We start from the raw sequence: 57,671 nt of genomic DNA on the forward strand, positions 1-57,671 counted from the left end.
CAGCGCAGCCGCCAAAGTACGGCCTCCACGAACAAGCGCGTGTCCTTGGCCGTCACGCCGCAGGCATTCGCTTGGCCCGGCAAGAGTGGCGAAAGGCGTTGCCAGTGCGGGTCGGTCAGGAATGTGCGGTCTTTTTGCATCTTCAAAGCTCCCTTAATTGTTCACACGTCCTAGCTTTACCGGATGCTGCCTGCCAACCGCAAGAAGTTAGCCGCCATCGTCGTTCTGCTCCTCACCGGCCTGGCGCTGGGGCTGTGGTGGTGGCGCGTGCCGGTGCCCGGCGTGGGCATCGTGCTGCCGCGCGACACGTACACGCCGCGCCGCCAGGTGTTCCGGCCGCACCGGGGGCAAATTTTTGACCGGAAGGATTCGCTGCTGGCCTCCACCGGGCCGCGCTACCTGCTCCTCCTGCCGCAGCGCAAATGGCTGGATTCGGCCCGTCTCAACCGGCTGCTGGGCTGGCCCGATAGTGCTTTCGAATACCGCGCCCGCGACCTGCGCCGCCGGGAGCTGCCCGCGCAGCTGGCGCTCACCGCGGCCGAAGCCGACACCCTGCGCCGGCATCGCCGCACGTGGCCGGGGCTCACGGTGCGCGAGTACTCGGCCCGCAACTACACCGTGCACATCGCCGCGCCCGTGCTGGGCTACGCCTACAACAACGCCCAGCCCTTCCTGTACCAGGCCCAGCGCCTGGCCCGGGGCCGTTTTTATCGGCTGCGCAACGGCGGGCTGGAAACCTACTACAACGCCCTGCTCACCGGCCATCGCGGGGCCTACCACCCGCTGGTGGACGTGCTGAACCAGCGCCACGGCACCTGGGCGGCCGATACCGTGTACCAGCCCGGCCAGGACCTGCACCTCAGCCTCGACACGGAGCTGCAAGCCTACGCCGAGCGCATCATGGGCGAGCGCAAGGGCTACATTGTGGCCCTGGAACCGGCCACGGGCGAAATCCTGTGCTACGTATCGGCCCCAACCTACGACCCCGCCGTCCTCACGGCTTCCGGCCGGGGCCGCGAGCGGGGCGCGCTGCTGCTCAATCCCGACATGCCGCTGCTCAACCGGCCCGCGTTGCAGGCCAACCCGCCGGGCTCGGTGTTTAAGCTGGTGAACGCGGCCGTGGCCTTGCAGCTGGGCGCCATCACGCCCCTGGCCGCGTTTCGCTGCGACCAGTCCCTCATCAACTGCGTGCACGAGCATCCCAGTGCCCGCAACCTCACCCAGGCCCTGAAATACAGCTGCAACCCGTACTTCTACCGGGTGCTGCAAGCCGTGGTGGAGCAAATTCCCGATTCGCTGGCGCAACCCGTCGACACCTGCGCCGTGCGCCACCAGAACCTGGCGGCCTGGGCGCGGCAGCTGAAATCCTTTGGCCTCGACACGCTGCTGGGCGTGGATTTGCCCCGCGAGCAGCCCGGGTTTGTGCCCCTGCCGGCTTACTACGACCACCGGTACGGCCGCTGCGGCTGGACTTACCGAACCATCTACTCGCTCAGCATCGGGCAAGGCGAAATCAACCTCACCGGCCTGCAAACGGCCAATGTGCTGGCCATTGTTGCCAACCGGGGCTGGTACGTGACGCCGCATTTCGTGCGGGCCGTGGGCAGTTCGGGCGTGCCACTGCCCAGGTTCCAGGTGAAGCACCACACGCTGGTGGACAGTGCCAACTTCGCGGCCCTCATCCCCGGCATGGTGGCGGCCCTGGGCCACGGCGGCACCGCCGAGCTGGCCAGCCTGGCCGACGTGGGCATCAGCGTGGCCGGCAAAACCGGCACCGTGCAAAACGACGAAGGCGACGACCACGCCACCTTCGCCGGCTTCGCCCCGGCCAACCAGCCCAGAATCGTGGTGGCCGTGTACATCGAAAACGCGGGCTTTGGCGGCCTGTCGGCGGCCCCGTGCGCAGCCCTGCTGATGGAAAAATACCTGCGCGGAAAAATTGCCCCGAAACGCAAGCGCTGGGAGAACTGGCTGCGCTGCGGCAACCTGGCCGAGCAAGGGCATTGAATAACTTGCGCCGGCTGAACGGTTTCTTTGCAAAATAGATTTTACGACCGGCCCCCGCCGTCAGCTTTTCGCTCATGCAGTTCCACAAATACCAAGGCACCGGTAACGACTTCGTCATGATTGACGACCGCGCCCGTGCTTTCGATGAAACCGACCAGGCCCTGATTGCCGGCCTGTGCCACCGGCGCTTTGGCATTGGGGCCGATGGCCTCATCCTGCTGCGCAACAAGCCCGATTTCGACTTCGAGATGGTGTACTTCAACGCCGACGGCCGGCCCAGCTCCATGTGCGGCAACGGCGGCCGCTGCACCGTGGCCTTTGCTAAATTTCTGGGCTTAATCGGCGACCAAACCCGGTTTCTGGCCGTGGATGGCCCCCACGAGGCCCGCGTGGAAGCCGACGGCACCGTGCGCCTGAAGATGATTGACGTGGCCGCGCCCCAGGAAGCCGAAGTAGGGGAGCAGGACGTGTTTCTGCACACCGGCTCGCCCCACCACATCCACTTCCTCGACCCCAGGGAATCGCCCAGCCTGGCCAAATTCAACGTCTTCGCCGCCGGCCACGACATTCGCTACCACCAGGCCTACGGCCCCACCGGCACCAACGTCAACTTCGTGGAAATTCCCCTCGACCCCGCCCATCCCTGGCCCGTGCGCACCTACGAGCGCGGCGTAGAAAACGAAACCCTCAGCTGCGGCACGGGCGTGACGGCCGTGGCGCTGGCTGCCTCGCAGCGCGGGGCCGCCTCGCCGGTGCGCCTGCGCACGGAGGGCGGCGAGCTGGAAGTCTCGTTCCAGCAGCAGCCCAACGGCGGCTTCACCGAAGTGTGGCTGAGCGGCCCGGCCGTGCGGGTATTTGGCGGCGAGGTTTCAGCCACCGCGTAGCCTCACCCCCTGCCTCCCTCTCCCAAAAAGAGGGGGCACCGGTTCGGGTCCAGAGCAAAACAAAAAGAGCCCAGCATGCCTTGCTGGGCTCTTTTTGTTGAAAAATACGTTGCGCGCAAGTCCGGTTCCCCCTCTTTTTGGGAGAGGGGAGCAGGGGGAGAGGTTGACGCTTGGCCTACTTCTTCAGCATCTTCAGCAATTCTTGCGCGGCGGGCTCCGACGACGCCGGGTTCTGGCCCGTAATCAGGTTGCCGGCCGTCACCACGTAGGGCTGCCAATCGGGGCCTTTCGAGTAGTTGCCGCCGTTCTGCTTCAGCATGTCTTCCACCAGGAAAGGCACGATGTTCGTCAGCTGCACGGCTTCTTCTTCGGTGTTGGTGAAGCCGGCCACCGATTTGCCTTTTACCAGCAGTTCGCCGTTGGTGGCTTTCACATGGCGCAGCACGCCGGGGGCGTGGCACACGGCGGCTACCGGTTTGCCGGCGGCGTACATCGTTTCAATAAGGGCAATGGACCTGGGGTCTTCGGCCAAATCCCACAGCGGCCCGTGGCCGCCGGGATAAAACACGGCGTCAAAGTCCTCCGCTTTTATCGTGTCGAGCTTCACGGTGTTGGCCAGGGCTTTTTGGGCCGCAGGGTCCTTCTTGAAGCGCTCCGTGGCTTCGGTTTGAGCGCTGGGGTCGTCACTTTTGGGGTCGAGGGGCGGCTGGCCACCTTTGGGCGAAGCCAGCGTGAGCGTAGCGCCGGCATCGACGAAGGCGTAGTAGGGCGCGGCAAATTCTTCGAGCCAGAAACCGGTTTTGTGGCCGGTGTTGCCGAGCTCATCGTGCGAGGTCAAAATGATGGCAATTTTCATACGTGCGTGGGGTTGGGGTGGCGGATTGAATTTTAAAAATCGGTGGCGCATCTTGTCCCCGTTTCGGTGTCAGCAGGCCGGGCTGTACCCGGCAGCGGCATCCGCTTTCTGGAGGGCATGGAGGGGTTGTGACCGGTAAACGCAAAACAGTTGTATAATGTTTAATTGTGCACAATTAAACATTATACGTGCTGCATCCGCGCTTCTTTGGCGGCCAAAAACGCAACGACCTGCGGCAGCGTGGGCACAGCAAAAAGCCGACCTGGGAATAAATGCGGAAGTTTGAGCTGCGGCCATCTTTGCTCGGCTGCTACCCACTTTCCCCCATCAACCCTGCCCATGCACCTGCCCGCTTCGCCCGTTCATCTCCGCGCCCTCGAACCCGACGACCTCGAGTTTCTGTATGCGCTGGAAAACGACCCGGACATCTGGGGTGTGTCGGATACGCTGGTGCCCGTGTCGCGCCACGCGCTGCGGGAGTACCTGGAACACGCCACGGCCGATTTCTACGTAGTGCGCCAGCTGCGGCTGGTGATTACTACTGAGATTAGTCGCGTGCCGGTGGGGGTGGTCGACCTATTCGACTACGACCCGCTGCATCAGCGGGCCGGCGTGGGCATCACCGTTCTCGCCGGCGAGCGGCGGCACGGCTACGCCCGGCAGGCCCTGGAATTGCTGATGGCCCACGCCCGCCAGGTGCTGCGCCTGCACCAGGTGCATGCCACCGTAGGCGCGGGTAATCGCGGCAGTATGAAGCTGTTTCGGGCGACTGGGTTTCGGCGCGTAGGGGCCCGCCGGGAGTGGCTGCGCACCGCCACTGGTTGGCAGGACGCCGTGGAATGGCAGTGCCTACTGTAGCCCATGAATAATTCCTGGACATGGTTTTGCTTACATACTCCGAAATACCAATGCGGCAGTACCAGTGATTTGGGCCAGTAAGCTGAGCCATATCCTTCAGAGGACCGGGTGCGTATAATCCGGCAAGCGCCCCGGCCGAGCTATGCTGAGTTGTTCAGGAGCGGCGCGAAATCACTTCTTCCTGCCAGTTTTCATGCCCCCTTCTTCGACGGTGGAAGCACATTCGCGTGCCTCCACCACCGCTGCCCAGCCCAGCGCATCGGCTGCTGAAAATACTCCTCCCTATACCCTGCCCGACCTGGTTTGCTTTGCGCATTTGCATTGGGACTTTGTGTGGCAGCGGCCCCAGCACCTGTTGTCGCGCTTCGCCCAGCACGGCCGGGTGTTCTATGTCGAAGATGCTTTTTACCATGGCGACGACCTGATTGAGCCCCACGTTGAAACCAAAGAGCGCGACAACGGCGTGAAAGTGGTGGTGGTGCACCTGCCCCAGCGCCTCCGTGCCGACGAAGAGGCCAGCGACCAGGTCCAGTTTGAAGTATTAAGCAAATTTTTCTACGAGCAAGGCCTGACCAGGTACATTTTCTGGTACTACACGCCCATGGCTTTGGGTAAGTCGCGCCAGTTCCACCCCGCGCTCACCGTGTACGACTGCATGGACGAGTTGGCCAACTTCAAATTTGCCGCGCCCGAGCTGAAAAGTCGCGAGCAGGAGCTGTTCCGCAAAGCCGACCTCGTGTTCACCGGCGGCCACACGCTCTACGAAGCCAAGCGCGAGCAACACCCCGATGCGCACCCGTTTCCAAGCAGCATCGACAAAGCCCACTTTGGGCAGGCCCGCGGCCCGCTGGCCGAGCCGGCCGACCAGGCCGCCATTCCGCATCCGCGCATCGGTTTCTTTGGCGTGGTTGACGAGCGGCTGGATATTGAGCTGCTGCGCGAACTGGCTCACAACCATCCGGAATGGCAGTTTGTCATCATCGGGCCGGTAGTGAAAATTGACCCCGCCACGCTGCCCCGCACGCCCAACGTGCATTACCTCGGCGGCAAAGACTACAAGGAACTACCCGCCTACTTAAAGGGTTGGGATGTAGCAACGCTGCTGTTCGCTGACAACGAGAGCACGAAGTTTATTTCGCCCACCAAAACGCCGGAATATCTGGCGGCCGGCAACCCAGTAGTGAGCACGCCCATTCGCGATGTGGTGCGTCCCTACGGCGACCTGAAGCTGGTGCAGATTGCCGACAACGCCGCTGATTTCGGCCGGGCCATCGCCACGGCCCTCACCCAGCGCACCGATGCCGACTGGCGGCAGCGCACCGATGACTACCTGGCCACCATTTCCTGGGACCAGACCTGGCAGCAAATGGTGGACCTGATGCAGCAGCGCCTGGCTGGCAAAACCCCGGACGCGGCCACCACCACCCAGGCCAGCGCGCCCCTGCTCGCGCCCAAAGTGTCGGAAGTGACGCTTCCCCCGATTACGCCCGCCCACTAGGCTGGCCTGATGGGGCCGTGCGCCCGATGCAGTATTTCTGATTTCCTCCCGATAGCCTCTTCCTTACCACATTTCCATACCCCACGCACTATGTTCGATTACCTCATCGTTGGGGCCGGTTTTGCCGGCAGCGTGCTTGCCGAACGGCTGGCCACCCGCAGCAACAAAAAGGTCCTCATCATCGACAAGCGCAGCCACATTGCGGGCAACGCCTTCGACCATTATAACGAGGACGGCATTCTGGTGCACAAGTATGGCCCGCACATCTTTCACACCAACTCGAAAGACGTGTTCGACTACCTTGGCAATTTCACTGACTGGCGCCCCTACGAGCACCGCGTGCTGGCTTCGGTAGATGGCCAATTCGTGCCCATGCCCATCAACCTCGACACCATCAACAAGCTCTACGGCCTGAGCCTGACCAGCTTCGAGCTGGACGAGTTTTTTGCTTCCGTAGCCGAGCAGGTCGATGTTATCAAGACGTCGGAAGACGTGGTGGTGAGCAAAGTAGGCCGCGAGCTCTACAATAAATTCTTCAAAAACTACACCAACAAACAGTGGGGCCTCGACCCCTCGCAGCTCGATAAATCCGTCACCAGCCGCGTGCCTACCCGCACCAACCGCGACGACCGCTACTTCACCGACACCTACCAGGCCATGCCCCTGCACGGCTACACCCGGATGTTTGAGAACATGCTCAACCACCCCAACATCAAGGTGATGCTGAACACGGACTACCACGAAATCATGGACTTCATTCCCTTCAAGGAAATGATTTTCACCGGCCCGGTGGATGAGTATTTCGACTTTAAATTCGGTAAGCTGCCCTACCGCTCGCTGGAGTTCAAGCACGAAACCCTGAACAAGGAAAAGCACCTCCAGGCCCCCGTGGTGAACTACCCCAACGAGCACCCCTACACGCGCATCACGGAGTTCAAAGCCCTCACCGGCCAGGACCACCCCAAAACGGCCATCGTGTACGAGTACCCGCAAGCCGAAGGCGACCCGTACTACCCCATTCCGATGGCCGAAAACGCCGAGCTGTACAACAAGTACAAGAAGCTGGCCGATGAGACGCCCAACGTGCATTTTGTGGGCCGCCTCGCCACCTACAAGTATTACAACATGGACCAGGTAGTAGCCCAGGCCCTCACACTCTACAAGAAGCTGACCGAGCGCGAAAACGCCGCCAAGCCGGTGCGCCCCGCCATTTCGGGCAGCACCGCGCTGGTGGAAAAGCTGGTGAGCCGCTCGCCCAAGCAGGAGTAGCGTAGATTCTGCGAGTCCGCGTCTCGCCGCGTAGCGGCGAATCCGGGACCGCAAAAGGGCTGTGCACTTGCCCCGACGATTATTCGCCACCATGCGGCGAGGTGCGGACTTGCAGAGTCCGCGCTTCCTAAAAGCTCCGCCAATTTGGCGGGGCTTTTCGTTTTGGGACGGTTTTAGCGGAACGCTCCGTAAATTTGAGGTGCGCCACGGCGCTTATTCGCTAAAAGACTACCTAAATGTTTGAATTCCTAGGCAAGACCGTCGCCAAAATATTTGGCTCCAAGTCGGAGCGCGATTTAAAAGAAATCGTGCCTTACGTGGCGCTGATTAATGCCGAATATGCCAAACTGGCCGGCTTGACCGACGACCAGCTCCGCGCCCAGACCGACGGCGTGCGCGCCCGCATTGCCGAGCGCCTGGCCGGCCTGGATGGGCAGATTGCCGGCTTGCACCAGCAAATCGACACCCAGCCGCAGCTGGACGTGGCCCAGAAAGAAGGCCTGTTCGAGCAGATTGACGCGCTGGAAAAGCAGCGCAACAAGGACCTCGAAGCCGTGCTGCTGGAAGTGCTGCCGCCCGCTTTCGCCATTGTGAAAGAAACAGCGCGCCGCTATAAGGAAGTCGGCCAGCTGGTGGTAACCGCCACCGACTACGACCGCGAGTACGCCCGTCGTAAGGCCAATGTCACCATCCAGGGCGACCAGGCCGTGTGGGCCAATAAGTGGCTGGCCGGCGGGGCCGAAATTACCTGGGACATGGTGCACTACGACGTGCAGCTGATTGGCGGCGTGGTGCTGCACCAGGGCAAAATCGCCGAAATGGCCACGGGGGAAGGCAAAACGCTGGTTTCGACTTTGCCGTCGTTCCTCAATGCGCTGTCGAAGCGTGGCGTACACCTGGTGACGGTGAACGACTACCTGGCCAAGCGCGACTCCGAATGGAACGCGCCGCTGTTCGAATTCCACGGCATCACGGTGGACTGCATTGACAAGCACCAGCCCAATACACCGGAGCGCCGCGCTGCTTACCAGGCCGACATCACCTACGGCACCAACAACGAATTCGGCTTCGACTACCTGCGCGACAACATGGCCCGCGACCCCGAGGAGCTGGTGCAGCGCAAGCACCACTTCGCCATGGTCGACGAAGTGGACTCCGTGCTGATTGACGATGCGCGGACGCCGCTCATCATCTCCGGCCCGGTGCCGCGCGGCGATGTGCACGAATTCTACCAGCTCAAGCCGCGCATCCAGCGCCTGGTGGACGAGCAGAAGAAAGTGGTGCAGAACTACCTCGTGCAGGCCCGCAAGCTCATCGCCGAAGGCAAAACCGGCGCGGAAGAAGGCGACAAAAACGGCGAGGGTGGCCTCATGCTGTTCCGCGCCCACCGTGGCCTGCCCAAGAGCAAGCCCCTCATCAAATTCCTGAGCGAAAGCGGCAACCGGGCCGTACTGCTGGCCACGGAAAACCACTACCTGGCCGACAACTCGCGCCAGATGCCGAAGGCCGACGAAACCTTGTTCTTCACGATTGACGAGAAGAACAACCAGATTGAGCTGACCGAAAAGGGCATCGATTTGATTACGGCGCAGGGCGAAGACCCGCACCTGTTCATCATGCCCGACATCGGAATGGCCATTGCCGATATCGAGAAAAATACGGTCCTCACGGCCGAGGAAAAGCTGCATCAGAAGGAGAAGCTGATGAGCGACTACAACGAGAAATCGGAGCGGGTGCACACCGTAAACCAGCTGCTGAAGGCCTACACGCTGTTTGAGAAGGACGACCAGTACATCCTGACCGACGACGGCAAGGTGAAAATCGTGGACGAGCAAACCGGCCGCGTGATGGAAGGCCGCCGCTATTCCGACGGCCTGCACCAGGCCATCGAGGCCAAGGAAAACGTGCGCGTGGAAGACGCCACCCAGACCTATGCCACGGTGACCTTGCAGAACTACTTCCGCATGTACCACAAGCTGTGCGGCATGACCGGCACGGCCGAAACCGAAGCCGGCGAGTTCTGGGAAATCTACAAGCTCGACGTGGTGGTGATTCCCACCAACCGGGTGATTTCGCGCAAGGACTCCGACGACCAGGTGTACAAGACGGTGCGTGAGAAATACAACGCCGTGACCCTGGAAATCCAGAAGCTGGTGGAGGCTGGCCGGCCCGTGCTGGTGGGTACTACGAGTGTGGAAATCTCCGAGCTGGTATCGCGTATGCTGAAGCTGCGCGGCATTCAGCACCAGGTGTTGAACGCGAAGCAGAACCAGCGCGAGGCCGAAATTGTGGCCGGCGCGGGCTTCCCCGGTACTGTGACCATTGCCACCAACATGGCCGGCCGGGGCACCGACATCAAGCTGCGTGAGACTTCCAAAGAATCGGGTGGCCTGGCCATCATCGGCACGGAGCGCCACGAAAGCCGCCGCGTGGACCGCCAGCTGCGGGGCCGCGCCGGCCGCCAGGGCGACCCGGGTACGTCGCAGTTCTTCGTGAGCCTGGAGGACAACCTGATGCGCTTGTTCGGCTCGGACCGGATTGCGAAGCTGATGGACCGCATGGGCATGGAAGAGGGCGAGGTTATCCAGCACTCGATGATTACCAACTCCATCGAGCGGGCCCAGAAGAAGGTGGAGGAAAACAACTTCGGCACGCGCAAGCGTCTGCTGGAGTACGACGACGTGATGAACGCCCAGCGCGAAGTGGTGTACAAGCGCCGCCGCAACGCCCTGCACGGCGACCGCATGGAAGTCGACATCCTCAACATGATTTACGACGTGAGCGAGGACATCGCCGCCGGCCACAAAATCACCGGTGACTTTGAGGATTTCAAGCTGGCGGTTATCAAAGTGTTTGGGTATGATACTTACCTCAGCCAGCAGGATTTGGCCGGCCTGCAGGTTGCGGCCCTCACCCAAAAGCTGTACGACGAGGCCCTGGGCTACTTCCAGAGCAAGAACGAGCACATTGCCAGCAACTCGCTGCCGCTGGTGAACGACCTGCTGGGCCAGAACGCGCCCTACGAGAACATTGCCGTGCCCTTCACTGACGGCAAGAAGCAGGTGCAGGCCATTGCCAACCTGCGCAAGGCCCAGGCCACCGGCGGCCACGACATCCTGCGCCAGATGGAAAAGGTGGTGGTGCTGTCCGTGATTGATACGGCCTGGACCCAGCACCTGCGCCAGATGGACGACCTGAAACAGGTAGTGCAAAACGCCGTGTACGAGCAGAAAGACCCGCTCCTGGTGTATAAGTTCGAGTCCTTCGAGCTGTTTAAGCGCATGATTGGTAAGGTGAACGAGGAAACCACTTCCTTCCTCTTCCACGCCGATGTGCCGGTGCAGCAAGGCGCCGTGGGCACCAACGACGAGCAGGACTACTACCTCGAAGACGAGGAGCCCGCGCCCAAACTCACCGTCGAGCACGAAGACATGCTCCACTCCCTGGGCGCCGGGCCTGAGGACATGGGCCCGCCCGACCAGCCCGCCGTGAAGCAGGTGCCCGTGCGCAGCCAGAAGGTGGCCAACCGCAACGAGAAGGTAAGCGTGCAGTACATGGACGGCCGCGTGGTGCGCGACGTGAAGTACAAGACCGTGGAGCAGGACGTGCTGGAGCACCGCTGCGTGCTGGTGGACTAAGTAGCTGGTCCATTTGAATGGATAAGGGAACGCACCGGCCGATTGGCCGGTGCGTTTCGCGTTTGGGTGGGGCGGCAGAAACCGGACGGCCACCGCCGGCTCCGTGCTAACGACCGAACTGCCGGGCAGTCGAATCGGATTTCCGGCTCCTTTCTTTAAGGCCACTGCTCCGGCTACCGTGCTGCTGCCGGCCGTGCCCGGCGCGACCCCGGCCACCCTCACCGTGCTCAATGCGCTGGGCCACCCCCTGTGCACCCAAACGGCTGCTACCAATTCAACGACCAGGCTGGACCTCACCGGCCTGGCCCCCGGCCTGTACGCCGTGCGGGTGGCGGCCGGGAGCAGCGCCGCCACCCACCGGCTAGTGGTGGAATAGCCGGTTCGCCCTCAGCGGCGGGGTGGGCGGTGCTCGTGGTCCTGGCAGCCGATGAGCCAATCGCGGGCATCGGGCTCGTTGTCGAAAAAGTAGGGGTAGAACTCGTGCCAGGCGTGCTGCCGCAGCAGGGTTTCGGTGCCAATGCTCTCGATGGCGTGGCGATGGACTTCGCTGGCGACGCAGGCCACGAATACCGGCGAGCCCAGCTCGATGCCCACTTGCTCGGTGAGCAAGGTCTTGAGCCAGCGCAGCAGGGCGGGGCTGTACTCGTCCTGGGCGCGCATATCGAACAGCCAGAAGCGGCAGCAGTTGTAGTGCCGGGCGGCGGCCACCAATTCCTGATGAGGAGGGTGCAGCGAGGTATCGGCAACGTCGTGCCGCCAACGGCCCACCAGTATCCTCGAAATGGACTCAAATTCGAGAGAGAAGGCGTCGGAGAGGACCGTGGGCATGGGAGGAAAGGATATGCTATTAAAGATATAGAATTTTTAACAGATGAGCTAGCGCGGCCGGCTCATCGTGGCGCACGAACCGATGCTTGACGCCTTAAGGCCCCGCCCCGAAAGCCGGCTGCCCCACCAGTTCGCCGGGAAGCCAACCTCCGGGCGCCGCCAGCAGGTGGCCAACCGCAACGAAAAGGTGAGCGCACCGGACCTGTACGGCCGCATCGTGCGCGACGCGAAGTAGAAAACTGTGGAGCAGGACGTGCCGGAACACTGCTGCGTGTTGGTAGACTAGGTAGCCGGTCCATTTGCTGAATATGAGAACGCTCCGGCCGGTTGGTCGGGGCGTTGTTGGTTTTTAAGCTAATGGCGCAATGTGATGGTCAACTACATTTACAAAATGGCATAACCGGACATCAGTGTATTTTACCTAAAGATGAAACACCTTTCCTTCTTTGTGCATGGCTGGCAGATAATCGGCTGTGCCTTATTGATGATGTTGGCAACGGCATTGAATGCGCGTGCACAGGTGCCGGACTGGCAAGCCGCCGTGGCTATCGGCGGCGGCACCACCGTGACAGCCACCACGACGGATACCAGTGGCAACGTGTATCTGGCCGGCAATTTCAGCGGGACCGTGAGCGTAGGCAACACTACCTTTAGCGCCGCAGGCGGGCAGGATGTATTTGTGGCTAAATGGAATAGCGTTACCAATAGTATCGTGTGGGCCCAGCGGGCAGGCAGCACTAGCGACGACCACGCTTTTGCCCTGGCCGTGAGCGGAACCAGCGTATATGTGGCCGGCGACTTTTTGGGCACCGCCACGTTTGGCAGTACCCAAGTGGTCAGCAGGGGAGATATCGACGGCTTCGTGGCCAAGCTGACTGACGGCGGTACATCGGCCACCTGGAACTGGGCTTTGATGCTAGGGGGCACGGCCAGCGACCAAGCCTACGCCCTGGCCGCCAATGGCCCCAACGTGTATGTGGGCGGGGTGTTCAATAGTTCCACGGCTCTTTTTGGTTCTAGTACGGTCACCAATGCTTCCACCAATGGCTCTACAGCCGATGGCTTTGTGGCTCATCTCACCGACACCGGTTCGGCCGGTGCCGTGACGTGGGTGCAGCCCGTGAGCGGCTCGGGCAGCGACTTTGTGACCTCGTTGGTCGTAGCCGGTAATGCGGTTATCGTGGGTGGTCAGTTTTCCAATACACTGGCCTTCGGCAGTACTGTGCTGGTCGGGGGCAGTCTCACCGGCTTCGTGGGCAAGCTGCTGGACACGGGGAGTACCAGCCAGTATGCCTGGGCCGTGCGGACCAACGGCATTGCCGTCATCATCAATGCCGTGGCCGTGGACGGGGCCAGCGTGTATGTGACCGGGCGGTTTCTCTTCAATGCCGCCTTTGGAAGCTACTCATTTACGAGCGCGGGCACGATGGGCGGCTACGACGTCTTTGTGGCTAAAATCACCGATGCGGGTACTTCGGCCGCCTTCACCTGGGCCGTGCGGGCGGGCGGCGTGGCCAGCGACTACGCCAATGCCATCGCGGCCAGTGGGGGGAACGTGTACGTTACGGGCGGCTTTTCCGGGACCAGCAGCTTTGGCGGCACCAGCTTAACCGGGGCTGGCCTCGTCGATAACATCTTTCTGGCCAAGCTCACGGACGTGGGTGGCACGGGCAGCTTCGACTGGGCAATTGCGGCCGGCGGCGGAAATTCCCAGCAGGCGTTGGGAGTGGCCATTGGTACGGGCGGCCGGGTGTACGTGAGCGGGGGCGCGGTACCTGGGGTGATATTTGGCCGCATTCGCGTTTTGGGAGTGGGTAACGGCGGCGTGGGCTTCCTGGCTTCCCTCACCGATGCCACCCTTACGGCCACTAGCATGGCTGCCGCCGCTGAGCAGCCCATTGTATTTCCCAATCCCGCCCACAGCCGGGTCACCGTGCAAATACCCGCCGTGTTCGGCACTGTCACCGCCACGCTCACTGTGCTCGATGCGCTAGGCCGCACCCTGCGCACCCAAGTGGCCGCCACCAATTCCAAAGTCGAGCTGGACCTGACCGGTCTCGCTCCCGGCCGGTATGCTGTGCGGGTAGCGGCCGGCGGTAGTGCGGCCACGCGCTGGCTAGTGGTGGAGTAGGAGCAGGAGAGGGCCGCACTCGCCCGGCGCAGCGAAATGTGAGCGGGGGCTCAGTCGGCTAGCTGGTCGGCGGGGTGGGTGGCCTGGGCGGCGTGGCATTCCAGGAGCAGCAGCACCTGGTCGAGGCTGAGGTGGCCCAGCACGTAGCGGTCGAGCAGTCCCCGCTCGTAAGCGCAAGGGGCGATGGGTGTGTTGCTGGTCATAGCCAGTGCCCAGGTTACCCGCTTGGTACGCTTTTCGGTGTTTTCCATACCGCAAATATCCGCTGGCTCAGTCATTCGGATACTCCCTTGAAAAACGGATTTTGCTGACGAAAAATACGGATATTGACCTGCGATTTTTCCCTGGTCGGAAGAAGGCGGGGCATTACTACTCGGAGTTAACGGGATTGGCCTGGACCAGGGCAACTGTCATTTGTCGTTTAGATGAACCCGAAAATGCTTCAAGCCAGGTCGAAAAACCATTGAGTGAAGTCGAAAAACACCTGAGTGAAGCCGGGAAAACCTTGGGTGAAGCCGAAAAACATTTAACCCAATCCGAAAACCCATCGGGCCAAGTCGGAAATCAATTGGGCCAAGCCGCCGAAGGCTGGGGTGAAGCCGAAAACCTACTTGGCCTTTAGGGTGGGACCGCACCGTTGCACGACTGTGGCAGCACCGCTTTTTGCGCCTCATTGCCCGCGTCGGTTGCGGCATTGGTTGCAGATAATTATTCACTGCCCAGATGCGAAAGGCTACGTCCCGGCACCCTTGGTATCGCTGCCGGAAACCCGCAATTATGGAGTGATTACCGTCCTGATATGGGACGAATAGTTCCGGTTTGGGATGAATGGCCGGCGCTGCCGATGGGCTGCCGGCTGCCGCGCAGCTGTTTCCAAGTGGCCCGGCAGGCTGTGGAGGGCATTAATGCCCTATGGCGAAGGGGACGGGTGGGAGTGGGCAAAGACGTGGTGCGGCGTTTGCTACGGTTGAGGTTCATCATTTCAACCCACTCATTTTCATGCGCAAATCTAAACTCATCGAAGACTACGCCAAGCTGGCCAACGACGCCCTGGCGCCCTTTGCCCACAGCGCCGTGCGCCAAACCAGCACCAGCGGCTTCATCAAAAACGGCGGCGAGCTGACCAAGCCCCTTGATGTGGCCGTGGCCCTGCTCGATGCCGACGTGGCTGCCACCGACCACCCCATGCCCGCCCAAACTGCCCAGCGCGACCTGCTGCGCGCGGCCACCGTGCTGGAGCTGAACCGCCTGGCCAAACGCCTCAACCTCGACTACCTGGCCGATGAGCCGGCCCTGCTCTCCTCGGGCCTCACCCTGGCCAGCAGCACCGGCACCCTGGCCCGCGTGGCCCCCGCCACCGAAACCGTAATGGACTTCGACCTGGTCGACAGCACCATCGGCTGCCTGCTCGTGAAGCTCAAGCGGCCCACCGGCACCACCCAAAACCTCATCCGCTACTCCCTCGACGGCAAGCTGGCCGAGGACAACTGGCTGGTGGCCGTGGGCGGCGGTCGCGAACGGGTGCTGGGTCCTTTCGAGTCGGGCACTAAAATCTTTGTGAAAGCCGCCGGCCTCACCGGCTCCACCACCGAGCCGCAGTATTCAGCCGTGAAAAGCCGCATTGTGCAATAGCGGGCCAGTGCGGCTCTGCCTCCCGCTGCCGGGCAGTGGGAGGCTTTTTTGTGGAGCAGCCAGGCCGGGGCCGCCGGGTTGGGGGCGTGCGGGGTGTTTCTTTGAGGCTTCGCTTTTTACTTCTTTTGCATGAAACACCTTTCTACCCCCTGGCGCGGCTGGCTGCTGGTGGCGCTGTGCTGGCTGGCCGGCCACGCCGCACCGGCCCAAACCCCCGACTGGCAGCAGGCCCTGGCCATCAGCACCCCGGCCGGCAGCTCCTCGGAGGTAAGCGCCACAGCCCTGGCACCCGATGGCAGCGTGTACGTGGCCGGCAGCTTCAATGGCACGGTCAGCTTTGGGAGTACTATTCTCAGTAGCCCCACCACCTACGCCGCTTTTGTGGCCAAATGGAACCCCGGCACCGGCACCTGGGCCTGGGCACTAGCCATGCCCACCGGACTGACTGCCTACGTGAGCGCCGTGGCCGTGAACGGCAGCAGTGTGTACCTGACGGGCAATTTTGTGAGTTCGGCCACCTTTGGCAGCACCACGCTCACCAGCGCCGGCAGCTACCGGGGCTTCGTGGCCAAGCTCACCGATGCCGGCCCCACGGCGGGCTTTGTGTGGGCGCAGGGCATTGGCGGCGCTACTTATGATTTTGCGTTTGGACTGGCAGTGCAGGGCACCAGCCTCTACGTGGTGGGCGACCTCAACAGCCCCAGGGTCAGCTTTGGCACAACCATTCTCACCAACTCCGGCTACTCTACCGGCTACGTGACCAAGCTGGTGGATGCCGGCTCCTCGGCAAGCTACGCCTGGGCGCAGGCTGTCATCAGCCCCACCCTCAGCCAGCTCCGGGCGGTGGTAGTGCAGGGCAGCAACGTGTACGTGGCCGGCCACTTTGCCGGGCCCGCTGCCTGCGGCAGCACCAGCCTGGCCACTTCCAATGCCAACGATTTTGACGTGGTGGTGGCCAAGCTCACCGATGCCGGCACCACCGGCAGCTTTACCTGGGCTCGGCAGGCCGGCGGCACCGGCACCGACCGCAGCACGGCCCTGGCCGTGGCCGGCACCAGCGTTTACCTGGCTGGCAGCGAAGACAGCCCCACCGCTACCTTTGGCAATACCAGCCTAACGGGCCTGGGCAATACCGATGCATTTGTAGCCAAGCTCACCGACGCGGGCGCTACCGGCAGCTTCGTGTGGGCGCAGTCGGCCGGCGGCACCGGTTTCGATGGCGTCACGGCCCTGGCCGTGCAGGGCCCCAGCGTGTACTGCACCGGCTACACCACCAGCCCCCAGGTGCATTTTGGCAGCACCACCCTGCCCGGTCTGGGCGACTACGATGCCTTTGTGGCCCGCTTGCTCGATGCCGGCAGCAGCAGCAGCTTTGCGTGGGTCCGGCCGGCCGGCGGGGCGGGCAGCGACGAGGCCACTACGCTGCTGCTGCGTGGCACGCAGGTAGTGGTGGGCGGCTACACCGAGGGCAGCGCCCGGTTCAGTACCCAGGTCATCACCAGCCTTACCGCCAACACGTTCGGCTTCCTGGCTTCCCTCACCGATGCTACCCTGGCGGCCACTGCTCCCACCGTGCCACTGGAGGAGGTGAGCCTTTACCCCAATCCGACCCATGCCTCGGCCACGGTGGTGGTTCCCGCCATGTCTGGCGTGGTCACCCTCACTGTGCTCGATACGTTGGGCCGCCCCTTGTGCACTCAGGCTGCCGCTACCAATGCTTCCACCCGGCTGGACCTGAGCGGACTGGCTCCCGGCCTCTACACCTTGCGCGTGGTTGCCGGCGCCGGCACCGCCACGCGCCGCCTGGTGGTGGAGTAGGGGCAAATCAAATCAACCTGCTCGTACCCGATGCCGGGGGTGCTGTTCCTCATAGGGAATACGGATTGTGGTAAGGCCACCGGGCTGGTTGCTCTGGCTAATGTCCCTAATGCCGCCTTGCTTGCCGTCGTCGTAACCGCCAGTCGGGCGCCCGCCGGGTGCATCAACACAAAGGCCCCTTGCTGTCTGGCAAGGGGCCTTTGTGTTGATGCGGTTGCCTTGGTGGGCAATTGGGTTGCTGCCGGCGCTTAGCGCCGGGGCGGCCGGTGGTTGTGGTCCTGGCTGTCGGCCAGCCACTCACGGGCGGCCGTTTCGGCGGTGAAGAAGTAGGGGTAGAACTCATGCCGGGCCTGCTGACGCAACAGCGTTTCGGTGCCGATGCTCTCGATTTCGTTCCGGTGGCTTTCGTTGGCCACGCAGGCCACGAACACCGGCGAACCCAGCACCGACACCACCTGTTCGGCCAGCAGCGCTTTGAGCCAGTCGAGCAAGGCGAGCGAAAATTGGTCTTGGGTGTGCATATCGAGCAGCCAGAAGCGGCAGTTGTTGTATTGCAGCGCCGCGGTCAGCAGCTCTTTGTGCGGCGGGTAGAGGGTGCAGTCAGCCACGTCGCACAGCCAGCGGCCCACCAGCACGTTTGTCGCGGGCTCGTATTCAAGGGCAAAAACATCAGAGAAAACGTTGCTCATAGGGGGGCATTAAAAAGGCAGCTGTGCGCTCGGCAAAGCCCCGATTGTGGTGGAGCTTAAAGCCGGATTCGCCCTGAAAGCAGAACGGTGCAGGAATGGTTCCGCGCGGTGAGATTGACGGGGCCGCGCCGGGACCAGAGGAGGCCGCATTCCCCGCTACCTTTGCCCCATGACCCTAGCCGCCCGCATCGACCACACCCTGCTGCGCCCCGACTGCACCGAGACGCAAATCATCCGGCTTTGCGAGGAGGCCGCGGCGCACGGCTTTGCCAGCGTGTGCGTGCCGCCGTGCTACGTGGCCCTGGCCACCGGCCAGCTGGCCGGTACCGGCGTGCCGGTATGCACCGTTATTGGCTTTCCACTGGGCTATGCCACGTCCGCGGTGAAGTTCAAGGAAGCCGAAGTGGCCCTCTACGACGGGGCCACGGAGCTGGACATGGTCATCAACATCTCGGCCCTGAAATCGGGCAAGGCCGACACCATTCAGGCCGAAATCCTGGACCTGGCCGACTTGTGCCACGTCCATCAGGCTTTGCTTAAAGTCATTATCGAAACCGCCCTGCTCACGGAGGAGGAGGTGGTGCTGGCCGCCGGCCTGTGCGTAGCCGGGGAGGCCGATTTCGTGAAGACTTCCACCGGCTTCGCCAGCCGGGGCGCCTCCGTGGCCGACGTGGAGCTGCTGCGCCGGGTGCTGCCCGCCACCATGCGCATCAAAGCCGCCGGCGGCATTCGCACCCGCGAAGCCGCGCTGGCCCTGGTAGCCGCCGGCGCCGACCGCATCGGTTCCTCTAATAGTTTGGCCCTGATTACCTCAACCGATGAACCGACCGCTGCTTAAGATGGTATTGGCCCCTACGCTGCTGGTGCTGGCTGCCTGCGCCAGCACTGCTTCCCAAACTCCGCGCACCAGCACCCCCCCCGATACCACGCTGAAAAAGACGGCCGCCGCTCCGGTCGCCCCCCTGCCGGCGGAGGACGTGACCCGGTACCGCCCCACGTTCCCGGCCCCCAAAGCAACCCCGGTAACGGCCGCGGCGCCCGTCAAAACCGGCCCGCTGCCCACCAGCCAGGTAAATCCGCAAATCGAGCAGCGCCTGCGCGACCAGGCCTACACCAACCAGAACGTGAAGTATGCGCAGGGCTACCGCATCATGGTGTATCTGGGCCTGGAGCGCGATAAGGTAATGGCCATTCGGCGCACCATCATCGGCCGCTACCCCGACGAAACCGACTACATCACGTTTAAATCGCCCGTCTACCGGCTCTACATCGGCGACTACCTCACCCGGCTTGACGCCGCCCGGGGCATGGCCCGCCTGCGCGGCCTCACCCCCAAGCTGGAGCTGGAAGCCACCCAGGTGCTGCTGAACAAGAACCCGTAGGCCAAGACGAGTAACAGAACGTCATGCTGGGCTTGTCGAAGCATCTCTACCGCAGCACTAACCCAATCGTTAAACGAAGCGGTAGAGATGCTTCGTCAGGCTCAGCATGACGTTCTATTTTTTTCTATCCCCACCATGCCCACCAACCTCATTCCCCGCATCCAAACCCTCGCCGCCGCCCACGCCGCCGATACCGTGGCCCTGCGCCGCCATCTGCACGCCCACCCCGAGCTGTCGTTCGAAGAAACCAACACCGCCGCCTTCGTCACCCGGGAGCTGGAAAAGCTGGGCCTGAAACCCAAATCCATTGCCAATACCGGCGTAGTGGCCCTGATTGAAGGCCAGCCCGGCGGCCCTACCATTGCCCTGCGGGCCGATATGGACGCCCTGCCCATCCAGGAAGCCAGCGACGTGCCCTACAAATCGACCAACCCCGGCGTGATGCACGCCTGCGGCCACGATGTGCACACCGCCTCCCTGCTGGGCGCGGCCCGCATTCTGAATGAGCTGAAGGGCGAGTTCAAGGGCACCGTCAAGCTCATGTTTCAGCCGGGCGAGGAACGGCTGCCCGGCGGCGCTTCGCTGATGATACAGGAAGGCGTGCTGGAAAACCCCGCCGTGAGCAACGTGCTGGGGCAGCACGTATTCCCGCACCTGCCGGCCGGCAAAATCGGCCTGCGCCCCGGCCGCTACATGGCCAGCACCGACGAGCTCTACCTCACCATCAAAGGCAAGGGCGGCCACGGCGCCATGCCCGAGATGAACCTCGACCCCGTGCTGGTGGCCGCCCACATCATCGTGGCCGCCCAGCAAATCGTGAGCCGCCGCGCCAACCCCAAAATCCCCTCCGTCCTGAGCTTCGGCAAGGTCATCGCCAACGGGGCCACCAACGTTATTCCCAACGAGGTGTACATCGAAGGCACTTTCCGCACCCTCAACGAGGAGTGGCGCGCCGAGGCCCACCAGCACCTGCGCCGCCTCTGCGAAGGCCTGGCCGATAGCATGGGCGCCGTGTGCGAGCTCGAAATCCGCCACGGCTACCCCTACCTGGAGAACGAGCCCGCCCTCACCGCCCGCGTCCGCGCCGCCGCCGAGGAATACCTCGGCCCCGAAAACGTGGTCGAGCTGGACCAATGGATGGCCGCCGAAGACTTCGCCTACTTCTCCCAGGCCGCGCCGGCCTGCTTCTACCGCCTCGGCACCCGCCACGAAGACGGCCGCTTTGCCTCCTCCGTGCACACGCCCACCTTCGACATCGACGAGCAGGCCCTGGCTACCGGGCCCGGCCTTATGGCCTGGCTGGCCGTGAAAGAGCTGGCCGAAGCCTAATCACCCCGCCCTGTATGAAGCATCTTTTCGCCTGCGCCCTGTTGCTGGCCGGGCTGGCGGCCCACCCGGCCGCTGCCCAAACCCGCCGCGCGCTCTACGGCCTCCAGCTCTGGCCCGAGCTGCAAGCCGAGCTGGCCCTGCCCGGCAACGACTACCTCCTCCTGGCCGTGCGCGGCCAGAACATCACCGACAACAACGGTTTCAACGACCCCAGCCGCTTTCTGGGCTTCGACGAGCGGCGCGTGACCGTCGGCTACGAGCATTTCTGGGACGAGCACTGGAGCATTGGCGGCACGCTGGGCTACGCGTCGTTCAGCAAAATCTACGTGGTGGTGCCCGAATTTCTGCTCCGCCACCGCAGCCAGCTCGGTCCCCTCACTTTCGGCCAGCGCCTGAGCGTGGAGCGCACCTTCCCCAGCCCCACCAGCGCCAAAGGCCTGACCAACGCCCGCCTGCGCGTCGACCTGGAGAAGATTCTGCCCATCGGCCGGTTTGCCCTGCGCCCGCGCCTGAGCTACGAAGCTGCCTCGCACGTCCGGTTTCTGAAGTCTGACACCGACCCCGACGAGCGCACCATCCAGTTCACCAGCCTGCGCGGCGAAGTAGGCGTACGCCTGAGCCCGCAGCTGGACGTGACACCGTGGTTTGCCTACCAAACCAGCTATTATTTCGCCTTGCAGCAGTCAGGCTCGGGCGGCATCATTCCCGCCGGCCGGCTCAACGTGGTTTCGCCGGTAGTGGGCCTCGATGTACGCTATTCTATTTTGCAGGGACAGGACGCCGCTACCCGCCAGCAACTCCCCACCCAGCATTAGTCGCCGTGCGGCAGTCCAGTGCACAGTTGAATTGATGGCAAAATGACAGGTCAGCTATTTGATGCAATAATGCCTTGACAACATCTCTGCGGCTGATTTGCTGTTTTATTGGATGAATGTATCATCCCGGTATTTATCAGATTGAGACAATTTGTCTTAATAAAGGCCTTGTATTGGATTGGTACAGAATTTAAGGAGAGGGAAATGTGCCGCAACCCGGCTGACGTTATCCACCTTAAAAATCAGAAATCAACCCATGGCAACTTTGCTGTATAATACCCGCCCTTCCCTGCGTCCCAGCCGCGCTCTGAGCACCATGCTCGCCGATATGCTGCGTGACCCACAAACGGCCCCCGCCCAGCCTGTCCCCACGTTTACCCCCGCCGCCGACATCCTCGAAACGGCCACCGGCTTTGAGCTGCACCTCGCCCTGCCCGGCGTGAAAAAAGACGCCGTCCACATCGACTTCCTCGACGGCCAGCTGGTGGTTTCCGGCGACCGGCCCAACCCGGCCGCCGTAGCTAAAGCTGCCGCTGCTCCCGCCACCGAAGCCAGTTCTACGCCCGCTGAAGCAGCACCCGAAACCCCCGCTGCGCCCACGTTCCGCCGCACCGAAACCAATTATGGCGCTTTCAACCGCCGCTTCCGCCTGCCCGAAACGGTGAACGTGAAGGCCATCGGCGCCGAGCTGACCGATGGGATTCTGCGCGTGACGCTGCCTTTCGACACTGAAAAAGTGACAACCCAGCACATCGAAATCCGCTAATCTCGGACGAGTCAGGTAAAAAAGGCATCCCTCGGGGTGCCTTTTTTGCAGTGCGGCGTGTTGTACCGGCAGCTGGTTTGGTTTGGCCTGTTTTCTGTAGCAAGCAACCCTGAGACGCGAAAGTGAATCCTTCCAGCGTTAGTCGAAAAAATCCTGGGTTGGCTCATCCGGTTTTCATGCTTGGATTGCTAAATTAGGTTCTTTATTCACTCACTTCACCCTTTTTCATTTTTCCCTTACCCATGCAAGCAAAACAAATGATGCTCGGCCTGCTCGGTTCCGCCATCCTCGGCGGCGGCGTGGCCGTGGGGGGGTACAAGCTGCTGGAGCCCGCCCCCGTGGCGCCGCAGGCTATGTCCGCCAACCCCCAGGTGCGTTACACCTCCGAAATGCGGAGCACGCCCTACGTCGTGCCCGAAGGCCTGAACTTCGTGGCCGCCGCCGCCGCCGTAACCCCGGCCGTAGTACACGTAATGACCGAATATGCCGCGGCGCCGGTCGACCAGCGCCAGCAGCAGATGGACCCGTTCCTGCGCCAGTTCTTTGGCGACCAGTTCGACCAGTTCCACGGCCAGCAGCCACAGGGTGGGGGCCAGGGCTCCGGCTCGGGCGTCATCATCGCGGCCAACGGCTACATCGTGACCAACAACCACGTCATCGACAAAGCCTCCAAGATTGAGGTGGTGCTGGACGACAAGCGCAAGTTTGACGCCGAGCTGGTGGGCGCCGACCCCAACACCGACCTGGCCGTGCTGAAAGTGAAGGCCGACAACCTGCCCTTCGTGAAGTATGGCAACTCCGACGACGTGAAAGTGGGCCAGTGGGTGCTTGCCGTGGGCAACCCCTTCAACCTGAACTCGACCGTGACGGCCGGCATTATTTCGGCCAAGGGCCGGAACATCGATATTCTGCGCCGCAAGGACAACATGGGCATCGAGTCGTTCATTCAGACCGATGCCGTGGTGAACCCCGGCAACTCGGGCGGGGCCCTCGTGAACCTGAACGGTGACCTCATCGGCATCAACTCGGCCATTGCCTCGCACACGGGCTCGTTCGAGGGCTACGCTTTTGCCATTCCCAGCTCGCTGGCCAGCAAAGTGGTGGACGACCTGCTGAAATACAAAGTGGTGCAGCGCGCCCTGCTCGGCGTGCAGATTCAGGAAGTGGACGCCAAGCTGGCTTCGGAGAAGAAGCTGAACGCCCTGAACGGGGTGTACGTGCAGGGCCTTACCGAGGGCAGCGCCGCTTCCCAGGCGGGCCTGAAGATGGGCGACGTCATCACCCAAATAAATGGCGTGGCTGTGAACACGGCCTCGCAATTGCAGGAGCAGGTGGCCCGGTTCCGGCCTGGCGACAAGATTAAGGTGAACTACCTGCGCAGCGGCTCCACCGGCGAAGTACTGGCCACGCTGCGCAACGCCACCGGCACCACGGCCGTGGTGCGGGAGGAAGCCGCTTCGGCGTCCATCAAGTACGAAGGCGCGACCATTGCCGCCGTGCCGCCCCGCGACCTGGCCAAACTGGGCCTGGAAGGGGGGGCGAAAATCAGCGGCATCAAGGAGAGCAATTTCCGCGAGTCGGGCATGGGCGATGGCTTCATCATCACCCGCATCGATAAAAATGCTGTGACCAAGCCCTCGGACGTGAAAAGCTACCTCGACCAGGCCCGTGAGAACTCGGGCGCACTGGTGGAGGGAGTGTACCCCGACGGCCGCAAAGCCTATTACCCCATCGGGCAGGAATAAAAAAGTTTTTTCAGCGCAGCGTTTTTTGTTTTCAAAAAGCCTCGGTCACTTTGGCCGAGGCTTTTTGCTGTCAGACGAATGAGCTAATACCGGCGATGAAAAGTGCCTGCAGCGGGTCGAATTTTCCCCTGGCAATAAATATTGACGAAACGTGAAAAAAATAGACAATTATTTGCCTGGAGCGAGGTAATATTGCCCTGAAAAATTGCTGGTTAAGGTAATAGCGGTAAGTCTTTTCCTATGCTTTTTTCGTACCTGCTAATCCCAAGTCGGGAAACTACGACTTGACAATGGCTGGGGCTCCTTCCCAGTCTACCCCGCATCGTCTTGTACATGGAAAACGTCATTAACACCTTATACATCCAGAATTTCAAGTCGATTCGGAGCGCCGTGCTACACCCGCGGCGGGTCAACCTCATCATCGGTCAGCCTAATGTGGGAAAATCGACGGTGCTGGAGGCCATGAGTTTGCTGGGGAGTTTTCCCTACGAGCGCAAGAAGAAATTCATGCGCAGCTTTATCCGGTATGAGAAACCCGCGCAGCTGTTTCACGACAGCCTGATGACGGCCCCCATTCGGGTGGAAACCGACCACGACGTGTGCCTGATGGGCCGCACCGGGCAAGACAAACGTTTCCAATACGGCGTGTTCAGCCAGGCCGCCTACCGGCTGCTGCGCGTGCAGCTGGGGCTGCCGCTGCTGGAAGGCCGCGTGAAGGCCCGCACCGGCGACGACGCCCTGATGTTGTCCCGCCTCTACACCTATCTGGCCCATGCCGGGCCCCTGCCTGAACCGGGCTTTCTATACACCGAGCTGGACCGCGATGGCGTGGTGGACCAGCCGGGCGAGGACGGGCATTTTCTGGCATCGGTGCCCGCCTGGCAGCCCCGGGCCGTGAAGCCGTACCGCTTCAAAGGCAGCGTGCGCCTGGACCGCCGCTACCCCGATGCCGCCCTGCGCCCGCCCCACGGCAACAACCTGGTGCAGGTGCTGGAGAGCCACGCCGACCTGCGCCAGGAGTTTGCCTCCCTCTTTGCCGACCACGGCCTGCGCATGCGCGTGCGCCCCGACGCGGGCCGCTTCGAGGTGATGAAGGAGGTGGACGGCCTCAGCTTTGCCTACCCGTATTCGAGCAGCGGCGACACTTTGCAGCGCTTTGGCTTTCACCTGGCCGCGATGGAGTCGAACCGCAAAACCGTGATTCTGCTGGAGGAGCCCGAGGCCCATTCGTACCCGGTGTACGTAGCGCAGCTGGCCGAACGCATTGCCACGCAGCAGGCCAACCAATTTTTCGTGACCACGCACAGCCCCAGCTTTTTCAACGAGGTGCTTGAAAACATGGTGCCCTATGAAAACCGGGTGCCGGAGCTGGCGGTGTTCGTGGCGTATTATAAGGATTTTCAAACCAAAGTCCGGCAGCTTTCGGACGAGGAAGTGCGGAACCTGCGGCGCGACAGCTTCGACGTGTTTCAGAACCTGAGCCAGCTGGAGCACGCCCCGGTGGCGCGCAAGGTTTGAAGTTGAGAGATTGACGGTTGGGTTCAATCAGGTTGCCCGGCTAGATAGGCGCAGGTGGCCGTCGGGCGACTGCCTGAACCATTCCGACGAGCAACAAGCCAACGCCCCTCTTTGGATAAGGTGGGGCGTTGGCGTTCGGGTCTTCCCCATACCATTACCTTTGGGGCCGGTATTCCCTCATTCCCACCGCCAGTTTTCCATGAAGCAAGCCCTCGAAGAAGCCACCGCGCCCGACGTCACCGTACCACACCCCCACCACGACCCCCACGGCATTCAGGACGTCCTGCGCCAGCTTGGCGTGGAGGCCGATAATGCCGCCTACAGCACCGGCCGCGCCTGGGGCGGCAGCACCAATGCCGAGCGCCGCGTCATCAACGCCCCCGCCGACGGCCGTCGCATTGCCAGCGTGGCCTTTGCCACCGCTGCCGACTACGATGCCGTGGTGAAAACCGCCGAAGAAGCCTACAAAACCTGGCGTTTAGTGCCAGCGCCCAAGCGCGGTGAAATCGTGCGCCAGATTGGCAACAAGCTCCGCGAATTCAAAGAGCCGCTGGGCAAGCTCGTGAGCGCCGAAATGGGGAAAATCCTCCAGGAAGGCCTGGGCGAAGTGCAGGAGATGATTGACATCTGCGACTTCGCGGTGGGCCTCTCGCGCCAGCTGCACGGCTTCACCATGCACTCGGAGCGCCCCGCCCACCGCATGTACGACCAATACCAGCCCTTGGGCATCGTGGGCATCATCTCGGCCTTCAATTTCCCGGTGGCCGTGTGGAGCTGGAATGCCATGCTGGCCGCTGTGTGCGGCGACGTGAGCATCTGGAAGCCCTCGGAGAAAACGCCCCTTACCGCCGTAGCCGTCCAGCACATCATCCGCGACGTGCTGGCCGAAAACGACATTGCCGAAGGCGTGTTCAACCTGATTGTCGGCGATGCGCAAATCGGTGCCGCCATGGCCGCCGACAAGCGTGTGCCCCTGGTATCGGCCACCGGTAGCACCCGCATGGGCCGCAAGGTGGGCGAGGTGGTGGGTGCCCGTCTGGGCCGCGCCCTGCTGGAGTTGGGCGGCAACAACGCCATCATCGTCACCAAAAATGCCGACCTCAACATTGCCATCCGCGCCATCGTGTTTGGGGCGGTGGGCACGGCCGGGCAGCGCTGCACCAGCACGCGCCGCGTGATTATCGAGGACAGCATTTTTGAAGACGTGAAGAACCGTCTGCTGGCCATCTATCCCAAACTGCCCATCGGCCACCCCTTGCAGGAGGGCACCCTGGTGGGGCCGCTGATTGACGCCGACGCGGTGAAGATGTTCGAGAATGCCCTCACGCAGGTGCAGGCCGAAGGCGGCCAGCTCCTCACCGGCGGCCAGGTGCTGAGCGGGGCCGAACTGCACGGCGGCCACTACGTGCAGCCCGCGCTGGTGGAAGTCGAAAACCACTACCACACGGTGCAGGAAGAAACCTTCGCGCCCATTCTGTACCTCATCAAGTACAACGGCGAGGTACAAAACGCCATTGACCTGCAGAATGATGTGCGCCAAGGCCTTTCCAGCAGCATCTTCACGCTGAATATGCGCGAGGCCGAAGCCTTCCTGGCCGCCAGTGGCTCCGATTGCGGCATTGCCAACGTGAACATCGGCACGAGCGGGGCCGAAATCGGCGGCGCGTTCGGCGGCGAGAAAGAAACCGGTGGCGGCCGCGAATCCGGCTCCGACGCCTGGAAAGTGTACATGCGCCGCCAGACCAATACCATCAACTACTCCACCGAACTGCCGCTGGCCCAGGGCATCAAGTTCGACGTGTAGCACAGGCTTTAAGCTTGTGCCGGAAACCACAAAGAGGCCCCGCCGATGCATTCGGCGGGGCCTCTTTGTGGTTTCCGGCAGCAGCAGGTAGCGGCTATAGCGCACGTCGCCCTGGCCCTTGTAAACCAGCCCACTGGCATTGTACACCACGTAATAAAGCCGGTACAGCTCGTTGGGGCTCAAGCCAGTGCCAGGATAATCCAGCGAATACTGTACGCCGGCAGCAGAAGCGTTTGGACCGGGCAACTGTATCACATGGCATTGATGGTCAACCAACGCGGCGCGCGCTGTGTAAGGAGCTGCCCTTCCGCTGGTAACACGCTGAGTTTGCAAAGTCCACGTGGCCTGGCCTGCCGACGGGTTTTGGAAGGCCATTGTATCAGCAATGAGAGCGGGCTATTGCGGACCGTTCAGGTCAAAATTTAGGTCGGAGAACAAGGTGCGCTCCTGCTTGTTCCAATCGCCATCCGAAGTCCGGCCGGTCGGGTCGTAGGGGCCGTTGGGAATATGTTGGCCAGTCCGATAAGTGATACCTTCGCCCTTGCCAAAGCCAATAACAATAACAGAATTAGATTCAGATTTGCTGCAACCCAACAACGTGGACAGCAAAAGTAACGGAAGCCGTCGGCGGCGCATAGCGGTAGAAAATGGGATTTGCGAGCCTCAAGGGTAGAAGAGGCGGGAGACAAGGAGCTGGTATTGCGGGCGCGGCAAGCAGGTCAACTTCTCCCCGGGCATGCTATGGCCTTTCACATAGGTACTTGCGCCCGTATTTGCCGCTGCTGGGTTGAACGAAACACAATCGTATTTCTTTGTCGGAAATAGATGCCTAACTTTCGTGCAGCAGCCCGCCAGAGGCTGTGGCGCACTCCGGGGTGCAACCCCCGAAGCCGCTGGTTAGTCTCTTAGCTGCTTAAGCCTTTTTAACCCGCCTTTCTGCATGGAAGCCCTTGCAACCTCTGCTTACGTCGACATCAACGCTCCGCTGGTGGAGCGCTGCCGCCTGAACGACCGCCAGGCCCAGGCCGAAATTTACCGGCGCTATTCCAAGGCCATGTTCAACGCGGCCCTGCGCATTACCGGCGACTACGCCGAGGCCGAGGACGTGCTTCAGGAGTCGTTTCTGAGCGCCTTTCGGGAGCTGAGCGGCTACAAGGGCGACTCCTCGTTTGGGGCGTGGCTGAAGCGCATTGTGGTGAACAAAAGCATCAATTGCCTGCGGCAGCGGCGGCTGGCGCTGGTGCCGCTGGGCGAGCAGCACTACGAAGAGCCCGCCGAAGCCGCTGGCCCATCGCCCGAAGACGAGGCCGATGCCCACTACCGCGCCGACGTGCTGCGCCGCTGCATTCAGGAGCTGCCCGACGGCTACCGCGTGGTGCTGAGTCTGTACCTGCTCGAAGGCTATGACCACCTCGAAATTGCCGGCATTCTGGGCATTTCCGAGTCTACTTCCAAATCACAGTACAGCCGGGCGCGGGTTCGGCTGCGGGAATTAGCTGCCCAGCGCGGCCTTAGTTGATTATTTATCGTTATTGGTTTCCTAATTAATTTTTTCACTACCCTTCATCCTCTTTCGCCCGGCTGCGGTTTTCCTATATCCCCGCTGCCCGCCCTGAACCTGGACGAACCGTGCGTCTGCTACTCATTCATGGACCCTAAAAACAATCATTCCCTGGAAAACTTCGTCGAGCGGCACCGGGCCGATTTCGACACCCACGAGCCACGCCCCGACCTGTGGGCCGCCCTCGAACAGCAACTGGCCGAAACCAAGCCCGAAGCTATTGCGCCAACAATGCGGCTGGCGGACCCCGCCGGACCCGAGCCGGCCAAGGCCGCCGGTGTGGCGCCGGCTCCCGCACGCACGGGCTGGTTCCAGCGCTACGGCGTGGCCGCAGCCCTGGCCCTGCTCGTCTTTGCCGCTGGGGCCAGCGAGGCCTGGAAATCGAACCGTCAGGCCCCGGAACTTGCCGTTGCAGCCAGTGCGACTGGCGCTGGCACCGCGGCCGGTGCGCCAGACGCGGCCCTGTACCAGGGCGGCGCCCCGCTGGCCCTCACGGCCACCGAACGCACCACCGGCGCCGACAGCCAACTCGTGCGGGCCGTGCGCGGCATGGAAGCCTATTACACCAACCAGCTGGCCCGCCGCCAAAGCGAGCTGCGCCAGTTGAACGGCCCCGGCATGGCGGCCATGACGGCCGACTGGCAGCGGGAATTGGTGTCGCTCGACTCCAGCTACCGCAAGCTGAAGCTGGAACTGCCCCACCACCCGCAGCCCGACGCCGTGCTCACGGCCATGAACCGCAACCTGCAAATCCGCCTCGATATCCTCGACCAGCAGTTGCACCTGGGCACGGCCCCGGCCACAGACCCCAATTCCGGTGCTTATGTGCTGGCCGATAGCCGGCGCCTGCCCGAATGAAACAGCTCATGGCACTCTGGCTTTGGCGGGTAGTGGGCGTGGGGGGGCTGGCCGCCGCCGGGCTGTTGAGCCCGCTGGTGGTGCACGCCCAGCCCAGCCAGGGCCTATGGGTGGCCGTGGGTCCCGGCGTGGCCATTCGGGTGCAAACGCCTGAAGCCCGCCGCGCCGAGGAAGCCCTGTTTGGGCCGGTGCAGGAACCGGCGCAAAACCCGCAGCCTGACCAAACCGATGGCCAGGATGCTGCCAGCCTGCAAGTAGAGCAGCGCCGCCGCCTGAGCCGCAGCTACGCGGTGCCGAAGGCCGGCCGGCCTTTTTCGCTCGATACGCGCTACGGCCGCGTCCAAATCAACACCTGGAACAAGAAGGAAATAAAGGTGGATGCCGAGCTGGTGGCCCGCTCCGAAACCGATGCCGGAGCCCGGCAGGTACTCGACGCGCTGGGCGTGCAGTGGCTGGAATACGACTGCAAAACCGGCGGCGTAGCCGTGAGCACGCAGTTTGGCCCGGCCCTGCGCGGGCGGGCCGGTGGCTGCCGCTACGAGGTGAACTACACCGTGTGGCTGCCCCGCACCACGGCGTTGCGCGTGTACAACAGCTTCGGCGAAGTGAACCTGACCGGCGACGTGAGCGGCCCCACCGAACTGGCCGTGGAATACGGTGCCCTGCGCACCGGCCGCCTCGACGGCCCCCGCAACCTCATCCGCATCGGCAACGGCGAATGCCATATTGCTTTCGCTGGCCGGGCCAGCATTGATGCCAGCTATGCCCGCCTGCACCTCGACGAAGGCACCACCGTGGACCTGCGCAACAACTCGTCCGACGTCGACATCGGCACGGTGCAGGACCTCACCATCCACAGCAAGTACGGCGACGTGGCCCTGGGCACCGTGCGCAACCTGCGCGGCTCGTCGGGCTACTCGCGCTTCACCATCGATAAGCTCGACGAAGGCCTGGACATGGCCCTGCGCTACTGCCCCGATTTTGTGGTGCGCGACATGGGGGCCAATTTCCGCCAGGTAAACCTCGACGGCGGCTTCAGCACCATCCGCCTGGGCTTTGCCGAGGCGCCCGGCTTCCGCTTCGATGTGAGCACCGAGCAAGGCCAACTCCTGGTGGATAAAGACCTGGTGCGCGTCCTCTCGCAGGAAAACGGCCCGTTGACCAGCGACGTGCTGGGCGTGTTCGGGGCGGTGGTACCCGCCCGGAAATCCGGCAACGTAAATATCAAGGTGCGCTACGGCACGGTGCGGTTCAGCAAGTAGGCCGCCTGCACAGTACCGTCCCAGCCCCACACGGCCCGCCTGGCATTTTGCCAGGCGGGCCGTGCTCTTTTGTAGATGGAGCAAGGATTGAGGTAGGGGAGGGGCCGCCCCCGTCGCTGAGGCACCGCGAAGCGAGCCGGGTCGGCGGGCGGGCCGTCGAAAAGCAATTCGGTCCGGCCACCGGTCCCGGCCACTCTATTGTGCCGCCCTGCCCCGATAGGCCATCCTCCGGTACGGTTTCCCCTATTCTTAGGGGAGGGATAAGACTCCCGTTCCACCTTTTGTGCCCACATAGAGGTAGCCGGATATTTTAAACGTTAGGGGAGGGATAAGACTCCCGTTCCACCCCGTTCATCCCCCCAAACCTTTCATTCAACGAGTATTAATCATTGAATATTTATTCATAATAGGAAGTATTGTTGTGTTTAGGTTAACTTTCAGGGCTGGACTATTGCCAAATCCATTGGATTATGGCTCATGCACTTTCCCGTATTCCTCCCTTCTTCTTGTTCACCTTTTAGTTGTTGTATGCTGAAAAATTTACTCTCGGGAGGGCGGCGCATGGCGCGGCCCACGTCTCTTCGGCCCTGGCGGCTGGCTTTCTTGTTGGCGGTGCTGCTGGGCAGTGCCGGCGGCACCTGGGCGCAAAGCGTGGCCAACTACACCGCGGTCCGTACAACGTCCGTACCCTATGTAGCGCTCACATCGCCTACGTCATTTGCCAGTTGGCGCAACGGCACCAACACCGGTGACAACCTGAGCAACGCCACCGCCATCGGTTTTCCTTTTGTGTACGACGGGGGAGTTTACACGCAGTTCAGCGCCTCGCTGGAGGGCTTCATCACTTTCAATACCGGTACCGCCGCCACCGGGAACGGGACCGGGCAGTATGGCTACCAAAACACCCAGTTTTCGGCCGCAGGGGGCACTGCCCTAGCCCTGGCCCCCCTTTACGATGACCTAACTGCTGGTGCACTGACCAACGTTACCTACCAATTAGCCGGCTCCAGCCCCAATCGCACGCTGACGGTGCAATGGATTACGAACACGGCGGCGAATAACTTTCAGGTCCGGCTGTACGAAAGCGACAACCACATCGATTTCCTGTATGGAGCGGTGGCGGCCTCCCAAACCAACTACACCCTCGGCATCAACGGCCCCACGATTTCGGCGACGCCTGCTGCGGCAGAATTGCTGACGCTGCAAGCTGCCAACGGTACTACTTTCAGCAATACCCCCGCCAACAGCCTGACAGCCGGACCCGCGGCTAATTCGCGCTACTCGTTTACGCCCCCGACGACGGCCCCGGTGGGGCCTGTCACGCCGGTGTTCTCGGGCATCAGCTACACGGGCCTGACGCTGACGTTCACCGACAATTCAACCAACGAGACGAATTTTAACGTCTTGCGCTCGGCTGATGGCGGCCTGACCTTTACCAACATTTCCAACCAGGTTTCCACCAGCGTCTCGACCGCGGGCACCACCTACAACGTGGCGCAGACTGGCCTGACCGCTGGTACCACTTACCAGTACCAGATTTACGCCACCACCGAAGGCGGCATTTCCACGGCGCTTACGGCGTCGCAGGCCACGCTGGCTCCTATCGTGTTCAATGGGACGGCTTACACCATCGACAACTCCCAGCCCACCAGCGGGACCAACTTTACCAGCTTCACGGATGCCTTTGCGGCGATAAACGTGGCGTCGATTACGGCCAACACCACCATCAGCGTAGTGAAAAACACAGGCCCGCTGGCCACCTACAACGAGGCGCCGCTGACCCTGACGTTTACCGGCGCGAGCGGCGCCCGGCTCACCTTTCAGAGCGCTACGAGCAACGCCGGCAACCCGGTGGTCCAGGGCACGCAAACGACCGGCGGCACGTCATCGGACGCCATTATTACCCTTTCGGGTAGTGATTACATTACGTTTGACGGCATTGATTTGAAGGACAACCCGGCCAACTCAACGGCGGCCCTCAAGATGGAGCGGGGGTTGTTTCTCAACGCACCCACCGCCACCAATGGCTGCCAGAACGTGACCTACCAGAACGGCACCATCACGCTGGACAAAACCAACACCAACGCGCCGGTGGGCATCTACACAAGTAGCATCGCCTCGGCCGCCAGCGGGGCCAACAGCAGCCTGTCGTTTTTGAACAACACCATTCAAAACGTATTCAAGGGCTATCAACTCACCGGTTCTGGCACTGCCCTCGACCAGAACAACATGATTGGCACCAGCGGGGCAGGCACCAGCATGGTCACCAACGTGTCATCGACGGGGAGCGTGGCCGCCATCGGGGTTGATTTTAATGCGCAGAACCTGCTTACCGTGGCCAATACAACGTTCAGCACGTTCTCGGCGTCGTCCAGTGCCGGGCCGCTTTACGGCGTAGCCAATACCATCACGGCCAGTACCAACGTAACGATTGGGCCGGGCAATACCTTCACGGGCTTTACGAGTGCCGTTGGTTCCATTGTTTCGGGGGTGTATTTCACCACCGCTATTACTGGCACGGTCAACGGCAATACAGTCACACTGCTCACCAACTCGGTAAGCGGCGGGGCGCTATACGGCATTTTTTCGAGCGGTGCCGGAAAGCTGGATGTTTACGACAACCAGATTAATAACCTAAGCCTGACGGCTGCAACCAACTCGGCGGCGCTTGAGGGCATCGACATTGCTTCTACGAACGGTCAAACGCAAAATATGTATCGCAATACCCTGCATACCATTGTGCATAGTAGTACCACGGCTATTGTATATGGCATCCGCCTAGCGAATGGCTCGACTGCGGCAGGGGCCGTGATGAATGTCTACAACAACTTGCTTTCCAACATAAGCGCCCATGCGTCCAACGGTGGTGGCAGCGCCGGCGTCCGCGCCATCAGCATCAGCACTGCCGGCACGGTGAACCTCTACTACAATTCAGTTTACTTATCGGGTGCCGCTACGAACGCCAACGCCCAGACCGGGACCCTGTACACCACAACCGGCAGCATCAGTTCGGTCGATTTCCGCAACAACATCTTCGTCAATAAAACCACGGGCGGGTTGCGGCACGTGGGCATTTACCGCTCCGGCTCCACGGTTACCGTGCTTGCGACTACCAGCAACAACAACCTGTTATACGGCACCTCCGGCCTGTATTACGACGGCACCACCCTGGCCACCGCCTTGGCCGCCTACCGGCTGGCCGTCAATGGAGGCGCTGCCAGCACGCCCCGCGAAACAGCCGCCGTCACGGAAAGCACCACGCCCTTCACCAGCGCCACCGACCCGCACCTGACCACCGCCACTCCCACCCAGGCCGAGAGCGGCGCCCAGCGCCTGACCGGCCCCAGCCAGTCGGGCGTGGCCGTGGCCGACGACTACGACGTCACCCCGCGCCAGGGCGAAACCGGCTACACCGGCACGGGCTCCGCGCCCGACATCGGGGCCGACGAAGGCAACTTCACGCCCAACGACCTCACGCCGCCCACTATCACGTACATGGCCATTGCCAACACGGCCAGTACCGCCAACCAGACCCTGCTGGTGACCATCACCGACGCCAGCGGCATTGCCACCGGCACGGGGGCCCCGCTTATCTACTACCGCAAAGGCACTAGCGGCTCGTACTTTTCGGCCGTGGCCAGCGTGAGCGGCAACCAGTACACTTTCACGATTGATTACGCCAACGTGACGGGCGGCAGCGTGACCGGCGGCGACGTCATCAACTACTACGTGGCGGCGCAGGATGCCAGCTCCAACAACAACCTGGCCACCAGCCCAACGGGCGGCAGCGGTATCACGCCGCCCGGCAGCACGGCTCCCACCAGCCCCGCCACCTACACCATTCTGGAGTCATTCTCCGGCACCGTCAGCGTGGGCCCTGGCCAGACGTATAACGGCCAGCCGCTGGTGTCGCTCACGGCGGCCAATGGCCTGTTTGCCCGCCTGAATGCCGGCGTCCTCACCGGCAACCTGACGGTGCTCATCACCGGCGATATCAGCATCGAGGACGGTACCAATGTGCTGAAACCGCTGAACGAGCAGCCGGCCGCGTCCAACTTCGCCATCAGCATTCAGCCCAGCGCGGCCACCGAGCGCCTGATTACGGGCGCAGGCAACAGCATGGGTCTCAACGGCATTATCCTGAACGGGGCCGACCGCGTGACCTTCGACGGCCGCTTCAACCAGACGGGTACCACCAAGTACCTGCGTTTCCGCAGCATTGCGGCCAGCAGCCCGGTGTTCACGGTGCAGCAGGACGCGGTGAGCAACACGTTCCGCGATTGCTACGTGGAAGGCGGCACAACGAGCTTCAGCAACGCGGTAATTTTCATCGGCAACTCGACGGTGGCAGCCGTAAACACCGTGCCGGGTGGCGTGACGGGCAACGACAACACCAGCGTGCTGAACTGCGATATTTTCAAAGCCGCCGCCGCCGTGGCCCGGCCCGGCCAGGGCATCTACTCGCCCAGCCCCGGCGTAACGGCCGCCGCCCCGGACAACGTCACGATTTCGGGCAACAACCTCTACGACTGGGACACCTACGGCATCATCAGCAGCGGGGCCGGCAACACCTGGACCATCAGCGGCAACAGCTTTTATCAGACCTCTGCCAGCGCCAGCACCTCGCAATGGGCCATGAATCTGGGCAGCGCTACCAGCGCCACGGGTTGGGCCGTCAGCGGCAACTACATCGGCGGCACGGATCCGCAGGCGGGTGGCGCGGCCTGGGTGAACAGCGCCAGTGCCGTTATTTTCAAGGGTATCCACCTCAACGGCCTGGGTACGGCCAATGCCCCCAGCACCACGGTTTCCGGAAACTTCATTCGCAACATTAGCCTGACCGGCACGGGGTCGAGTTCGTTTTCGGGCATCGAGGTAAAATCCGATAACACCTCGTACAACATCACCGGCAACGTCATCAGCAATATCACCAGCGCCACCACCCAAGCGAATGGCACGGGCGGGGCCGGGTTGGCAGGCATTTACACCCAAGGCACCAACAGCAGTTTCACTGCGCAAGTCATTTCCAATAACACCGTATCGGGACTGGCAGGCACCGCGGCCGCAGCCACAGCCAACAATTACGTGACCGGCATTCTAGCCAAAAACAGCTCGGGCGCTACCGGTACGGCTACTCGCAACCGGGTCTTCGACTTAAGCAACAGCGCAGTGGGCACGCCCAGTTCGGGGGTAATTGGCATCAACCTCGCCGGAGGTACCTGGACCGTAACCAACAACCAGGTAGCGCTAAGCACCGGTGTGAGCGCCACCCCGGCTCCGGCAGGCATTTACTACGGTATTTTCAACAACGTTTCCGCCATCGTCTCGGAAACTGTCTATTTCAACTCCGTTCGCATTGGCGGGGTGGCGGGCACGGGCACGGCCAAAACCTACGCCTTCAACATGGGCGGCACCGCCAGCAGCATTTTGCGCAACAACGTGCTAGTGAACGAACGCACCGGCGGGGGAGGTAATTTTGCTATCGGCGTGCCGAGCGGCTCCACCTTCGGCACAGGAAACAAGGTGGATTCCAATCGCAACGACCTTTTTGCAACCGAGAACCCGGCCAAGTTGGGTGAAACCGGCATTACGGCCTTCACTTTCGCTGCCTGGAAAGCCCAGACCGGCACGCCCGATGCCAGCTCGCAAAACGTAAACGCCAAGTTTGTGGACATTGCCACTGGCAACCTCAACCTCGACGCCACCACCAACTGCTCACTCAACAACGCGGGCGTGGCCATTGCTACCATCGACGGCGAATACGACAACGCCGCCACCAGCCGGCAGGGCACTCCGGACATTGGTTCGGATGAGTTTACGCCCATAACCCAGACGGCTACCATCACCACGGCCAGCCCGGCCTGTGGCCCGACCACGGCTTCGGTTACAATTACCGGGAACGGCGGGCCCTTCTCGGTAACGTACACCGACGGCACTACGCCAGTGACCACCACGGCCAATGCGTCGCCATTTACGTTCAGCGCGGCGGCGGGCAAAACCTACACCCTCACCAGCGTGACGGACGCCTACGGCTGCACGCTAACGACCGCAGGCTCGCTCACCGTGAACCCGCCGGCTACCGCCGATGCCGGACCGGCCACGGCCGCCGTCTGCGCCGGGTATACCTATTCCACGGTGGGCACCTTCGGGGGCTCGGCCACGCAGGCCACCTACACGTCGTCGGGCACGGGCACGTTCTCCAACGGCGGCGTGATTGACGGCGCCACGGCCAGCGTTACCTACTCGCCCTCGGCCGCCGACCTCACGGCCGGCAACGTGACGCTGACCCTGACGCCCGACAACCCCACGGGCTGCGCCGGTGCTACTGCCGACCAGCTTGCCCTGACGCTGAACCCCACCACCACCTGGACCGGCGCGGCCGACAGCGAGTGGAACAACCCCGCCAACTGGAGCGGCGGCTGCGTGCCCAAACTGCAGCTGAGCGCCGTGGTGCCGACCGGTACCCCGAATTCCATCAGCGACAACGGCTACGCCAACTCCGGCACGACCCCCGCCACGGTGCTGGCCCAGGTGAAAACCCTGACCATCAACGCCGACGCCTTCATTGAGCTGTACAGCCACAACCTGAACATCGCGGGCGACCTGGTGAACAATGGTGACGTGTACCTGATGTTTAACGACTCGCCGCCCACCGGCAACCGGCTGCGCTTTGTGGGCGCCGCTCCCCAGTCCGTCACGCGGATGCCGGAGCAGCTGTACAGCCTGGAAGTGGCCAAATCCGGCAACAACGTATCGGTGCTGAGTGCCGCCGTCAGCAACGGCCCCGGCCGTAGTACCGGCACTGATTTCCGGACGCGGGGCCCCGTCACGATGACCAGCGGCTTGCTCGACCTGGGCAGCACCGTGCAGCTCTCGCTGCCCGATGGCGGCCAGGCCCTCTTGCTGCCCAGCTTCACCTTCGGGCCGGCCCTGAGCGAAACCGATGCCAGCTACGTAGTAGGCAAAGTGCGGGTGACCGACGACCTGAGTACGGCCGGCAGCGGCTCCAGCTTTGGCAACCTGGGCCTGACGCTGACGCCGGATGCCGCTTCGACGGCCCTCCCCGGCACGACGGCCGTGGTGCGCACCACGGGCACCGTCCTCACCGGTGCGGGCACCAGCGTGAGCATCAAGCGCTACTTCGACATTCAGCCGAACGTCAATACCGGCCTGAACGTGGCGATGAACTTCAGCTATTTTGACCATGAGCGCAACGGCATCGCCGCCGCCAACGTGGCCCTGTTCAAGTCGGTGAGCGGCACGAGCGGCCCCTGGGCCAACCAGCAGCCCATCAGCATTGCCGGCAATACGGTGAGCAAGACGGGCATCACCGACTTCTCCATCTGGACCCTCGGCAGCGCTTCCAACCCGCTGCCCGTGGAGCTGACCGTCTTTACCGCCGACCGCCAGGGCAGCAACGCCACTCTGGCCTGGACCACGGCCATGGAGAAGAGCAGCCGGGGCTTCGAGGTGCAGATGAGCACCGACGGCCGCACGTTCCGGGTGCTTGATTTCGTGGCCAGCGCCACGCCCACCAGCACCGGCCCGCGCTCCTACAGCTACCTCGACCGCGAAGCCGGCAAAACTGGTTTGCGTTACTACCGCCTGCGGCAGCTCGACCTGAACGGCACCGCCAGCTTCTCGCCCGTGCGCACCGTGCGCTTCGGCGATGAAGCCCCGGCGGTGCACCTCACCGCCGCGCCCAACCCCTTCCAGGAGCGCCTGACGCTGACCGTGGAGCTGCCCGCCAACACGGTAGCCGCCCCGGCCCAGCTCAGCCTGACCGATGCGGCCGGCCGTGTGCTGCTCCAGCAGTCCACGCCGGCCCTGCCGGCCGGCCTGAGCCAGCTGGAGCTGCCCGACCTGGCCAAGCTGGCCAGCGGTGTGTACATCGTGAACCTGGCCGTGACCGGCCGGGCCATCCAGCACCTGAAAGTGGTGAAGGAGTAAATTCCGCACTACCGCGCATCCAAAGCCCCCGGCACTGGCCGGGGGCTTTTTTGTGGACGGTATTGCCGGTCCGACCGGCCCAGGCGGTCCGACCGGCAAACGTGCCTCCTCCGCTTACCTTCGGCCATGAACCGTTTGTTTCTTCCGCTGCTCTTGCTGCTGGCGGGCCCCGCGTGGGCCCAGGCGCAAGGCAGCCCACGCCAAACAGCCCCTGTCGTGCCCATTGCCCAGCATTCCGCCCTCAAAACCTACGCCCTGCGCCTGCGGCCGGGCGACGACCTGCGCCAGCAGCTCACGGCTTTTGTGCAGGCCCACCACATGTTGGCCGGGACGATGATAACCTGTGTGGGCAGCCTCACGGTGGCCACGCTGCGGCTGGCCAACCAGGAGGGCCCGAGCGTGTACAAAGGCCATTTTGAAATCGTGTCGCTGGTCGGGACGCTTTCTACCAACGGCTCGCACCTGCACCTGTCGGTTTCCGATAGCACGGGGCGCACTATCGGCGGGCATTTGCTGGATGGCTGCCGGGTGTACACCACTGCCGAAATCGTGCTGGGCGAGCTGCCGCAGCTGGAGTTCCGGCGCGAAACCGATGCCACATTTGGCTATCAGGAACTGGTGGTGCGGCCGGCACCAGGGCCCGCACCGGCCGCCGCCGACGAGCCTGCGAAGCCCCGTCAGCGCAAATAGCGCGTGCCAGAACAATTGCTCCAGGCGCTTACGCCCCACAAAGTTCGCGCTACAGCGTTGGGAATGACCGGCCAGTCGTTACCTTCATCATTGGCTTTCCGGGCCAAATTAGGCGAGGTTTCAATTGGCTTATTATCGCAACTATCGCATGGTTCAGCGCGCCTTATTCTATCCCTTATTCCTAGTGGTTTCCGCGGTCCGTGCCCAGGCCCCCGGCAGCCAGCTCGTGACGGCCATGAAAAAGCAGATTCCCGGCGAAAAAGCCGTGTAGCTGGACCTGCGCGAAGACCTGACCGTGGAAATCCGCAACGATTCGGTGCAGGTGCCGGCCCGGCACCACGCCGACATGCTGCACCTCGACGAGCAGTCGGGCACCTACGCCAACGAGTGGGTGTTCAACTCACACTTCAACCGCCTCCAAAAGCTGGGAGCCCGCACCATGGTGCCCAATGGCGAATGATTTAAAGCCTTGAAGGTGAACGATTTTAAGGACAAGTTTGAGATGCAGGTGGGCGTGTTTTTTGACGATACCCGGTCGACTTCCTTCTCGTTTCCGGCCATCACGCCCGGCGCCCGCACCGTCACGGACTACACCGTGCGGCACGTCGATGCGCGCTTCGTGCTGCCGTTCTACGTGGGCTCCTACGTGCCCGTGCGCCACGCCGAGCTCACCATCACGGCCCCCAGAGGCGTGGTCATCGGCTGTAAGACGTTTCATGCCGAAAACACGCTCGTCACCTACACCAGGGAGGAAAAGGCAGCCAGGTAATCTACCGCTGGACGGCCGACAACCTGCCCAGCCCGCGACGACGACGCGCCGGAGGCCAGCTACTACCTGCCGCACATCGTGTTTTTCGTGCAGGAAGCCCCCGTAAACGGTCAGACCCGCAAGCTACTGGCCGGCGTGCCGGAGCTCTACACCATGTACGCCGACTTCGTGCGGCGCATCGACCGGCAGCCCAGCCCGGCGCTGCAGCAGCGCGTCGATTCGCTGGTGGCCGGGGCCAAAACCGAGGAGGAAAAGGTGCGCCGCGTGTACTACTGGGTGCAGAACAACGTGAAGTACATCGCCTTCGAGCAGGGCCTGCGCAGCTTCATTCCGCACGATGCTGGCCTCGTCTACGCCCGCCGCTACGGCGACTGCAAGGACATGGCCAACCTCACCAACGACATGCTGCACCTGGCCGGCGTGAAAACCGCCTACCTGACCTGGGTGGGCACCCGCGACCTGCCCTACAAGTACGCCGAGCTGGCCACGCCCGGCGTCGATAACCACATGATTGCCACCTACGAGCCCACGCCGGGCCAGTACGTTTTCCTCGATGCCACCAGCAAGCACACGCCCTACAGCATGCCCTCGGCCATGATTCAGGGCAAGGAAGGCCTGCTGGGCCTCGACCCCAAAAACAGCCGCGTGGTGGATATTCCGGTCATCGACAAAGCCCGCAATGGCACCGACGACGCCTCGGTGCTGACCCTGGACGGCACCACGCTGCACGGCACCGGCCAGCTCAGCATGGCCGGCTACACCAAAGTCGACCTCACCTACGGCCTCGACGGCCTGGACCGCACCGACGAGCCCAGGTACGTGAAAGCCCTGCTGGAGCGCGGCAACAATAAGCTTTTCGTGGACAAATACGCCATCAGCAACCTCGATGCGCGCGACCAGCCCCTGCGCATCAGCTACGCCTACCGCCTGCAGGACTACGTGCAGCAGGTCGACGACGAGGTGTACGTCAACCTGAGTCCGGAGCGCCCGCCACCGACCACATCGACTCGACCACCCGCAAGCTGCCGCGCTGCAACGAGTTTGCCCACACCGACCACACCCGCACTGCGCTGGTGGTGCCCGCCGGGTACGAGGTGAGCTACGAGCGCCAGGGCGGCAAAATCATTCAGGACCGCGAGGTGTACGTGAACTACCTGCTGCTCCAGCCCCGGCAGTTCGGCAGCTGGAACGCGGTGGTAAGCAAGCTGGGCAATGCATACCGCAAAATGTTGATTATTAAGAAGAAAAAGGTTTGGCTGAATTTCAGACAGAGTATCAGAACGTCATGCTGAGCGTAGCCGAAGCATCTCGCGTGCTCAAGTAAACCCATCGATTGAATTACTGCCCCACGCGAGATGCTTCGGCAAACTCAGCATGACGTTCTCGCGCTCAGCATGAAGTTTTTTTGAATACCAAGTACTCGAATGCCCACTACTAAAAATGCGCCCGTTTCTATTCGTCCTCCTGCTCCTCATTGCTCCTCATTGCCGCCGTGGCCCCGGCCCAAACCCTGCCGCCTGACCTCGTGCACGCCGGCTACACCTGGGATGCGAAGCGGCACCAGCGCCTGCCCATTTCAGCCGAGGAAGCCGCGCTGCCGGCCATTATTCTGCGCGATTACACGAGCCTGGAATACTACTTCGACCGGAGCCGGAAGGACCTGCGCCTCTTCACCACCGAGCACCGCATCGTGCGCGTGAATTCGTCGGACGGCATCGAGCGCTTCAACAAAATTGTGGTGTCGGTGCTGGAATCCGGCGCGCCGGTGGCCATCAGGGCCCGCACCATCAGCCCGCGGGGCGAGGTGCACGAGGTGCAGGCCGCCGACATGAAGGAGCTGAAAGACCAGCAGGGCGGCCGGGGTTTCCGCGTCTTCGCCGTGGATGGCGTGGAGAAGGGCAGCGAAGTGGAATACTACTACACCCGCGAGCGGCCGTTCAACCACTTCGGCAGCGAGATTTTGCAGAGTGAAACGGCCGTCCGCGACGTGACGTTCGAGCTGATTTCGCCCGAGGCCCTGACGTTTGAAGCCCGCGTGTACCACGGCCCGGCCGTGACCGTGGATACGGCGCTGGCCGGCCACCGCATCCTGCGCATTGCCCTAAAAACCGTGCCTGCGCTGCGCGAAGAGGCTTTTGCCAGCGTGCCGGCCCAGCGCATGCGCGTGGAGTACAAGCTGGCCTACATCGCCAGCAAGGGCCCGGCGCGCCAGTTTACCTGGGCCGATGCCAGCCAGTATGTGTACCGCACCATGACGGCCCTGAGCAAGGACGACGTGAAGGCCGTGGCCAAGGTGCTGGCCGCCGCCCGGCTGCCCACCGCCGGCCCGCTGCCCAAGCGCATTGCCGCCGCCGAAAACTACGTCAAGCTCAATTTCAACCTCGAAGAAGGCGCCTACCCCAACGTCCAGTAGATGGCCACCCACAACGCGCCCGAAACCGGTTTCAGCCACCTGCTGGCGGCCATCTACCGGACGTTGGGGATTGATTTTGAGCTGGTGGTGACACTTCAACAAAGTAGTGCTGGTGCTGGATAAGAAAAGCTAGCAGACGCGTAGCGCCGCTGTGATGCGCTCTACCGTCGGCAAGCCCCGCCGGGACTTGAAATTTTCCGGAGATTCTTGGCTCTACCGATGGGTAGCCCTACCGGGTACGGCCCCGCCGGGGCTCACAAACGGCGCAGATGTTATGCTTGCAGCGTAAATGCCTAACTTCACGCCATGACTACTGCCACCACCGACACGCCCCAGGCCGCCGCTTTCCGCCGCCAGGTCCTCAACCCAGTCAAGCTGAAGCTGTTTATGCTGCAAAAGCTGCCCATGGCGTGGCTGGCAGGCCTGCGCCTCACGCAGCTCACGCCGGAGGCAGCCACGGTCACTGTTCGCTACAAGTACCTCACCCAGAATCCGTTTCGCAGCCTCTATTTCGCCTGCCTGGCGATGGCGGCCGAGCTGGCCAGCGGCATCCAGTCGATGATGCACGTGCAGGCCGGCGGGCCGGTTTCCATGCTGGTCACGGGCATCCAGGGTACTTTCACCAAAAAAGCCGTGGGCCTCATTTCCTTTACCTGCCCCGACGGCCTGCACATCGCGCAAGCCATTGCCGAGAGCCGCGCCACCGGCGAAGGCCGCACCGTGGAATGCACCAGCACCGGCGTGGACGAAGCCGGCGATGTAGTGGCCATATTTCGCCTCACCTGGTCGTATCGGGCAAGGAAGTAGCGGGCGCCGGATACGGCTACTTCCCTGAGTTTTGAATTAACTGGACCAATAGGTCCAGTTTTCCGTTCATGCCGTTCATGTCGGTTTTCATGCCGTTTATGTCGGTTTTCATACCGTTCATGTCGGTTTTCATGCCGTTCATGTCGGTTTTCATACCGGCCATGTCGGTTTTTATGCCGTTCATGTCGGCCTTTATTTCGATAATATCGGCCTTCATTTCCATCTGCTCACGTAGAAGGAAACTGATGTTATCACCTTGTTGGGCAACTGCAGTTGTTAGCTGGCCGACGGCTCCACTTAACTGCTTCAGCTGATAGGTGTGCCGGTCAAGGACGGTCAAGGCCTCAGAGAGGAGCGGTTCGAGCTGGTTGAGGCGGTCGTCGGCAGTCATGTGTTTATGGTCGGTGTATTGGGAGCTGCCCGAATTTAAGCCAGAATTCTGAAATGAATACGTTGAAGATGGGAACAACTACTCCTGCACCGACGTAATCACATCCACTAGCCCGTCTTCGCTCACCACAATGGCGATGCAGGGGTAGGCCGAGCTTTCCACGTAGCGCAGGGCCGAATTGTAGCGGGCGCCGCGGGTGCTGTCGCCCCGGCCGGAAGCGCGGCCGTCGAGGATGACGCCGATGGAATAGCAATAGCCCTCGGGGTCGAGCAGCACGGCCCCATCAATGCTGGTGACGAGGCGGGTGATGAGCGGCGTAAGCGGCACGGGCTCAATGAGCGTGCATTGCAGCTTAAGGCGGTCGGCTTCGGCCAGTGCCTCGGTGGTGATGACCAGCATGGTGCCGTGCTTCTGGCGGCTGGCTTCGAGCACCACGTCCCAGAGTCGCTCTACTTTGGCTGTATCGGTGAGGGTGAAGGTGCGCTTGAGGGCCCGGCGGAAGCCCGTGCGGCTGAGGCGCGTGCGCGGCAGGCCGGGCAGCCCGTAGTGCGAGCGCAGCAGCGTGTGGCTGGCGTGTTGCAACTCCCAGGCGTAGTGCGTGATGAAGCTGATGACGAACAAATCCTCTCGCTCGGCATCGTAATGGTCGATTTGGCGGCCCAGGGCGTACACGTTTTCGCCGTCGGCGAGCAGGTGCACGTCGGGCGTGGTCATCTCCAGCAGCTTGCGCACGGCGCGGTAGTCGGTGAGCTCGGTGGGGCAGGTGAGGGCAAAAACTTCCTCCAGGTTGGGGTGGCCGCGGCGGGCCAGCAACAGTTTGCCCACGCCCTCGGCGCCCTCGTAGCGCAGGCTGCTGATGGTGTTGCAGGTGGCAAACAGCTTGGTGATGGACGGGTCGAGGCCCAGGGCCTGGGCGGGCGTGTCCAGGAACGTTTTGCCGGCGCTGCGCAGCAGCTCCTCGCTTTCGCGGGGCCGCACGAAGATGCTGGCGCCGGGCTCGGGCTCGCTCAGGGCTTTCACGCCTTCTTCGTTGAAGCGGTACATGGCCGCCACCAGCAGCGACGAGGCCAGGGGCCGGCCGTCGGTGTAGAAGCGGAAGGGGCGCAGCGAAGGGTAGGAGCGCAGCGGCTTGCGCTGCAGGCGCAGCACCGTGACCACGAAATACCCGCGAATCATGACCGGCCAGCCGGCAAAGTGCTGGTAGGTGGCGTGCTCATCCAGCTCATCCAGGGTTTGCTGCACGGCATCGCGCACGCCCAGCCCCTCGTGCTTGCGCCGAATCATGGCCGGCGTCACGTCGTCGCGCTCGATGTAGGGACGAGGCGTGGCCTCCTGAATAAGGCGGCCGCGGGACACGGCGTCGCAAAAAGGCTCGAAGGGCAAGCCGCTTTCTTCGGGTTCGAGGCAGCGGGCGGGCAGGCTGGCGTCGATGGGCAGGGCCAGCAGCAGCACATACGGTTTCAGGTCGTCGTCGAGGGCATCGAACAACTCTTTCGCCAGGGCCTGGGCCGCAAGGCGGTAGCGCGCCTGGTAGGGCCAGAGCAGGATAGGACCGGGGGCGAGAACGGAAGTGGGCATGGGCGGGAATGCGAAAAGCTTCGCAGCGATGAACGATAAGGACGAAAAACGAGCCGCCAGATGCCCGGGCAACGCGCCGCCGCGCTGTCCCGCTCCGAGGCTACAATTGGAATAGAACCGGCAACACCATCTTTTGCTTTATGGGCTTTCCCTGGAACGTGGCCGGCTCCCACTTTGGTGCCGTCTTAATCAGGCGCAGGGCTTCGTCGTCGAGGCCAGAGCCCAGCTTTTTTACCACGCGGGCATCGGTCAGGCGGCCATCGGTTTGCACCATGAACTCGACCAGGACCTTGCCCTCAATCTTACGTTGGCGGGCCAGCAAGGGGTATTGCTGGTTTTTTTCAATCCAGTCGAAGAAAACCTGGGTGCCGCCCACGGGCTGAGTGGGGCGGTCGGGCGCCACCACGGCGGGCCGGTCGGGGTGGGCCGAAGCGGCAATGTCGGCGGCCGAGGTGGTGATGGGCCGCTCCTTGCCCGGCAGCACCACCGTTTCGCTACCCGGCGACATCACGAACGACACCGGCACCACCACGCGCTGGCGCACCACCTGGTTGCGGTGCTTGGCGGGCGTCCACTGCGGGCCGCTTTTGATGAGGCGAATGGCTTCGGCATCCAGTTCCGGCGCCACCGGCGCTTCCACTTTTACCTCGTTCACGGTCCCGGTTTTTTCCACCACGAAGCTCACCTTCACGGTGCCCTGAATGCCTTGTTGCATGGCGGTGGCGGGGTAGCGCTGGTGGTCGGCCAGGAACTGCGCATACTTTTCGGTGCCGCCCAGTGGCACGGCGGGCTGCTGCACCGAGTCGTACACCTGCGTGGCCGAGGGCTTGGGGGGCATCTTCCGCTTCTGGGCGCGGGCGCTGAAACTGAAGAAGCTAAGGCAGACGAGGAGCAGGAGCAGCGGGGATTTCATATGGTATGGAATGGAATAGCGAACAGGGATTGAATTAAAATAAGCACTACACTTACAAAGAACGCACCCAGAACACACTGCGCCGAAAAAACCTTGCCCGTACCTGCGGTAATCAAAGGGGCTGACGTTCTTTGTCGCCATTTACTTTCACCGCCAGCCCTTTTTTGCCATGAGCGAGCACCCCACCTCCCGCGCCCCCGAGCCCGTGGGCGCCTATCCCTACACCCGCCGCGTGGGCAACCTGCTGTTTCTGTCCGGCGTGGGCCCGCGTCAGCGCGGCCAGAACGGCATTCCCGGCGTGCAAATCGACGAGGACGGCAACGTGCTGCAATACGACTTCGAAAGCCAGTGCCACGCCGTGTTCCAAAACGTGCGCTACATTCTGGAGGAGGCCGGCGCGCAGTGGGACGATTTGGTGGACGTCACCGTTTTTCTTACCAACATGAAGGACGATTTTCCGGCGTACAACCGGCTCTACGCCGAGTATTTTGCCACAGCCCAGCCCTGCCGCACCACCCTCGAAATCCTCAGCCTGCCCACGCCCATCGCCATCGAGCTGAAGTGCATCGCGGTCCTGCCCGAAGCCGGTCGGGAAAATTAAGTTGTTAGCTGTCAGGCTTCCTGGATAGCTTCAGCATCTTGGCTAACAACGAACAACCCGCTTACTTTTGAACGACTACTTAAACCAGCAAAAAGCCCCGCGGCCCAAACCGGGCCACAGGGCTGAATCCTGAGAGAAAAGGCGCTATTTCACCACTTCGACCCAGTTTTTGTAGTTCTGGTTGCCGCCGGCGCAGTCGGTGTACTCTATCTGGTAGTAGTACATGCCGGGGCTGTTGTCGGCGGCCGTCCAGCCCTGAGCGGCGTCGCGGCCGTCGTACACGCGGCGGCCCCAGCGGCTGAATACCTGCAGGTGGTAGTTCGTCACGTTGGCCAGCTTCGGGCGCAGCACGTCGTTGTAGTTGTCGCCGTTGGGGGTGATGACGTTCGGGAAAATCAGCTTGTCCAGCACCTGAAACGGGGCGGTGGTGGTGCAGCCATTGGCCGTGGCATAGGTGACGGTATAGGTGCCCACCGCCGAGGCGGCCAGGTCGACCACGCCCGTGGCGGCATTCACGGCAAGGCCCGCCGGGGCGGTGAATACCCCACCCGCCGCTGAAGTTATGGCCGGAGTCGCATTGGGACCGCCTTTATAGAAGGGCGGGCAGGTGTAGCTGAATGGAGGAGCCGGCGGCGAAATGGTGAGCGTAGTGCTGGCCGTGGCCGCGCAGGGCGTGGTCACGGCGTAGGTGACGGTGTAGGTGCCCGGCGCTGACGCCGCGAGGTTGATGGTGCCCGTGGTGGCATCCAGCGCCAGGCCGGTGGCGGCGGTGGTGCTGAAGCGGCCCCCGGCCGGCGTGGCCGTGCGCACCGGCAAAGTGCCCGACTGACAGAACGTAACCGGAATGCCCGGAACGGAATAAGTTACCACGGCCGCGTTGGGCAGCACGGTCACGGGCACGGCGGTGGAGTTGCCGGATTGTACCCGGCACGTTACCACGGCCCGGTACTGGGCCGTGGCCGTGGGCCGGATGGTGTACGGCACCGTGGTTGCCCCCGCAATGTTGGTGTACGTCGTGCCGCCATCCGCCGACGACTGCCACTGGTAGGTGATGCCGCCCGATACCGTGGCGCCGCTCAAATCCAGCACCACCGGGCTGCCGGGGCACACATTGGCGAGGTTGGCCACGGCCGTGCCGCCCACCGGCACGCCCAGGCAGTTCGAACCCAGGCTGATGCCCATCACGTTCAGCACCGGGTCGGTGGACGTTTTGGATACGGTGACGCTCTGCACCGACTTGCTGTAGTTGGCCACGGCCAGGCTCAGCCGCACCTCGTAGATGCGCGGGTCGTTGGACTGGTTATCCACACTGTTATCCACATAGCTCACCCGGCTGCCCACGATGATGGCCGGCGTGATGGTGCCCCCGAACCAGTCGGGCACCACAATGTTGGTAAACAGCTGGGTGGTGCCGTCGGTGAAGGTGACGGTGAAGGTTTTGGGGGCCGTGCTGCCGTTGCCTTCGGTGGCCAGCACCATTACCTCGCTGCACGGCTGCGGGTTGGTGAGGGTGAGGGTGCCCGTGCCGACGCCATCAATGCGCAGCGAGTTATTGCCGGAGGCCGGCGCCATTTGGTACGTGAGGCCCGGCGTGCTGATGCTGGTGATGAAGCCCGTGGCCGGCAGGGCGCGGGTGGGGCTAATGCCGGCCGGGTTCACGAACGTGGTGTTGGCGAAGCACCACCGCACCGTGGGAATGCCCCGGTCGACGGTGGCGGTGGTGGAGCTGGCCACGGTGCCGGCGCCGTTGGCGATTACATCGGCGGTGTAGCCCGTGACGGCGGCTGGCACGTACACGGTTTGGGCCTGGGCGGGCTGTAGGGCCCACGGGCCCAGCAAAGCGAGCAGGAAAGCGAAGCGCGTAACTTTTGTTCTCATCGGGTGGTGAGGGGTGAAAAAAGAGGGGAGGGGGGGTGGAAAAACTGCCTAAATGTAGACGATTACCCCCACAATAAATGGTCCAACTAACACAATGTCTACCACCAAATGGGCGTTATTTGCCAAAGCGCGCTTGTTCAGCTTATCTGCCTCCCCGCGCTGCCAGGGCCGGTCTGGTGGCTGCCAGCCGTCATTCCCCGGTTCGGTGCCGGGCACCAGCAGCGGCCCGCCAGCCGGTAGAATGCCCGCAAAATGAACCCAGCGGGCCACGGCCCGCGCAGCATAGGGCACACCGCTGGCCCTGTCTTCTCCTCACCTTTTCCCCTTTGCATGTACGTTCGCAATAATCTTCGTTTCTCCGTTATCCGCCGCCTGACCTGGCGCGGGCTGGTGATTTTTATTTTCTATGATTTTCTGATATGCGTGCTCTACGGGCCGTTGCGCATGCATTTTCTGGATATTCCGTGGCAGCCGGTGGCTACGCTGGGCACGGCGGTGGCCTTCTACATCGGCTTCAAAAGCAACGGCAGCTACGACCGGTTCTGGGAGGGCCGCCAGCTGTGGGGCAGCATCGTGAACACCAGCCGGGTGTGGGCCATTCGGGCGTTTCACTTCGTGGAGCCCCTGCCCGGCGACCGCCTGCCCGATTCCGAAGACCTGCTGCACCTGCACCGCCGCCTGCTCTACCGCCAGATTGCCTGGGTGAATGCCCTGCGCCTGCACCTGCGCCGCCAAACCGCCGAGCTTTGGGACACCGACGTGGCCCCCTTCCTCGACCCCACCGAGGACGTGGACGTGCGCCTGCTGAGCAACCCGCCCACCCACTTGCTGCGCCAGCAGAGCAACGAGCTGCGCGAGCTGCACCAGCGCGGCCTGCTCACCGAGTTCCGCCACGTGGCCCTCATGGACACCATTCAGGACATGTTCAACGCCCAGGGCGGCTGCGAGCGCATCAAGAATACGCCTTTTCCGCGCCAGTATGCCTTTTTCAGCTTCATTTTCGTGTGGGTGTTTGCCGCTGTGCTGCCGCTGGGCCTGGTCGAGGAATTCGACAAAATGGGGCCCGGCCACGTCTGGCTCATGATTCCCTTCGCCGTGCTGGTGAGCTGGGTGTTCAACACCATTGAAGTGGTGGGCCACACCAGCGAAAACCCCTTCGAAAACGACATTTACGACGTGCCGATGACGGCCATCTGCCGCACCATCGAAATCGACCTGCGCGAGCTGCTGGCCGAAACCAAGCTGCCCCCCAAAGCCGAAGCCGTGGACGACGTGCTGTACTAGGCCCTTTCTCAGAAAACGGGAACCCCTGCCGCCGGAATTGCCTGAGCAAAGCAAGGCCGCTACGCTTGGCATCGTGCCCTGCTTTCCGGGTAGTAACGCCTGGTGTCAAAGCGGAGAGCAGCCGCCCGCGCAATAGCCGGTTTTTTGGAGCGGGCGCCGGCCCTGGGCCGCGACTGCGCGCCGGGCCAGCGGCTTGGCGGCTGCCTGAACGGCTCGCCCCAAAAAAGCGTCTTCAGGCGGTGGCCGGTGATGCCTTATCTTCGCAAGCGCCCTCCTTTTCGACCCCTGATTTTTTTCATGTCTGCTTCTGAAGTTCCGCTTTCATCTACCGGTGCCGACGCGGCGACGCCCGAGGCGCTGCTGCACACGCTGCTCGACGTTTCATTGACGGGCATTATCCTGTTTCGCCCCGTGCCCGGAACTGGCGAAGAAGACATTGTGGACCTGGCCTACGAGCGCCTCAACCCGGCGGCGCAACAGATGCTGGGGCTGCCGGAATACCCCGCCGAATCGTTCCTGACGCTCTATCCGGCGGCGCGGGCCATGGGCGTGTTCGATTTTTATTGCGCGGCCTTTTGGTCGGGGCAGCAGGAGCGCTACCATATCAACTACCAGCACGACGGCCTCGACGGCTACTTCCACTTTGTGGCCCGGCGCAGCGGGCCGCTGCTGGTCGTGAGCTTCACCGACACCAATGAGCAGCCCCGCTCCGAAGTGGAAGAAGCCCTGCGGGCGAGCCAGGCCCGGCTGCGGGCGGCCAATGAGGAGATATTGGCCAGTAATGAGACGCTGGCCCGCACCCAGCAGGAGCTGCGCCAGCTCAACGAGGAGCTGGAAGCCCGCGTGTTTGAGCGCACCCGCGACCTGCGCCACGCCCAGGCCGAAACCGAGCTGCAACGGGCCTTGCTCTACGAGGTATTTGAGCAAACGCCGGTGGCCATTGCCATTTTGCGCGGCCCCGGCTTGGTGGTGGAGCTGGCCAACCCGGCCGTGGGCGCCATCTGGGGCCGGGAGCCGGCCCAGACGCTGGGCCGGCCCTACTTCGAGGCCGTGCCCGACACGGCGGGGCAGGGCTTCGAGCAAATTCTGGGCAAGGTGCTGGCCACCGGCGAGCCCTTTGTGGTGACCGAAGCGCCCGTGATGCTGGACCGGGCGCACACCGGGCTGCCCGCGCAGGCCTACGTCAACTTCGCGTTTCAGGCCCTGCACGATGCATACGGCGAGATAATCGGCCTCATCGCCAGCGGCACGGAAGTAACCGAGCAGGTGCTCTCCCGCCTGCGCATCGAGGCCAGCCAGCGCCAGCTGCAGCTCATCACCGACGCGCTGCCGGTGCTGGTGGGCTACGTGGACCAGGAGCGGCGGTACCAGTTTGCCAACCTCGCCTACCAGGCCTGGTTCAACCAGCCCCCGGCGGCCTTGCTGGGCCGGCAGGTGTGGGACGTGGTGGGGGAGAAAGCTTACGCCAACGTGCGCGGCTACCTGGACCGTGCCCTGGCCGGCGAGCGACTGGATTTCGAAGCCGAGATGCCCTACCGCGCCGAGTTCACCAGATACATCCGCACCAGCTACGTGCCCGATGTGCAAAACGGGCAGGTGGTGGGGTGTTTTACCCTGGTCACCGACATCACGGAGGCGGTGCTGGCGGGCCAGCAGGTGCTGGCCCTGAACGAAGAGCTGGCCGCCCGCAACGACGAGCTGGCCGCTTCCAACCGGCAGCTTTCGCGCACCAACACCGACCTGGACACCTTCGTGTACACCGCCAGCCACGATTTGAAGGTGCCCATCGCCAACATCGAAGGCCTGCTTGATGCCCTGCACCGCGACCTGCGCCAGTACCCCGCCGTCACGGCCAGCGTGCAGCCCCTGCTGGCGATGATGCAGGACGCGGTGACGCGCTTCCAGCAAACCATCGGGCATCTCACCGATATTTCCCGCCTGCAGCAGGACGAAACCCCGCCGGCCGGCGGCGAAAGCCTGGCCGCCGTACTGGCCGACGTGCAGCTGGACCTGGCGCCCCTGATGCACGCGACAGAGGCTCAATTGACGGCCGACATCGCCGCCGCCCCCGCGCTGCCGCTATCGGCCAAAAACCTGCGCTCGGTGGTCTACAACCTGCTCAGCAACGCCCTCAAGTACCGCCACCCCGGCCGCGTGCCGCAGGTACGGATTAGCTGCCGGAACTGGGACCCCGCCACCGCCCTGCTGGAAGTGCGCGACAACGGCCTGGGCCTCACGCCCAGCCAGCAGGCCAGCCTCTTCGTGCTGTTCCGGCGGCTGCACGACCACGTGGAGGGCTCGGGCGTGGGCCTGTACATGGTCAAAAAGATGGTGGAGAATGCCGGGGGCTCCGTGCTGGTGGCCAGCCAGGCCGGCGTCGGCTCCACCTTCACCGTGCTGCTGCCACTCCTCGCTGGCGACCTTACCTAGCCCGCACGGGCTTTAGCCGGCGACCTCCTTCCCTCAATAACTTCCGTGAAAAAACTGTCCAGCGTGCTGCTCGTTGATGATGACGCCACCACGAACTTTCTCAACGAGTCGCTGCTGCGCGACCTGCAGGTAACGGACCAGTTCGTGGTGGCCCGCAACGGCGTCGAAGCCCTGACCTTGCTGGAAAGCCAGTGCGTGGCGCCCACCACGTCCTGCCCGGCCCTCATCCTGCTCGATATCAACATGCCGGTGCTCAACGGCATTGAGTTTTTGGAGGCTTTTCATCACCTGCCCCGGGCCCACCAGCAGGCCATCATCATCGTGGTGCTCACCACCAGCATGAATTCGGCCGACCTGGCCCGCCTAAACGAGCTGCCCATTGCCGGCCTGGCCAGCAAGCCGCTGACGGCCGAAAAAATCAACACCATTCTGCCGCTGCACTTCCAGCGCCAGCTGCCCGACGCGGCTGACGGAGAGTAGCCCGGATGTAAAAAGCCCGGCCCGGGGCCACTGGCTGAATTTATTCGGGCACCTGAAAAAGGTACTGGCTGATTGGGAACGCCTTCCGAAGGGAGTTTGCTTGAAGCGTGACGACGCGCGGGTTTTTGCGTTACTTGCCGCGTCACCCGCTTGCCCATGAACCTCTCAACGCGTCGCCTCCACTACTTTTTTTCCGGGCAGCACTTCTCGGATGGGGTGCGCACCACGGTGGCCATTCTGCTGCCCACGCTGCTGCTGGCCCAGTGGGGGCACTTCGACCTCGGGCTGGCCGTCTCGACCGGGGCCGTGTGCGTGAGCGTGACCGACACGCCCGGCCCCGCCACCCATCGGCGCAACGGCATGCTGGCCGCGCTGGCGCTGGTGTTCGGCACGGCCCTGCTCACGAGTGCGGCCGCCACCAGCGTGTGGCTGCTGGGGCTGGAAATCGGGGCGCTGAGCTTCCTGCTGACCATGCTGCTGGTGTGGGGCGCACGGGCCGGCGCCGTGGGCACGGCGGGCCTGCTGAACGTGGTGCTGCTGCTGGCGCACCCGCCCACGCTGGCCCAGGCGCTGCCGCACGCGGGCCTGCTGCTGCTGGGCGGCCTGTGGTACGCCGGCCTGGCCATGGTCACTTACCAGGTGCTGCCCTACCGGCCGGCGCAGCAGGCCCTGGGCGAGTGCGTGCACGCGCTGGCCCGGTTTCTGGAGCTGAAAGCCCGGTTTTACAACGCCGAAACGGCCCTGGATGACGACTACCGGCAGCTGGTGGCGCAGCAAGTGGTGGTGAGCGAAAAGCAGGAAGCCGCCCGCGACTTCCTGTTCCGCACCCGCCAGATTGTGAACGAAACCACCAGCACGGGCCGCCGCCTGGTGCTCACCTTCGTCGAAACCGTGGACCTGTACGAGCGCATCACGGCCGGCTACTACGACTACTCGGCCGTGCGCGCCGCCTTCGGCCCCAGCGGGGTGCTGCCCGATATTGCCACGCTCATCCGGCACATTGCGGCCGTGCTCGACAACCTGGGCGTGGCCATTCAATCGAACCGCGCCTACGGGGGCTCCGGCCCCGACCTGGCCGCCGAGTGGGGCCGCCTGCAGGCCCGCATCAGCGCCCTCGATGCCGACCCCGACACCGAAGGCAGCACGCGGGTACTGAAGAAAATTCTGGTCAACCTGCGCGACATCATCCGGCGCGTCGACAACATCCGCCGCTATTTCGACGAGAGCCTGGCCGATACGCCCATCCCCAACCGCGCCGCCGAGTACGCCCAGTTCGTGCCCCACCAGGAGATTGAGCTGCACGCCCTTAGCCAAAACCTCACCCTGAAATCGGGCGTTTTCCGCCACTCCATGCGCATGATGCTGGCCTGCCTCGTGGCTTTTGGCGTGGCCGAAGGCCTGTGGCACGGCCAGCACAACTACTGGATTCTGATGACGGTGACCATCATGCTCAAGCCCGGCTTCAGCCTCACCCGGCAGCGCAACACCGAGCGCATCATCGGCACGCTGGCGGGCGGGGCGCTGGGAGCAGCCATCCTGTGGCTGGTGCCCTGGCCCGATGCCCGGTTTGGCGTGCTGGTGGTGTTCATGGTGCTGGCCTACAGCTTCCAGCGCACCGTGTATTTGGTCACGGTGGTTTTTCTGACGGCGTATCTGCTCATCATGTTCAGCTTTCTGGGCCTGAACTACCTGGGCGTGGTGGAGGAGCGAATTACCGATACGCTCATCGGCAGCGCCATTGCGTTTTCGGCGGGCTATTTCCTGTTTCCCAGCTGGGAATCCGAGCAGCTGACCGACTACATGGCCGCCGCCCTGCGCGCCAACCTGGCCTACCTGCGCCAGCTGGCCAGCCGCCTGGCCGGCCGCCCCCTGCCGGCCAACGAGTACCGCCTGCTGCGCAAAGAGGTGTACGTGAGCGAGGCCAACCTCGCGGCGGCTTTCCAGCGCATGCTCACCGAGCCCAAAAGCAAGCAGCACCGCCCCATCGAAACCCACGAATTCGTGGTGCTGAACCACATTCTGTCCTCCAACATTGCCGCCCTCATGGGCACCCTGCGCGAGGCCGCCCCCGCCGTTCCCGCCTTCGCGCCCGAGAGCCGCCGCGCCCTCACCAGCGCCGTGGCCGCGCTCCACAAAAGCCTGTGCCGCATTGCGCCCAGCGTTGCGCCGCCCGCCGTGGAGCTGGGCCCGCCCGAACCCGCCGTGCCCGTCATCGCCGACGATAAATCGCTGCTGGAACAGCTCACTTTCTTGCAGAAGGTGAGCGGCGATATCGGGAAGGTGACCGAGGTGCTGGTGGGGTAAAAGCTGTTCTGGCCGGCGGCCACCAGCGGTTTGTGTTGCAAAAACCGCAGTTTGTGTAGCCCGTGCCAATAGCGGCAGCAGACCTTTGAGGGCAAATATTGTTCTGCTCAGTACCGCCATCAACCCGACCCTTCATGAGTCTCACCAACTTTCGCACCCTCGGCCGCTCCGGCCTCGTGGTCAGCCCCCAAGCCCTCGGCACCATGACGTTTGGCACCCCGCGCTGGGGCTCGCCCGATGACGTTTCCGAAGCCGTTTTCAATACGTATGTGGACGCGGGCGGCAACTTCGTCGATACCGCCGACGTGTACGCCGCCGGGCGCAGCGAAGAATTGGTGGGCGGCTACATTGCCGACCGCGCCCTGCGCGACAAGCTGGTGCTGGCCACCAAGTTCACCTTTAACGCCAGCCCCGGCAACCCCAATGCCGGCGGCAACGGCCGCAAAAACATGCACCGCGCCCTCGAAGGCTCCCTGCGCCGGCTGAAAACCGACTACCTCGACCTGTACTGGATGCACGCCTGGGACACCGTCACGCCCGCCGAGGAAGTGCTGCAGTCGCTCGGCGACCTGGTGCGGGCCGGCAAAATCCGCTACTTCGGCTTCTCCAACATTCCCGCCTGGTACGTGGCCAAAGCGGCCACGCTGGCGGCGGCGCACGCCGTGCCCGGCCCCATTGCCCTGCAGCTGGAATATTCCCTGGTGGCGCGCCGCATCGAAAGCGAATACGTGCCCGCCGCGCTGGATTTGGGCCTGGGCATTACGCCGTGGAGCCCGCTGGCGGCGGGTTTTCTAGCTGGTAAGTACCAGCGCGAGGGCACCGGGGCCAGCGGCGAAGGCCGGCTCAGCGGCCCCAACCCCTTCGGCAACATGAAATTCACGGACCACAACTGGCGCGTGCTCGACGCCCTGCGGCCGGTGGCGGCGGAACTGGACCGGCCGCTGGCGCAGGTGGCGCTGGCCTGGGCCGCCGCGCAGCCGGGCATCAGCTCGCTCATCCTGGGGGCCAGCCGGCCCGAGCAGCTGGTCGACAACCTGGCCTCGCTGGAAATCCGCCTCAGCCCCGAGCAGCTGCGCACGCTGGACGATGCCAGCATCACCGACCCGTTCTACGACCGGATGTGGGCGATGATAAAGCGGCCCATTTTTGGCGGGGCCGACGTGCAGGGCTGGCGGTAGGGGAGGCGCTCCCCGCGTTTTGTGTTGCATAAGCGTGGGTTTGTATAGCCCCGGCCCCGGGCCGCGGCGGGACCTTTGTGAGGTCAAAAGTCAACCCCTTTATCTCTCTAAAAAAGACAGCATGAGCACCATCAAAAAAGTAGCCCTGGGCAGCCAGGGCCTGGAAGTACCCGTCGAAGGCCTGGGCTGCATGGGCATGACCACGCTGGCCGGCATGAACGTGTACGGCACCGCCGACGAGGCCGAAAGCATTGCCACCATTCACCGCGCCCGGGAGCTGGGCGTGAACCTGCTGGACACCGCCGACCTCTACGGCCCGCTGCTGAACGAGCGGCTGGTGGGCAAGGCCATTGCCGGCCAGCGCGACAAGTACCTGCTCGCCACCAAATTCGGCTTTGAAGTCGACGACAACGAGACGCTGACCTGGGGCTTGAACGGCCAGCCCGAGTACGTGCGCAAGGCCATCGAACGCTCCCTGCGCAACCTGGGCACCGACTACGTGGACCTCTACTACCTGCACCGCCTCGACCCCAACACCCCGATTGAAGACACCGTGGGCGCCATGAGCCGGCTGGTGGAAGAAGGCAAAGTCCGCTACATCGGCCTGTCCGAAGTTTCGGCCGACATCATTCGCCGCGCGCACGCCGTACACCCCATCACGGCCCTGCAAACCGAATATTCGCTCTTCGACCGCGGCGTGGAAGAGGACGGCGTGCTGCAGGCCACGCGCGATATGGGCATCGGCTTCGTGGGCTATTCGCCGCTGGGCCGGGGCTTTTTGTCGGGCGAGATTACGAAGTTTGAGGACTTCGAAGCCACCGACATTCGCCGCAACCTGCCCCGCTACCAGGGCGAAA

The 57,671-nt window shown here is 63.0% G+C and carries 49 protein-coding genes (1 of these 49 running past the window's edge); 40 read left to right on the top strand and 9 right to left on the bottom strand.

What is annotated here, in order from left to right; genetic code table 11:
- The first annotated feature begins 183 nt into the window (after positions 1–183).
- Both J4G38_RS11820 and dapF read left to right on the top strand, forming a co-directional pair.
- The gene (locus J4G38_RS11820) at positions 184–2,007 is read left to right on the top strand and encodes a peptidoglycan D,D-transpeptidase FtsI family protein (protein ID WP_210521009.1); all 1,824 of its coding nucleotides are present in this window, start codon (positions 184–186) and stop codon (positions 2,005–2,007) included.
- Positions 2,008–2,081: 74 nt separating this feature from the next.
- Positions 2,082–2,891 carry a diaminopimelate epimerase gene (gene dapF / locus J4G38_RS11825; RefSeq protein ID WP_210521010.1) on the top strand — a complete coding sequence of 270 codons (810 nt, stop codon included), beginning with the start codon at positions 2,082–2,084 and terminating at the stop codon, positions 2,889–2,891.
- Between the two features lie 175 nt (positions 2,892–3,066).
- Here dapF and J4G38_RS11830 read toward each other — a convergent pair whose 3' ends face one another.
- Positions 3,067–3,747 carry a type 1 glutamine amidotransferase domain-containing protein gene (locus tag J4G38_RS11830; protein WP_210521011.1) on the bottom strand — a complete coding sequence of 227 codons (681 nt, stop codon included), beginning with the start codon at positions 3,745–3,747 and terminating at the stop codon, positions 3,067–3,069.
- Between the two features lie 339 nt (positions 3,748–4,086).
- On the opposite strand from J4G38_RS11830, the gene J4G38_RS11835 reads away from it, so the two are divergent.
- The 5 genes from J4G38_RS11835 (at position 4,087) to J4G38_RS11855 (ending at position 11,386) form a co-directional block, all read left to right on the top strand.
- Positions 4,087–4,605, top strand: a complete 519-nt coding sequence (locus tag J4G38_RS11835; protein ID WP_210521012.1) for a GNAT family N-acetyltransferase — start codon at positions 4,087–4,089, stop codon at positions 4,603–4,605.
- Between the two features lie 193 nt (positions 4,606–4,798).
- Positions 4,799–6,103: a glycosyltransferase family 1 protein gene (locus tag J4G38_RS11840; protein WP_210521013.1), complete on the top strand. Its 1,305-nt coding sequence runs from the start codon at positions 4,799–4,801 to the stop codon at positions 6,101–6,103.
- Between the two features lie 90 nt (positions 6,104–6,193).
- The gene (gene glf, locus J4G38_RS11845) at positions 6,194–7,372 is read left to right on the top strand and encodes a UDP-galactopyranose mutase (RefSeq protein WP_210521014.1); all 1,179 of its coding nucleotides are present in this window, start codon (positions 6,194–6,196) and stop codon (positions 7,370–7,372) included.
- A gap of 236 nt (positions 7,373–7,608) precedes the next feature.
- Positions 7,609–11,010 carry a preprotein translocase subunit SecA gene (gene secA / locus J4G38_RS11850; RefSeq protein WP_210521015.1) on the top strand — a complete coding sequence of 1,134 codons (3,402 nt, stop codon included), beginning with the start codon at positions 7,609–7,611 and terminating at the stop codon, positions 11,008–11,010.
- A gap of 103 nt (positions 11,011–11,113) precedes the next feature.
- Complete coding sequence (locus J4G38_RS11855; protein ID WP_210521016.1) at positions 11,114–11,386, top strand: T9SS type A sorting domain-containing protein; 273 nt, start codon at positions 11,114–11,116, stop codon at positions 11,384–11,386.
- Between the two features lie 11 nt (positions 11,387–11,397).
- On the opposite strand, the gene J4G38_RS11860 is transcribed toward J4G38_RS11855, so the two are convergent.
- The gene (locus J4G38_RS11860) at positions 11,398–11,838 is read right to left on the bottom strand and encodes a hypothetical protein (protein ID WP_210521017.1); all 441 of its coding nucleotides are present in this window, start codon (positions 11,836–11,838) and stop codon (positions 11,398–11,400) included.
- An 82-nt stretch (positions 11,839–11,920) separates the two neighbouring features.
- Between J4G38_RS11860 and J4G38_RS11865 the strand changes: the two genes are divergently transcribed.
- Together J4G38_RS11865 and J4G38_RS11870 are read left to right on the top strand one after the other, a co-directional pair.
- Positions 11,921–12,073, top strand: coding sequence for a hypothetical protein (locus J4G38_RS11865; RefSeq protein ID WP_210521018.1), 153 nt, complete (start codon positions 11,921–11,923; stop codon positions 12,071–12,073).
- 192 nt (positions 12,074–12,265) lie between these two features.
- Complete coding sequence (locus J4G38_RS11870) at positions 12,266–13,969, top strand: T9SS type A sorting domain-containing protein (protein WP_210521019.1); 1,704 nt, start codon at positions 12,266–12,268, stop codon at positions 13,967–13,969.
- Between the two features lie 50 nt (positions 13,970–14,019).
- On the opposite strand, the gene J4G38_RS11875 is transcribed toward J4G38_RS11870, so the two are convergent.
- Positions 14,020–14,220, bottom strand: coding sequence for a hypothetical protein (locus tag J4G38_RS11875; protein WP_210521020.1), 201 nt, complete (start codon positions 14,218–14,220; stop codon positions 14,020–14,022).
- Positions 14,221–14,273: 53 nt separating this feature from the next.
- Here J4G38_RS11875 and J4G38_RS11880 point away from each other — a divergent pair, with 53 nt between their 5' ends.
- The 3 genes from J4G38_RS11880 to J4G38_RS11890 all read left to right on the top strand — a co-directional run bounded on the left by J4G38_RS11880 (position 14,274) and on the right by J4G38_RS11890 (position 17,419).
- Positions 14,274–14,591 (top strand): hypothetical protein, encoded by a 318-nt coding sequence (locus tag J4G38_RS11880; RefSeq protein ID WP_210521021.1) that lies wholly within the window; start codon positions 14,274–14,276, stop codon positions 14,589–14,591.
- A gap of 377 nt (positions 14,592–14,968) precedes the next feature.
- On the top strand, positions 14,969–15,601 hold the full coding sequence (locus tag J4G38_RS11885) for a hypothetical protein (RefSeq protein WP_210521022.1): 633 nt from the start codon (positions 14,969–14,971) through the stop codon (positions 15,599–15,601).
- Positions 15,602–15,730: 129 nt separating this feature from the next.
- Positions 15,731–17,419 carry a T9SS type A sorting domain-containing protein gene (locus J4G38_RS11890; protein WP_210521023.1) on the top strand — a complete coding sequence of 563 codons (1,689 nt, stop codon included), beginning with the start codon at positions 15,731–15,733 and terminating at the stop codon, positions 17,417–17,419.
- Between the two features lie 248 nt (positions 17,420–17,667).
- On the opposite strand, the gene J4G38_RS11895 is transcribed toward J4G38_RS11890, so the two are convergent.
- Positions 17,668–18,108 (bottom strand): hypothetical protein, encoded by a 441-nt coding sequence (locus J4G38_RS11895; RefSeq protein ID WP_210521024.1) that lies wholly within the window; start codon positions 18,106–18,108, stop codon positions 17,668–17,670.
- Positions 18,109–18,277: 169 nt separating this feature from the next.
- Here J4G38_RS11895 and deoC point away from each other — a divergent pair, with 169 nt between their 5' ends.
- From deoC to amaB, 8 genes are all read left to right on the top strand, one after another.
- Positions 18,278–18,946 (top strand): deoxyribose-phosphate aldolase, encoded by a 669-nt coding sequence (gene deoC / locus J4G38_RS11900; protein ID WP_210521025.1) that lies wholly within the window; start codon positions 18,278–18,280, stop codon positions 18,944–18,946.
- On the top strand, positions 18,927–19,490 hold the full coding sequence (locus J4G38_RS11905) for a hypothetical protein (RefSeq protein WP_210521026.1): 564 nt from the start codon (positions 18,927–18,929) through the stop codon (positions 19,488–19,490). Before deoC ends, J4G38_RS11905 begins: the two co-directional genes overlap by 20 nt.
- Before the next feature lie 135 nt (positions 19,491–19,625).
- Positions 19,626–20,819 carry a M20 metallopeptidase family protein gene (locus tag J4G38_RS11910; RefSeq protein ID WP_210521027.1) on the top strand — a complete coding sequence of 398 codons (1,194 nt, stop codon included), beginning with the start codon at positions 19,626–19,628 and terminating at the stop codon, positions 20,817–20,819.
- 14 nt (positions 20,820–20,833) lie between these two features.
- Positions 20,834–21,634, top strand: coding sequence for a hypothetical protein (locus J4G38_RS11915; protein WP_210521028.1), 801 nt, complete (start codon positions 20,834–20,836; stop codon positions 21,632–21,634).
- Positions 21,635–21,890: 256 nt separating this feature from the next.
- Entirely contained in the window at positions 21,891–22,400 is a 510-nt protein-coding gene (locus tag J4G38_RS11920; protein ID WP_210521029.1) for an Hsp20/alpha crystallin family protein, read from the top strand.
- A 242-nt stretch (positions 22,401–22,642) separates the two neighbouring features.
- Positions 22,643–24,145, top strand: a complete 1,503-nt coding sequence (locus J4G38_RS11925) for a S1C family serine protease (RefSeq protein ID WP_226163372.1) — start codon at positions 22,643–22,645, stop codon at positions 24,143–24,145.
- A 333-nt stretch (positions 24,146–24,478) separates the two neighbouring features.
- Positions 24,479–25,663, top strand: coding sequence for an AAA family ATPase (locus J4G38_RS11930; RefSeq protein ID WP_210521030.1), 1,185 nt, complete (start codon positions 24,479–24,481; stop codon positions 25,661–25,663).
- Positions 25,664–25,862: 199 nt separating this feature from the next.
- The gene (amaB, locus tag J4G38_RS11935; protein ID WP_210521031.1) at positions 25,863–27,467 is read left to right on the top strand and encodes an L-piperidine-6-carboxylate dehydrogenase; all 1,605 of its coding nucleotides are present in this window, start codon (positions 25,863–25,865) and stop codon (positions 27,465–27,467) included.
- Positions 27,468–27,863: 396 nt separating this feature from the next.
- Here the strand turns inward: amaB and J4G38_RS11940 are convergent, their stop codons facing one another.
- Positions 27,864–28,103 (bottom strand): hypothetical protein, encoded by a 240-nt coding sequence (locus J4G38_RS11940; RefSeq protein WP_210521032.1) that lies wholly within the window; start codon positions 28,101–28,103, stop codon positions 27,864–27,866.
- Positions 28,104–28,407: 304 nt separating this feature from the next.
- On the opposite strand from J4G38_RS11940, the gene J4G38_RS11945 reads away from it, so the two are divergent.
- From J4G38_RS11945 to J4G38_RS11995, 13 genes are all read left to right on the top strand, one after another.
- Complete coding sequence (locus tag J4G38_RS11945) at positions 28,408–28,986, top strand: RNA polymerase sigma factor (protein WP_210521033.1); 579 nt, start codon at positions 28,408–28,410, stop codon at positions 28,984–28,986.
- A 129-nt stretch (positions 28,987–29,115) separates the two neighbouring features.
- Entirely contained in the window at positions 29,116–29,886 is a 771-nt protein-coding gene (locus J4G38_RS11950) for a hypothetical protein (protein WP_210521034.1), read from the top strand.
- Positions 29,887–29,894: 8 nt separating this feature from the next.
- A complete protein-coding gene (locus J4G38_RS11955; protein WP_210521035.1) occupies positions 29,895–31,148 on the top strand; it encodes a hypothetical protein in 1,254 nt (417 codons plus the stop codon).
- A gap of 528 nt (positions 31,149–31,676) precedes the next feature.
- Positions 31,677–39,098 carry a beta strand repeat-containing protein gene (locus J4G38_RS11960; protein ID WP_210521037.1) on the top strand — a complete coding sequence of 2,474 codons (7,422 nt, stop codon included), beginning with the start codon at positions 31,677–31,679 and terminating at the stop codon, positions 39,096–39,098.
- A gap of 126 nt (positions 39,099–39,224) precedes the next feature.
- Entirely contained in the window at positions 39,225–39,788 is a 564-nt protein-coding gene (locus J4G38_RS11965) for a PPC domain-containing DNA-binding protein (RefSeq protein ID WP_210521038.1), read from the top strand.
- A 148-nt stretch (positions 39,789–39,936) separates the two neighbouring features.
- Positions 39,937–40,059, top strand: coding sequence for a hypothetical protein (locus J4G38_RS28640; protein ID WP_262906017.1), 123 nt, complete (start codon positions 39,937–39,939; stop codon positions 40,057–40,059).
- A gap of 24 nt (positions 40,060–40,083) precedes the next feature.
- Complete coding sequence (locus J4G38_RS11970; protein WP_210521039.1) at positions 40,084–40,248, top strand: hypothetical protein; 165 nt, start codon at positions 40,084–40,086, stop codon at positions 40,246–40,248.
- Positions 40,249–40,263: 15 nt separating this feature from the next.
- Entirely contained in the window at positions 40,264–40,557 is a 294-nt protein-coding gene (locus tag J4G38_RS11975) for a DUF3857 domain-containing protein (RefSeq protein ID WP_210521040.1), read from the top strand.
- Positions 40,558–40,635: 78 nt separating this feature from the next.
- Entirely contained in the window at positions 40,636–41,655 is a 1,020-nt protein-coding gene (locus tag J4G38_RS11980) for a transglutaminase-like domain-containing protein (protein WP_210521041.1), read from the top strand.
- The gene (locus tag J4G38_RS11985) at positions 41,631–41,849 is read left to right on the top strand and encodes a hypothetical protein (protein WP_210521042.1); all 219 of its coding nucleotides are present in this window, start codon (positions 41,631–41,633) and stop codon (positions 41,847–41,849) included. Before J4G38_RS11980 ends, J4G38_RS11985 begins: the two co-directional genes overlap by 25 nt.
- 182 nt (positions 41,850–42,031) lie before the next feature.
- Positions 42,032–42,970 carry a DUF3857 domain-containing protein gene (locus J4G38_RS11990; RefSeq protein ID WP_210521043.1) on the top strand — a complete coding sequence of 313 codons (939 nt, stop codon included), beginning with the start codon at positions 42,032–42,034 and terminating at the stop codon, positions 42,968–42,970.
- Positions 42,971–43,093, top strand: coding sequence for a hypothetical protein (locus tag J4G38_RS28645; RefSeq protein ID WP_262906018.1), 123 nt, complete (start codon positions 42,971–42,973; stop codon positions 43,091–43,093).
- 183 nt (positions 43,094–43,276) lie between these two features.
- Positions 43,277–43,777: a PaaI family thioesterase gene (locus tag J4G38_RS11995; RefSeq protein WP_226163373.1), complete on the top strand. Its 501-nt coding sequence runs from the start codon at positions 43,277–43,279 to the stop codon at positions 43,775–43,777.
- A gap of 16 nt (positions 43,778–43,793) precedes the next feature.
- On the opposite strand, the gene J4G38_RS12000 is transcribed toward J4G38_RS11995, so the two are convergent.
- The 3 genes from J4G38_RS12000 to J4G38_RS12010 form a co-directional block, all read right to left on the bottom strand.
- Complete coding sequence (locus tag J4G38_RS12000; RefSeq protein ID WP_210521044.1) at positions 43,794–44,168, bottom strand: hypothetical protein; 375 nt, start codon at positions 44,166–44,168, stop codon at positions 43,794–43,796.
- Positions 44,169–44,246: 78 nt separating this feature from the next.
- Entirely contained in the window at positions 44,247–45,746 is a 1,500-nt protein-coding gene (locus J4G38_RS12005; RefSeq protein WP_210521045.1) for a DNA integrity scanning protein DisA nucleotide-binding domain protein, read from the bottom strand.
- A gap of 100 nt (positions 45,747–45,846) precedes the next feature.
- Positions 45,847–46,659, bottom strand: a complete 813-nt coding sequence (locus J4G38_RS12010; protein WP_210521046.1) for an energy transducer TonB — start codon at positions 46,657–46,659, stop codon at positions 45,847–45,849.
- Between the two features lie 169 nt (positions 46,660–46,828).
- On the opposite strand from J4G38_RS12010, the gene J4G38_RS12015 reads away from it, so the two are divergent.
- Positions 46,829–47,260, top strand: coding sequence for a RidA family protein (locus J4G38_RS12015; protein WP_210521047.1), 432 nt, complete (start codon positions 46,829–46,831; stop codon positions 47,258–47,260).
- Between the two features lie 144 nt (positions 47,261–47,404).
- Here the strand turns inward: J4G38_RS12015 and J4G38_RS12020 are convergent, their stop codons facing one another.
- Complete coding sequence (locus J4G38_RS12020) at positions 47,405–49,138, bottom strand: T9SS type B sorting domain-containing protein (RefSeq protein ID WP_210521048.1); 1,734 nt, start codon at positions 49,136–49,138, stop codon at positions 47,405–47,407.
- Between the two features lie 330 nt (positions 49,139–49,468).
- On the opposite strand from J4G38_RS12020, the gene J4G38_RS12025 reads away from it, so the two are divergent.
- The 6 genes from J4G38_RS12025 to J4G38_RS12050 all read left to right on the top strand — a co-directional run.
- Positions 49,469–50,422 (top strand): bestrophin family protein, encoded by a 954-nt coding sequence (locus J4G38_RS12025; RefSeq protein ID WP_210521049.1) that lies wholly within the window; start codon positions 49,469–49,471, stop codon positions 50,420–50,422.
- Positions 50,423–50,719: 297 nt separating this feature from the next.
- On the top strand, positions 50,720–52,852 hold the full coding sequence (locus tag J4G38_RS12030; protein WP_210521050.1) for a PAS domain-containing protein: 2,133 nt from the start codon (positions 50,720–50,722) through the stop codon (positions 52,850–52,852).
- A 45-nt stretch (positions 52,853–52,897) separates the two neighbouring features.
- Complete coding sequence (locus tag J4G38_RS12035) at positions 52,898–53,332, top strand: response regulator (protein ID WP_210521051.1); 435 nt, start codon at positions 52,898–52,900, stop codon at positions 53,330–53,332.
- Positions 53,333–53,488: 156 nt separating this feature from the next.
- A complete protein-coding gene (locus tag J4G38_RS12040; protein ID WP_210521052.1) occupies positions 53,489–55,636 on the top strand; it encodes an FUSC family protein in 2,148 nt (715 codons plus the stop codon).
- Positions 55,637–55,770: 134 nt separating this feature from the next.
- On the top strand, positions 55,771–56,814 hold the full coding sequence (locus J4G38_RS12045; protein WP_210521053.1) for an aldo/keto reductase: 1,044 nt from the start codon (positions 55,771–55,773) through the stop codon (positions 56,812–56,814).
- Positions 56,815–56,935: 121 nt separating this feature from the next.
- On the top strand, positions 56,936–57,671 hold the 5' portion of the coding sequence (locus J4G38_RS12050) for an aldo/keto reductase (protein WP_210521054.1). The gene runs 248 nt beyond the window's last position; the window shows 736 of its 984 coding nt (coding positions 1–736); the start codon lies at positions 56,936–56,938; its stop codon lies off the right edge, out of view.

This window comes from Hymenobacter terricola, assembly GCF_017921975.2.
GTDB lineage: Bacteria > Bacteroidota > Bacteroidia > Cytophagales > Hymenobacteraceae > Hymenobacter > Hymenobacter terricola.

Coding starts and splice junctions, on each gene's coding strand:
- J4G38_RS11820 (WP_210521009.1), top strand. CDS start 184: ATGCTGCCTGCCAACCGCAAGAAGTTAGCCGCCATCGTCGTTCTGCTC.
- dapF (WP_210521010.1), top strand. CDS start 2,082: ATGCAGTTCCACAAATACCAAGGCACCGGTAACGACTTCGTCATGATT.
- J4G38_RS11830 (WP_210521011.1), bottom strand. CDS start 3,747: ATGAAAATTGCCATCATTTTGACCTCGCACGATGAGCTCGGCAACACC.
- J4G38_RS11835 (WP_210521012.1), top strand. CDS start 4,087: ATGCACCTGCCCGCTTCGCCCGTTCATCTCCGCGCCCTCGAACCCGAC.
- J4G38_RS11840 (WP_210521013.1), top strand. CDS start 4,799: ATGCCCCCTTCTTCGACGGTGGAAGCACATTCGCGTGCCTCCACCACC.
- glf (WP_210521014.1), top strand. CDS start 6,194: ATGTTCGATTACCTCATCGTTGGGGCCGGTTTTGCCGGCAGCGTGCTT.
- secA (WP_210521015.1), top strand. CDS start 7,609: ATGTTTGAATTCCTAGGCAAGACCGTCGCCAAAATATTTGGCTCCAAG.
- J4G38_RS11860 (WP_210521017.1), bottom strand. CDS start 11,838: ATGCCCACGGTCCTCTCCGACGCCTTCTCTCTCGAATTTGAGTCCATT.
- J4G38_RS11865 (WP_210521018.1), top strand. CDS start 11,921: ATGCTTGACGCCTTAAGGCCCCGCCCCGAAAGCCGGCTGCCCCACCAG.
- J4G38_RS11870 (WP_210521019.1), top strand. CDS start 12,266: ATGAAACACCTTTCCTTCTTTGTGCATGGCTGGCAGATAATCGGCTGT.
- J4G38_RS11875 (WP_210521020.1), bottom strand. CDS start 14,220: ATGGAAAACACCGAAAAGCGTACCAAGCGGGTAACCTGGGCACTGGCT.
- J4G38_RS11885 (WP_210521022.1), top strand. CDS start 14,969: ATGCGCAAATCTAAACTCATCGAAGACTACGCCAAGCTGGCCAACGAC.
- J4G38_RS11890 (WP_210521023.1), top strand. CDS start 15,731: ATGAAACACCTTTCTACCCCCTGGCGCGGCTGGCTGCTGGTGGCGCTG.
- J4G38_RS11895 (WP_210521024.1), bottom strand. CDS start 18,108: ATGAGCAACGTTTTCTCTGATGTTTTTGCCCTTGAATACGAGCCCGCG.
- deoC (WP_210521025.1), top strand. CDS start 18,278: ATGACCCTAGCCGCCCGCATCGACCACACCCTGCTGCGCCCCGACTGC.
- J4G38_RS11905 (WP_210521026.1), top strand. CDS start 18,927: ATGAACCGACCGCTGCTTAAGATGGTATTGGCCCCTACGCTGCTGGTG.
- J4G38_RS11910 (WP_210521027.1), top strand. CDS start 19,626: ATGCCCACCAACCTCATTCCCCGCATCCAAACCCTCGCCGCCGCCCAC.
- J4G38_RS11915 (WP_210521028.1), top strand. CDS start 20,834: ATGAAGCATCTTTTCGCCTGCGCCCTGTTGCTGGCCGGGCTGGCGGCC.
- J4G38_RS11920 (WP_210521029.1), top strand. CDS start 21,891: ATGGCAACTTTGCTGTATAATACCCGCCCTTCCCTGCGTCCCAGCCGC.
- J4G38_RS11925 (WP_226163372.1), top strand. CDS start 22,643: ATGCAAGCAAAACAAATGATGCTCGGCCTGCTCGGTTCCGCCATCCTC.
- J4G38_RS11930 (WP_210521030.1), top strand. CDS start 24,479: ATGGAAAACGTCATTAACACCTTATACATCCAGAATTTCAAGTCGATT.
- amaB (WP_210521031.1), top strand. CDS start 25,863: ATGAAGCAAGCCCTCGAAGAAGCCACCGCGCCCGACGTCACCGTACCA.
- J4G38_RS11940 (WP_210521032.1), bottom strand. CDS start 28,103: ATGCGCCGCCGACGGCTTCCGTTACTTTTGCTGTCCACGTTGTTGGGT.
- J4G38_RS11945 (WP_210521033.1), top strand. CDS start 28,408: ATGGAAGCCCTTGCAACCTCTGCTTACGTCGACATCAACGCTCCGCTG.
- J4G38_RS11950 (WP_210521034.1), top strand. CDS start 29,116: ATGGACCCTAAAAACAATCATTCCCTGGAAAACTTCGTCGAGCGGCAC.
- J4G38_RS11955 (WP_210521035.1), top strand. CDS start 29,895: ATGGCACTCTGGCTTTGGCGGGTAGTGGGCGTGGGGGGGCTGGCCGCC.
- J4G38_RS11960 (WP_210521037.1), top strand. CDS start 31,677: ATGCTGAAAAATTTACTCTCGGGAGGGCGGCGCATGGCGCGGCCCACG.
- J4G38_RS11965 (WP_210521038.1), top strand. CDS start 39,225: ATGAACCGTTTGTTTCTTCCGCTGCTCTTGCTGCTGGCGGGCCCCGCG.
- J4G38_RS28640 (WP_262906017.1), top strand. CDS start 39,937: ATGGTTCAGCGCGCCTTATTCTATCCCTTATTCCTAGTGGTTTCCGCG.
- J4G38_RS28645 (WP_262906018.1), top strand. CDS start 42,971: ATGGCCACCCACAACGCGCCCGAAACCGGTTTCAGCCACCTGCTGGCG.
- J4G38_RS11995 (WP_226163373.1), top strand. CDS start 43,277: ATGACTACTGCCACCACCGACACGCCCCAGGCCGCCGCTTTCCGCCGC.
- J4G38_RS12000 (WP_210521044.1), bottom strand. CDS start 44,168: ATGACTGCCGACGACCGCCTCAACCAGCTCGAACCGCTCCTCTCTGAG.
- J4G38_RS12005 (WP_210521045.1), bottom strand. CDS start 45,746: ATGCCCACTTCCGTTCTCGCCCCCGGTCCTATCCTGCTCTGGCCCTAC.
- J4G38_RS12010 (WP_210521046.1), bottom strand. CDS start 46,659: ATGAAATCCCCGCTGCTCCTGCTCCTCGTCTGCCTTAGCTTCTTCAGT.
- J4G38_RS12015 (WP_210521047.1), top strand. CDS start 46,829: ATGAGCGAGCACCCCACCTCCCGCGCCCCCGAGCCCGTGGGCGCCTAT.
- J4G38_RS12020 (WP_210521048.1), bottom strand. CDS start 49,138: ATGAGAACAAAAGTTACGCGCTTCGCTTTCCTGCTCGCTTTGCTGGGC.
- J4G38_RS12025 (WP_210521049.1), top strand. CDS start 49,469: ATGTACGTTCGCAATAATCTTCGTTTCTCCGTTATCCGCCGCCTGACC.
- J4G38_RS12030 (WP_210521050.1), top strand. CDS start 50,720: ATGTCTGCTTCTGAAGTTCCGCTTTCATCTACCGGTGCCGACGCGGCG.
- J4G38_RS12040 (WP_210521052.1), top strand. CDS start 53,489: ATGAACCTCTCAACGCGTCGCCTCCACTACTTTTTTTCCGGGCAGCAC.
- J4G38_RS12045 (WP_210521053.1), top strand. CDS start 55,771: ATGAGTCTCACCAACTTTCGCACCCTCGGCCGCTCCGGCCTCGTGGTC.